General features: G+C 63.6%; 50 protein-coding genes, 3 tRNA genes and 1 pseudogene (2 of these 54 only partly in view). 23 read left to right on the top strand and 31 right to left on the bottom strand.

Annotation, left to right across the window (positions count from 1 at the left end; all coding sequences use genetic code 11):
- Nucleotides 1–1,161: the 3' portion of an ROK family protein gene (locus ACIQC5_RS01715; RefSeq protein ID WP_400277977.1), read on the top strand. It extends 63 nt beyond the left edge of the window; 1,161 of the gene's 1,224 nt are visible here — the last part of the coding sequence; its start codon lies beyond the left edge, outside the window; its stop codon occupies nucleotides 1,159–1,161.
- Between the two features lie 38 nt (nucleotides 1,162–1,199).
- Here the strand turns inward: ACIQC5_RS01715 and ACIQC5_RS01710 are convergent, their stop codons facing one another.
- From ACIQC5_RS01710 to ACIQC5_RS01670, 9 genes are all read right to left on the bottom strand, one after another.
- Nucleotides 1,200–2,771 carry a Na+/H+ antiporter gene (locus ACIQC5_RS01710; protein WP_400278676.1) on the bottom strand — a complete coding sequence of 524 codons (1,572 nt, stop codon included), beginning with the start codon at nucleotides 2,769–2,771 and terminating at the stop codon, nucleotides 1,200–1,202.
- Nucleotides 2,772–2,854: 83 nt separating this feature from the next.
- Nucleotides 2,855–3,505, bottom strand: coding sequence for an SDR family oxidoreductase (locus ACIQC5_RS01705; protein WP_400277976.1), 651 nt, complete (start codon nucleotides 3,503–3,505; stop codon nucleotides 2,855–2,857).
- Between the two features lie 87 nt (nucleotides 3,506–3,592).
- Nucleotides 3,593–3,666 (bottom strand) — tRNA-Met (locus ACIQC5_RS01700).
- A 61-nt stretch (nucleotides 3,667–3,727) separates the two neighbouring features.
- Nucleotides 3,728–3,799 (bottom strand) — tRNA-Thr (locus ACIQC5_RS01695).
- 119 nt (nucleotides 3,800–3,918) lie between these two features.
- Nucleotides 3,919–4,500, bottom strand: coding sequence for a LysM peptidoglycan-binding domain-containing protein (locus ACIQC5_RS01690; protein ID WP_400277975.1), 582 nt, complete (start codon nucleotides 4,498–4,500; stop codon nucleotides 3,919–3,921).
- Between the two features lie 188 nt (nucleotides 4,501–4,688).
- The gene (locus ACIQC5_RS01685; protein WP_400277974.1) at nucleotides 4,689–6,854 is read right to left on the bottom strand and encodes a DEAD/DEAH box helicase; all 2,166 of its coding nucleotides are present in this window, start codon (nucleotides 6,852–6,854) and stop codon (nucleotides 4,689–4,691) included.
- 389 nt (nucleotides 6,855–7,243) lie between these two features.
- Nucleotides 7,244–7,900 carry an MOSC domain-containing protein gene (locus ACIQC5_RS01680; protein ID WP_400277973.1) on the bottom strand — a complete coding sequence of 219 codons (657 nt, stop codon included), beginning with the start codon at nucleotides 7,898–7,900 and terminating at the stop codon, nucleotides 7,244–7,246.
- 9 nt (nucleotides 7,901–7,909) lie between these two features.
- Nucleotides 7,910–8,584 carry a response regulator gene (locus ACIQC5_RS01675; RefSeq protein ID WP_400277971.1) on the bottom strand — a complete coding sequence of 225 codons (675 nt, stop codon included), beginning with the start codon at nucleotides 8,582–8,584 and terminating at the stop codon, nucleotides 7,910–7,912.
- Entirely contained in the window at nucleotides 8,581–10,143 is a 1,563-nt protein-coding gene (locus ACIQC5_RS01670) for an ATP-binding protein (RefSeq protein WP_400278674.1), read from the bottom strand. Before ACIQC5_RS01670 ends, ACIQC5_RS01675 begins: the two co-directional genes overlap by 4 nt.
- 152 nt (nucleotides 10,144–10,295) lie before the next feature.
- Here ACIQC5_RS01670 and ACIQC5_RS01665 point away from each other — a divergent pair, with 152 nt between their 5' ends.
- From ACIQC5_RS01665 to ACIQC5_RS01655, 3 genes are read left to right on the top strand one after another with little or no spacing between them, the layout of a single operon-like run.
- Complete coding sequence (locus ACIQC5_RS01665) at nucleotides 10,296–10,976, top strand: Tat pathway signal protein (RefSeq protein ID WP_400277969.1); 681 nt, start codon at nucleotides 10,296–10,298, stop codon at nucleotides 10,974–10,976.
- A 2-nt stretch (nucleotides 10,977–10,978) separates the two neighbouring features.
- Nucleotides 10,979–12,187: a glutathionylspermidine synthase family protein gene (locus ACIQC5_RS01660; RefSeq protein WP_400277968.1), complete on the top strand. Its 1,209-nt coding sequence runs from the start codon at nucleotides 10,979–10,981 to the stop codon at nucleotides 12,185–12,187.
- Entirely contained in the window at nucleotides 12,184–13,710 is a 1,527-nt protein-coding gene (locus ACIQC5_RS01655; RefSeq protein WP_400277966.1) for an APC family permease, read from the top strand. The genes ACIQC5_RS01660 and ACIQC5_RS01655 overlap by 4 nt, the downstream gene beginning before the upstream one ends.
- Nucleotides 13,711–13,817: 107 nt before the next feature.
- Here ACIQC5_RS01655 and ACIQC5_RS01650 read toward each other — a convergent pair whose 3' ends face one another.
- Nucleotides 13,818–15,155 carry a glycosyltransferase 87 family protein gene (locus tag ACIQC5_RS01650; RefSeq protein ID WP_400277965.1) on the bottom strand — a complete coding sequence of 446 codons (1,338 nt, stop codon included), beginning with the start codon at nucleotides 15,153–15,155 and terminating at the stop codon, nucleotides 13,818–13,820.
- Between the two features lie 124 nt (nucleotides 15,156–15,279).
- Here ACIQC5_RS01650 and ACIQC5_RS01645 point away from each other — a divergent pair, with 124 nt between their 5' ends.
- The gene (locus ACIQC5_RS01645; protein ID WP_400277964.1) at nucleotides 15,280–16,455 is read left to right on the top strand and encodes an acyl-CoA dehydrogenase family protein; all 1,176 of its coding nucleotides are present in this window, start codon (nucleotides 15,280–15,282) and stop codon (nucleotides 16,453–16,455) included.
- 60 nt (nucleotides 16,456–16,515) lie between these two features.
- Here ACIQC5_RS01645 and ACIQC5_RS01640 read toward each other — a convergent pair whose 3' ends face one another.
- Nucleotides 16,516–17,877 (bottom strand): MFS transporter, encoded by a 1,362-nt coding sequence (locus ACIQC5_RS01640; RefSeq protein ID WP_400277963.1) that lies wholly within the window; start codon nucleotides 17,875–17,877, stop codon nucleotides 16,516–16,518.
- Complete coding sequence (locus ACIQC5_RS01635; protein ID WP_400277961.1) at nucleotides 17,874–18,419, bottom strand: winged helix-turn-helix transcriptional regulator; 546 nt, start codon at nucleotides 18,417–18,419, stop codon at nucleotides 17,874–17,876. Before ACIQC5_RS01635 ends, ACIQC5_RS01640 begins: the two co-directional genes overlap by 4 nt.
- A gap of 559 nt (nucleotides 18,420–18,978) precedes the next feature.
- Between ACIQC5_RS01635 and ACIQC5_RS01630 the strand changes: the two genes are divergently transcribed.
- Entirely contained in the window at nucleotides 18,979–21,117 is a 2,139-nt protein-coding gene (locus tag ACIQC5_RS01630) for a phosphocholine-specific phospholipase C (RefSeq protein ID WP_400277959.1), read from the top strand.
- Nucleotides 21,118–21,131: 14 nt separating this feature from the next.
- Here the strand turns inward: ACIQC5_RS01630 and ACIQC5_RS01625 are convergent, their stop codons facing one another.
- From ACIQC5_RS01625 to ACIQC5_RS01610, 4 genes are all read right to left on the bottom strand, one after another.
- Nucleotides 21,132–22,421: a glycosyltransferase 87 family protein gene (locus ACIQC5_RS01625; protein ID WP_400277958.1), complete on the bottom strand. Its 1,290-nt coding sequence runs from the start codon at nucleotides 22,419–22,421 to the stop codon at nucleotides 21,132–21,134.
- 4 nt (nucleotides 22,422–22,425) lie between these two features.
- Nucleotides 22,426–23,595 (bottom strand): cystathionine gamma-synthase, encoded by a 1,170-nt coding sequence (locus tag ACIQC5_RS01620; protein ID WP_400277957.1) that lies wholly within the window; start codon nucleotides 23,593–23,595, stop codon nucleotides 22,426–22,428.
- A 48-nt stretch (nucleotides 23,596–23,643) separates the two neighbouring features.
- A complete protein-coding gene (locus ACIQC5_RS01615; protein ID WP_400277956.1) occupies nucleotides 23,644–25,029 on the bottom strand; it encodes a cystathionine beta-synthase in 1,386 nt (461 codons plus the stop codon).
- A 98-nt stretch (nucleotides 25,030–25,127) separates the two neighbouring features.
- Nucleotides 25,128–25,520, bottom strand: coding sequence for a VOC family protein (locus tag ACIQC5_RS01610; protein ID WP_400277954.1), 393 nt, complete (start codon nucleotides 25,518–25,520; stop codon nucleotides 25,128–25,130).
- 132 nt (nucleotides 25,521–25,652) lie between these two features.
- Here ACIQC5_RS01610 and ACIQC5_RS01605 point away from each other — a divergent pair, with 132 nt between their 5' ends.
- Nucleotides 25,653–26,624, top strand: a complete 972-nt coding sequence (locus tag ACIQC5_RS01605) for a DNA-3-methyladenine glycosylase family protein (protein WP_400277953.1) — start codon at nucleotides 25,653–25,655, stop codon at nucleotides 26,622–26,624.
- Nucleotides 26,625–26,697: 73 nt separating this feature from the next.
- Here ACIQC5_RS01605 and ACIQC5_RS01600 read toward each other — a convergent pair whose 3' ends face one another.
- Nucleotides 26,698–27,624, bottom strand: a complete 927-nt coding sequence (locus ACIQC5_RS01600) for a hypothetical protein (RefSeq protein WP_400277952.1) — start codon at nucleotides 27,622–27,624, stop codon at nucleotides 26,698–26,700.
- Nucleotides 27,625–27,754: 130 nt separating this feature from the next.
- Nucleotides 27,755–29,431 (bottom strand): AMP-binding protein, encoded by a 1,677-nt coding sequence (locus ACIQC5_RS01595; protein WP_400277951.1) that lies wholly within the window; start codon nucleotides 29,429–29,431, stop codon nucleotides 27,755–27,757.
- An 83-nt stretch (nucleotides 29,432–29,514) separates the two neighbouring features.
- Here ACIQC5_RS01595 and ACIQC5_RS01590 point away from each other — a divergent pair, with 83 nt between their 5' ends.
- Nucleotides 29,515–29,793, top strand: a complete 279-nt coding sequence (locus tag ACIQC5_RS01590; RefSeq protein WP_400277950.1) for a putative quinol monooxygenase — start codon at nucleotides 29,515–29,517, stop codon at nucleotides 29,791–29,793.
- Nucleotides 29,794–29,888: 95 nt separating this feature from the next.
- Here the strand turns inward: ACIQC5_RS01590 and ACIQC5_RS01585 are convergent, their stop codons facing one another.
- Entirely contained in the window at nucleotides 29,889–30,266 is a 378-nt protein-coding gene (locus tag ACIQC5_RS01585; RefSeq protein WP_400277949.1) for a thioredoxin family protein, read from the bottom strand.
- A 166-nt stretch (nucleotides 30,267–30,432) separates the two neighbouring features.
- The gene (locus ACIQC5_RS01580) at nucleotides 30,433–32,067 is read right to left on the bottom strand and encodes a GDSL-type esterase/lipase family protein (protein WP_400277948.1); all 1,635 of its coding nucleotides are present in this window, start codon (nucleotides 32,065–32,067) and stop codon (nucleotides 30,433–30,435) included.
- A 37-nt stretch (nucleotides 32,068–32,104) separates the two neighbouring features.
- Between ACIQC5_RS01580 and ACIQC5_RS01575 the strand changes: the two genes are divergently transcribed.
- The 4 genes from ACIQC5_RS01575 (at nucleotide 32,105) to ACIQC5_RS01560 (ending at nucleotide 34,960) form a co-directional block, all read left to right on the top strand.
- Nucleotides 32,105–32,284, top strand: coding sequence for a hypothetical protein (locus ACIQC5_RS01575; protein ID WP_400277947.1), 180 nt, complete (start codon nucleotides 32,105–32,107; stop codon nucleotides 32,282–32,284).
- 180 nt (nucleotides 32,285–32,464) lie between these two features.
- The gene (locus ACIQC5_RS01570) at nucleotides 32,465–33,142 is read left to right on the top strand and encodes a TetR family transcriptional regulator (RefSeq protein ID WP_400277946.1); all 678 of its coding nucleotides are present in this window, start codon (nucleotides 32,465–32,467) and stop codon (nucleotides 33,140–33,142) included.
- Entirely contained in the window at nucleotides 33,139–34,167 is a 1,029-nt protein-coding gene (locus ACIQC5_RS01565) for an ABC transporter ATP-binding protein (protein WP_400277945.1), read from the top strand. The genes ACIQC5_RS01570 and ACIQC5_RS01565 overlap by 4 nt, the downstream gene beginning before the upstream one ends.
- Nucleotides 34,160–34,960 (top strand): ABC transporter permease subunit, encoded by an 801-nt coding sequence (locus ACIQC5_RS01560; RefSeq protein WP_400277943.1) that lies wholly within the window; start codon nucleotides 34,160–34,162, stop codon nucleotides 34,958–34,960. Before ACIQC5_RS01565 ends, ACIQC5_RS01560 begins: the two co-directional genes overlap by 8 nt.
- A 30-nt stretch (nucleotides 34,961–34,990) precedes the next feature.
- Here ACIQC5_RS01560 and ACIQC5_RS01555 read toward each other — a convergent pair.
- Nucleotides 34,991–35,533 (bottom strand): annotated as a pseudogene (locus ACIQC5_RS01555) (acyl-CoA thioesterase); the annotation flags it as partial.
- A 170-nt stretch (nucleotides 35,534–35,703) separates the two neighbouring features.
- On the opposite strand from ACIQC5_RS01555, the gene ACIQC5_RS01550 reads away from it, so the two are divergent.
- Nucleotides 35,704–35,925: a hypothetical protein gene (locus tag ACIQC5_RS01550; protein ID WP_400277942.1), complete on the top strand. Its 222-nt coding sequence runs from the start codon at nucleotides 35,704–35,706 to the stop codon at nucleotides 35,923–35,925.
- An 86-nt stretch (nucleotides 35,926–36,011) separates the two neighbouring features.
- Nucleotides 36,012–36,746, top strand: coding sequence for a potassium channel family protein (locus ACIQC5_RS01545; protein WP_400278673.1), 735 nt, complete (start codon nucleotides 36,012–36,014; stop codon nucleotides 36,744–36,746).
- Nucleotides 36,747–36,794: 48 nt separating this feature from the next.
- Here the strand turns inward: ACIQC5_RS01545 and ACIQC5_RS01540 are convergent.
- Both ACIQC5_RS01540 and ACIQC5_RS01535 read right to left on the bottom strand, forming a co-directional pair.
- Nucleotides 36,795–36,876 (bottom strand) — tRNA-Tyr (locus tag ACIQC5_RS01540).
- A 127-nt stretch (nucleotides 36,877–37,003) separates the two neighbouring features.
- Nucleotides 37,004–37,270, bottom strand: coding sequence for a hypothetical protein (locus ACIQC5_RS01535; RefSeq protein WP_400277940.1), 267 nt, complete (start codon nucleotides 37,268–37,270; stop codon nucleotides 37,004–37,006).
- A gap of 181 nt (nucleotides 37,271–37,451) precedes the next feature.
- On the opposite strand from ACIQC5_RS01535, the gene ACIQC5_RS01530 reads away from it, so the two are divergent.
- The 4 genes from ACIQC5_RS01530 (at nucleotide 37,452) to efeB (ending at nucleotide 41,688) form a co-directional block, all read left to right on the top strand.
- Nucleotides 37,452–37,943, top strand: a complete 492-nt coding sequence (locus ACIQC5_RS01530; RefSeq protein ID WP_011775690.1) for a YajQ family cyclic di-GMP-binding protein — start codon at nucleotides 37,452–37,454, stop codon at nucleotides 37,941–37,943.
- 204 nt (nucleotides 37,944–38,147) lie between these two features.
- On the top strand, nucleotides 38,148–39,038 hold the full coding sequence (gene efeU / locus ACIQC5_RS01525) for an iron uptake transporter permease EfeU (protein ID WP_400277939.1): 891 nt from the start codon (nucleotides 38,148–38,150) through the stop codon (nucleotides 39,036–39,038).
- 32 nt (nucleotides 39,039–39,070) lie between these two features.
- Complete coding sequence (gene efeO / locus ACIQC5_RS01520) at nucleotides 39,071–40,258, top strand: iron uptake system protein EfeO (protein WP_400277937.1); 1,188 nt, start codon at nucleotides 39,071–39,073, stop codon at nucleotides 40,256–40,258.
- Nucleotides 40,255–41,688: an iron uptake transporter deferrochelatase/peroxidase subunit gene (gene efeB, locus ACIQC5_RS01515; RefSeq protein ID WP_400277935.1), complete on the top strand. Its 1,434-nt coding sequence runs from the start codon at nucleotides 40,255–40,257 to the stop codon at nucleotides 41,686–41,688. Before efeO ends, efeB begins: the two co-directional genes overlap by 4 nt.
- 85 nt (nucleotides 41,689–41,773) lie before the next feature.
- On the opposite strand, the gene htpX is transcribed toward efeB, so the two are convergent.
- Together htpX and ACIQC5_RS01505 are read right to left on the bottom strand one after the other, a co-directional pair.
- Nucleotides 41,774–42,643, bottom strand: a complete 870-nt coding sequence (gene htpX, locus ACIQC5_RS01510; protein WP_400277933.1) for a zinc metalloprotease HtpX — start codon at nucleotides 42,641–42,643, stop codon at nucleotides 41,774–41,776.
- A 122-nt stretch (nucleotides 42,644–42,765) separates the two neighbouring features.
- Nucleotides 42,766–44,037 (bottom strand): MFS transporter, encoded by a 1,272-nt coding sequence (locus tag ACIQC5_RS01505; protein ID WP_400277931.1) that lies wholly within the window; start codon nucleotides 44,035–44,037, stop codon nucleotides 42,766–42,768.
- A 114-nt stretch (nucleotides 44,038–44,151) separates the two neighbouring features.
- Between ACIQC5_RS01505 and ACIQC5_RS01500 the strand changes: the two genes are divergently transcribed.
- The 4 genes from ACIQC5_RS01500 to ACIQC5_RS01485 all read left to right on the top strand — a co-directional run bounded on the left by ACIQC5_RS01500 (nucleotide 44,152) and on the right by ACIQC5_RS01485 (nucleotide 47,694).
- Nucleotides 44,152–44,937, top strand: a complete 786-nt coding sequence (locus ACIQC5_RS01500) for a hypothetical protein (protein WP_400277930.1) — start codon at nucleotides 44,152–44,154, stop codon at nucleotides 44,935–44,937.
- Between the two features lie 30 nt (nucleotides 44,938–44,967).
- Nucleotides 44,968–45,447 (top strand): Fur family transcriptional regulator, encoded by a 480-nt coding sequence (locus ACIQC5_RS01495; protein WP_400277929.1) that lies wholly within the window; start codon nucleotides 44,968–44,970, stop codon nucleotides 45,445–45,447.
- Between the two features lie 7 nt (nucleotides 45,448–45,454).
- On the top strand, nucleotides 45,455–46,939 hold the full coding sequence (locus tag ACIQC5_RS01490; RefSeq protein WP_400277928.1) for a catalase: 1,485 nt from the start codon (nucleotides 45,455–45,457) through the stop codon (nucleotides 46,937–46,939).
- 119 nt (nucleotides 46,940–47,058) lie between these two features.
- The gene (locus ACIQC5_RS01485) at nucleotides 47,059–47,694 is read left to right on the top strand and encodes a DUF2461 domain-containing protein (protein WP_400277927.1); all 636 of its coding nucleotides are present in this window, start codon (nucleotides 47,059–47,061) and stop codon (nucleotides 47,692–47,694) included.
- A gap of 76 nt (nucleotides 47,695–47,770) precedes the next feature.
- Here the strand turns inward: ACIQC5_RS01485 and ACIQC5_RS01480 are convergent, their stop codons facing one another.
- The 6 genes from ACIQC5_RS01480 to ACIQC5_RS01455 all read right to left on the bottom strand — a co-directional run bounded on the left by ACIQC5_RS01480 (nucleotide 47,771) and on the right by ACIQC5_RS01455 (nucleotide 55,569).
- Nucleotides 47,771–49,327: an amino acid permease gene (locus tag ACIQC5_RS01480; RefSeq protein ID WP_400277925.1), complete on the bottom strand. Its 1,557-nt coding sequence runs from the start codon at nucleotides 49,325–49,327 to the stop codon at nucleotides 47,771–47,773.
- Between the two features lie 213 nt (nucleotides 49,328–49,540).
- On the bottom strand, nucleotides 49,541–49,957 hold the full coding sequence (locus tag ACIQC5_RS01475) for a DUF779 domain-containing protein (protein WP_400277924.1): 417 nt from the start codon (nucleotides 49,955–49,957) through the stop codon (nucleotides 49,541–49,543).
- A complete protein-coding gene (gene adhP / locus ACIQC5_RS01470) occupies nucleotides 49,957–50,967 on the bottom strand; it encodes an alcohol dehydrogenase AdhP (protein ID WP_400278671.1) in 1,011 nt (336 codons plus the stop codon). The genes ACIQC5_RS01475 and adhP overlap by 1 nt, the downstream gene beginning before the upstream one ends.
- A gap of 42 nt (nucleotides 50,968–51,009) precedes the next feature.
- Complete coding sequence (locus tag ACIQC5_RS01465; protein ID WP_400277922.1) at nucleotides 51,010–52,533, bottom strand: aldehyde dehydrogenase family protein; 1,524 nt, start codon at nucleotides 52,531–52,533, stop codon at nucleotides 51,010–51,012.
- Nucleotides 52,534–52,644: 111 nt separating this feature from the next.
- A complete protein-coding gene (locus ACIQC5_RS01460) occupies nucleotides 52,645–53,997 on the bottom strand; it encodes a GAF domain-containing protein (RefSeq protein WP_400277920.1) in 1,353 nt (450 codons plus the stop codon).
- A 132-nt stretch (nucleotides 53,998–54,129) separates the two neighbouring features.
- The gene (locus ACIQC5_RS01455) at nucleotides 54,130–55,569 is read right to left on the bottom strand and encodes an FAD-dependent oxidoreductase (RefSeq protein ID WP_400277919.1); all 1,440 of its coding nucleotides are present in this window, start codon (nucleotides 55,567–55,569) and stop codon (nucleotides 54,130–54,132) included.
- 128 nt (nucleotides 55,570–55,697) lie between these two features.
- Between ACIQC5_RS01455 and rarD the strand changes: the two genes are divergently transcribed.
- Nucleotides 55,698–56,030 carry the 5' end (the start) of an EamA family transporter RarD gene (rarD, locus tag ACIQC5_RS01450; RefSeq protein ID WP_400278670.1) on the top strand. The gene runs 783 nt beyond the window's last position, so 333 of the gene's 1,116 nt are visible here — the first part of the coding sequence; the start codon lies at nucleotides 55,698–55,700; the stop codon falls past the right edge of the window.

Below are 56,030 nucleotides of genomic sequence, written 5' to 3'. Positions count from 1 at the left end.
AAGGCGATGCGCGGTGCCGGCGTCGTGACCGGCACCGACTTGATGGCTTCCACCGGGCTCTCGCGTGCCACCGTGATCTCGATCTGCGATGAACTCGTCCAGCTCGGGTGGCTCCAGGAACTGGAGAACCAGCGAGGTGCCGGAGACTACGTCAAGGGCAGGCCGGCGCGCCGTTTCGTTTTCGACGACAGTGCGGCCAGCGTGATCGGAATCGACATCGGCGCCAACAAGATCACGGCGATCGTGGCTGACATGGCCGGAAAGTCTTTGTCCCAGGTCACGATGCCTTTCCGGGCGTACAACGTCCCTGCCGATGAGCGTGCCGATGTGCTGGACCGGATCGCGGCTGATGCCTTGGAGAAAGCCGGTGAATCCGCAGACTCCGTTCTTGCCGTATCTGTTGGAGTGGCCGCCCCGGTCAGCCGCGACGGTCAAGTCCTCACAGCCCAGGAGTTCTGGAAGTCCTTTGATGTCCGCCGGATAGTGTCGGAGCGGCATGGTTGGCAGGTACTACTTGAAAACGACGCCAACCTCGCAGCCCTGGCAGAAGGGTGGCAGGGCACTGCGCAGGGAGTCGACAACCTCGTGGTCATGCTCGCCGGCGACCGCCTGGGCTCAGGCATCCTTGAATCCGGCCGTTTGCTTCATGGGCAGCTTGGTGGCTTTGGGGAACTGGGATATCTCGACAATCTGGAGGGCGTAGGCGACACCTATGGCATCGCCCATTACGCTGCAATGTGGGGGCGGGAGGCGCTTGACGAGGATGCCGCGTCGATGCTGCGCGCACTCTGCGGTGGTGATCCCACAGCCCTGACCGCAGAGATGGTGTTCAAGGCAGCCGCGGACGGTGACGCCGCTGCCCGTAAGGCGCTGGACCGCGTGGCGCACCGCATGGCACGGGTCATCGGCTCAATCAGCACCTTGGTCAACCCCGAGCTGGTGGTTATTGCGGGAGGGGTCGCAGCTTCTGCCCACGCCCTGATTCCGGAAATCGGGAAACAGTTGCCGGCCTTCACGTTCACTCCCCCACGCCTGACGACCTCCGCCCTCGGAGATGGCATCGTGTCCCTCGGAGCAATCCGCCACGCCCTGGACTACGTCGAAGAGCATGCACTGGACCTCTACCCCGCGTCATTGCCGAAACACGCGGGTGCTTCCTAGCCCTGCCTCGGGCTCCACCACCTGGACTGCTGGAATCGCTACTCCGGCATGGACATGGTGCGCAGATCCAGCTGCCTGAGGACGCGGTCCGCCACCTCCGGGTCGGTTCCGGGTTCGTTTCGGGCAGACACCACTTCCTGGCGTGCAGCATCCAAAGCAATCGTCTGCACCGCGATGGCCAGCTCCCGTCCGCGCTGCCGCTTCTCGGAGGCGGACTCATTCCGCAACGAACCATCCAGCAGCTCAGCGTGAAGCCGGCGCATCTTTTCCTTGACAAGGGCAACCTTGTCGGCAGGAAGTTCCTTCATGAGGTCATGGTCCTTCAACGCGGCCACCGCGGCCGACTGAGCCCTCTTGGCCAACTCACGGGCGGCGTCCTTCTCGTGTGAGCCATCCTCAGTGGCATCCAGGACGCGCATGAGCCATGGCAGGGTCAGCCCGGGCAGCACCAGGGTTGCCAGAAGCACGGCGCAGGCAATCACCAGGATTTCGTGCCGGGCCGGGAAGTCACTGCCATCGGGCAACGTCAGTGGGAGCGCCAAGGCGAGGGCAAGGGTGGCCAAACCCCGCATGCCACACCACGTCAGGATCAACACTTCCTTGGGCGACGTGGGCTGCAGGAGGTTCCTGCGCTTCCGGGCTGTCACCGCAAGCAGGCTGAGCCACAGGTACCGCACGACGAACACGAGGATGCAGATCACCACGGCCATGCCGATCATCCCAAAGATCGCGGTTCCTTCGTCGCGGATGACGTGGCGGATCTCCAGCCCCACCAGGCCGAAGGCCAGGCCGGTCGCCAGCAGCTCCACCACATCCCAGAAGGCTGTCTGGGTGATGCGCTCGGCAGCGTCCTGCGGCCGGGCATGGCGCTGCAGTTCCAGGGCGGTCACGACGACGGCCACCACACCTGAGGCGTGCAGCTCTTCCGCAAGGATGTACGCGGCGAACGGGACCACCAGCGTCACGGCGCTCCTGGCCACCATGGAGGTGACGAGCTTGGTGATGAATTTGGTCAACCAGCCCATGGCAATGCCGATCACCACCGCCAACGCCGCACCAATGACGAATTGGACGATCACGTTCGGACCGACTTCGCTACCCGAAACGGTGGCGGCAACCGCGGCCTGGAAGATGACGATTGCTGCGGCGTCATTGAACAAGCCTTCACTCTGGAGGACCGTAATGAGGCGGCGCGGCATGTGGACGCGTCCGGCCACCGACTCGACGGCGACAGGATCCGGAGGCGCCACCATGGCGCCCAGGGCGATCGCAGCCGGAATGCCGATGCCCGGGATCATGAGCCAGGCAGCACCGGCCACCACGGCGGTGGACACTACTACCAGTGCCACAGCCATCAGCAGCAAGGTCCGCCAGCGCACCCGGAAGACCGCCCAAGAGCTCTTTTGGGCCGTTGCGAAGAGCAGCGGTGGCAGGAAGATCGGCAGGATCAGTTCCGGGGAGATCTCAAACTCGGGAAAGCCCGGGATGAAGGTCAGCGCCACTGCCAGGAGCAGCATGAGCACAGGGTACGGGAGCCGGAGTTTGTCCCCCAAACCCACTGCCACCACTGTTGCAAGCAGCAATCCGACGATGAGCGCCAGCTGATCCATATTTTCGCTTCCCCAGGAGTTGTCAGGCATGTCCGCGGACCAAGCCGCGATAGCTTCCTACCAAACATATCCCGGGCCGGGGTTCACTCCCCCGTTAGCGCGTCCACGACGTCAACCGTTCCATCCTTGAACGTGATGGTGCGGTGAATTGTCTCCGGCAGCTCCAGGACGGCCGCCGCAACCAAGGCCACATTGCCACGCGAAGTCTGGGTGTCCGCGCCTGCGGGGTCCGTCTCAATGAGGCCTGTCGCCTGTTCCTCCGTCAGCGTTCCCGGACCAAGGACAGTCCAGTCGAGGCCCGTGTTCCGAAGGTACTCATCAGCGGCCGCTTTCGACTCGGCGTAGGCGAAGAACGGGTGGTCAGCGGGCACTCCGTGGTCCGTTGCCGCGCCGATGTAGGACACCATGACGTACCGCTGGATACCGGCCTCTGCGGCGGCGTCCATCGACCGGATGGCAGCATCCCGATCCACAGCATAGGTTCTGGCCGGGTTGCCGCCGCCGGCCCCTGCGGACCAGACCACGGAGTCGTGGCCCTTCAATGCTTCGGCCAGTTCCGCCGTCGTCGAATGTTCAACATCAAGCACGAGCGCTTCGGCGCCGGTGTCCGTGATGTCCGCCACATGGTCGGGATTTCGGATGAAAGACGTGACGTCGTGACCTTCGCCACTCAGGATTCGGGACAGATGGAGGGCCACTTTGCCGTGGCCGCCAATGATCGCGATTCGGCTCATGGACCCATTCTGTCCCAGATGGGAAGTTGGCGCAGACAGGTGAAATGCAAAAAGACCCCGCAGACGATGCTGCGGGGTCTTGCTCTGTAGCGGTGGGGAGGCTCGATCTCCCGACCTCACGATTATGAGTCGTGCGCTCTAACCAACTGAGCTACACCGCCACGAATGAGAAAAACCTGTGTCAAGCCGGTCAAAACCGCCTTGACACAGGCCCTCATTCAGAGCCCCCCACCGGAATCGATCCGGTGACCTCGTTCTTACCAAGAACGCGCTCTACCACTGAGCTAGGGGGGCAACGAGTAAATACTCTACCGGACGTTTTCAGAAGCTACAAATCGGCCAGGAGGCAGCGAAAAACGGCGCCGACACAATTTGCGAAGCCGCCATTTTCCTGATCCAGATACGGCCAAAAACTACGGCAAGCGAAGCACCTGGCCGGGGTAAATGAGGTCCGGGTTGGGTACCGTATCGGCGTTGGCTGCGATCAGCGCGCCGAGGTCCACTCCGAACTGGACGGCGATTCCGCTCAGTGTGTCGCCCGGCTCCACCACAACCTCGGTCACCTGTGCTGCTGGAGCCTGCTGAGCGGCCGCCTGTTGCGCTGCCGCGGCCTCGTGCTCCTCCTGGGCGGCTGCGGCCTCCGCTGCCGCCTGCTGGGCTGCCTGGGCCCCGGCATAGTCTGCTGTTTCCTGCTCGACGGCGGCCTGCGCGGTTGCCGCTTCTGCCGCGGCCCGGTCAGCGGCTGCTGCCTCGACTGCGGCGGCGTCTGCAGCGGCCTGGTCGACGGCGGATTGGTCAGGGGCTGTTTGGTCAGTGGCGGACGGCCCGGAGTCGTTGCTTTCAGCTACTGCGGGGCCTGCCTCGATTCCGGCGTCGTGGACCTCGGCCGCCGGTGCAGCAGGAGCCTCAGCGGCCGGCGCTTCCGGCTCCTTGTGATCCTTGCGGTCTTTGTCGGGGAATCCGAGGTTCTTCTTCAGGTTGTCCAGCAATCCCATGGAGCACTCTCCTACGTTTGCTTGCGGTCCTGCACCGATCCGCTGCCACGCCGTTCGTAGCACCTCGATCGTACGGCTGCCCCCGGTCTGTTCCAAGGGATTTGTCCGCATCGGCTGGCACGGTCCATGGCCTTAAACACATCAGGGGCCGGCTCGAAAGCCGGCCCCTGACGGGAACTACTTAGTGTTTACCACTTGCCCTTGCGGTTGAAATCGCGGTGTCCGCCTTCGCCGCCACTGCGGGGCTTGCGGGCGCCATCACCGTGGCCACCGAAGCGGGAGCCGCTGGCCTGGCCGCGATCGCGGTCGCCGAAGCTGCCTGCGGTGCGCTCGGAGCGGTCGCTGTAGGAGCGGCCACCACGGTCAGCGGAGGTACGCTCGCCGCCTTCGGACTTACGGAAGTCCTTCTTGAAGCCACCGGTGCCCTTGAAGTTTCCACCACCACGGTTTTCGCGGTCACCGTAGCCACCGCGTCCACCGCCCTGGTAGCTGCCACGCTCGCTGTTGGGCTTGCGGCCGTTGTCCAGCTCGAGGTGGATCAGTTCGCCACCGATACGGGTGCGGGACAGTGCACGCAACTGCTCGGGGCTGAGGTCTGCCGGGAGCTCCACCAGGGAGTGGTCCGAGCGGATGTCGATGCCGCCGATCTGTGCCGAGGAGATGCCACCTTCGTTGGCAATGGCGCCAACGATCGAGCCCGGCATGACGCGCTGACGGCGTCCAACCGCGATCCGGTACGTGGCGTTGCCCTCGGTGAGCGCACGGGTCGGGCCACGGGAGCCGAAGCCGTCCTTGGAGCGCTCGCGCTTCTGGTATTCAGGAGCTGCAGGCAGTTCCTTGACCAGCAAGGGCTGTCCACCCTGGGCCATGACGGCCAGTGCAGCAGCGATCTCCGAGGCCGGCACGTTGTGCTCTTCCTCGTAGGAGGAGATGAGATCGCGGAACGCTGCAACATCCTCGGACTCGAGGGTCTCGGTGATGCGCTCGGCGAACTTGCCCAGGCGCAGCGTGTTCACGGTCTCGGCCGTGGGCAGGTGCATCTGCTCCACCGGCTGGCGGGTGGCCTTCTCGATGGAACGCAGCAGGTACTTCTCGCGCGGCGTCATGAACAGGATGGCGTCACCTGAACGGCCTGCACGGCCCGTGCGGCCAATGCGGTGCACGTAGGACTCGGTGTCGTGCGGGATGTCGTAGTTGATGACGTGGCTGATGCGCTCAACGTCAAGACCACGGGCTGCGACGTCGGTAGCAACCAGGATGTCGATGCGGCCTTCCTTCAGCGCGTCGACAGTGCGTTCGCGCTGCTGCTGCGGGATGTCGCCGTTGATGGCGGCAGCCTGGAAACCACGGGCCTTCAGCTTGTCAGCCAGGTCCTCGGTAGCCATCTTGGTGCGCACGAAGGCGATGACGCCGTCGAAGTCTTCAACTTCAAGGATGCGGGTCAGCGCATCCAGCTTGTGCGGGCCCATGACCTGCAGGTAGCGCTGCTTGGTGTTGGCTCCGGTGGTGGTCTTGGACTTCACCGAAATTTCAGCCGGGTTGTTCAGGTACTGCTTGGACATGCGGCGGATCTGGCCCGGCATGGTGGCAGAGAACAGCGCAACCTGGCGGGTTTCCGGAGTCTGCTGGAAGATCTGCTCGACGTCATCGGCAAAGCCCATGCGCAGCATTTCGTCAGCTTCGTCGAGGACCAGGTACTGAAGCTCGGACAGGTCCAGGGAACCCTTGGCGATGTGGTCGATCACGCGGCCGGGGGTACCAACAACAACCTGTGCACCGCGGCGAAGGCCGGCGAGCTGCGGGCCATATGCGGAACCACCGTAAACGGGGAGCACCGTGAAGTCGTCAATGTGCTTGGCGTAGGAGGTGAATGCCTCGGCAACCTGGAGGGCGAGCTCACGCGTCGGAGCCAGGACCAGGGCCTGGGTCTTGCGGGACGGGCCGTTGAGGTCGTGGAGTTCAGCAAGGCGGGACAGGGCCGGAACAGCGAAAGCTGCGGTCTTGCCGGTACCGGTCTGGGCCAGGCCTACGACGTCGCGGCCTTCAAGCAGCAGCGGGATGGTGGCTGCCTGGATGGGGGACGGCTTTTCGTAGCCGACATCCTGCAGGGCGGCCAGAACGCGTCCGTCGATGCCGAGATCGACGAAGCGGACGCCTTCTTCTTCCTCTTCTTCTGCCTTGGGAGCAGGAGCTTCGGTGAAGGCGGGGGCTGCAGACTCTGCTGCAGGGGTCTCGACGGCGGCGGTTGCCGGCGCTTCGGCGGGGGCGCTGGTCTCTGCTACTTCAGCAAGGGGGGCTGCTTCAGCAGACTCGGCGTTCGGGGCGTCGAAGTTTTCGTTGAGATTCTCGGTCATAGGGGGAAATTCCTCATCCATAGGGCAGTCGGCGCGGCCCGGTTGGGCTTGGCCGCAGTACACGTTGCGAAGAACGGGGCATGGTGCCCTGCTGCTCGCAAGAAGTCCGGCGCTGTCGCAATCCCATGGCAGGACTTCCCGCTGCATCTCTTGGCTGCTATCCCAGCAGTCTGTACAGCGTTTTCTTTAGCCGGCTCTCCCTATGAAAATGCCCGCACACATTTTGCGGGCCCCAACACTTACCAGTCCTGCCTCAAAAATTGGGCAGGAGAAAGGGAATTCCGGAGTGGGGGATAGTTCAATTGTAGGGCACAGATTAGCGCCCTGGTGACACAACTGTCGACGACGGCGGTGAGCTTGCCCACACCAGGGGCGCTTGGGGGCCGGAACTAGAGGCCGTTACGGCGCAGGACCTTCTCAAATTCGCGGTGGTAGTCCTCCTGCAACCGAAGCTCGCCATCGGCCTCGGCGTCGAGCAGGGTCTGGACCATGTCCGGCGTCGGCTCACTGAACCATTGGCCCACCGTGATGCCGTGTTTGGGCACGAACAAGCGGTGTACATGGTCACCGGCAGAGACGGAGCCTGTCTTGACCACCCGCAAATACGTGCCCACCCGGCCCGCTTCGGTGAAGCGCTTGACCCACTGAGGCTCCCCCATCACCCGCTGGAAGGTGGCACAGGGTACGCGTGGAGAGGTCACTTCAACCTCCACGTCAAGGCCAATCTTCCACCGCTCACCGATCACGGCTCCCGTGGTTTCAATCCCGGACACCCGGAAGTTCTCGCCAAACGTTCCCGGCGGCAATTCGCGCTGAAGCTCGGCAGACCAGTAGTCGGCATCTTCCTGCGAATACGCATAGATCGCTTGGTCTTCCCCGCCGTGGTGGATACGGCTCGCCTGGACGTCGCCGTGCACCCCGAGCTTGTGGATCTTGACGGGACCTTCCACGGGGCGTTTGTCGATTGCAGTGACGCCCACGCTGCCTTCCGGATCATCGAGCAACTGGTGAACGCGGCAGACGGCAATCAGGGATGCGGTGTTCATGGCAACAGTCTACGGATCGAAGCGGTAACCCATGCCCGCCTCCGTATGAAGGTGTCTGGGCTCGGCGGGATCGCGCTCCAGTTTGCGCCGCAGTTGGGCAATATAAACGCGCAGGTATTGGGTTTCCTTGGCGTAGGCCTGACCCCAGACCTGGGTGAGGATCTGCTGCTGGCTGACGAGCTTGCCTTTGTTCCGCACCAGCAATTCCAGGATGTTCCACTCGGTGGGTGTCAGCCGGACCTCGGACCCGTCCTTCACGATCTTCTTACCGGCCAGGTCCACCATGAAGTCCGCCGTGGCGAGCGTGGGTTCCTCGTGCTCGGTGACGACGCGACGCGAGGCAACCCGCAACCGCGCAAGCAGCTCGTCCAAACCGAACGGCTTGGTCACATAGTCGTCCGCACCGGCGTCGAGCGCTTCCACTTTGTCCTCCGAGGCGTGGCGGGCGGACAAAACGATGATGGGCATGCTGCTCCAACCGCGGATGCGGCGGATGATCTCCACCCCGTCCATGTCCGGCAGCCCCAGGTCAAGCACAACGATGCTCACCGGCTGTTGGGCGGCGGCTTTGAGGGCGTCGGCACCGTTTCCCACCGTCAGGGCCTGGTAGCCGTGCGCCTGGAGGGTGATCTGCATGGCCCGCGCAATCTGGGCTTCGTCCTCAACGATCAAAACGAGGGTCACGCCAGCCCGCCTTCGATTCCGAGAGGATCCTCGCCGTGACCAGTCCACAGCGGCAGGGTGACCACCATGGTCAACCCACCGCCCGGAGTCGGCTCCGCCGCGAGAGTCCCGCCCATTGCCTCGGTAAACCCCTTGGCCACTGCGAGTCCGAGCCCGATCCCACCGCTGACCTTGGTGCCGGGAGCAGGTGAATCTCCGAGTCGTTGGAAGGGTCTGAACATCTCCAGCACCTCCGCTGGACTCACTCCCCTGCCGTGATCCACAACGCGAAGTTCGCTGGCCGGAGTCCCGCCTGCCGTGATGCCCGCACCGGCCCGCGCCGTGAGAACGACGTCGGAGTCCGGAGCGTATTTCAGCGCGTTCTCCACGATATTGGCCACCACGCGCTCCAGCATCCCGGCGTCGGCCTGAACGGCCGGAAGGTTTGCGGGAAGCTCGTTGCGGAGTCGCTCCCGCGCGACGCCACGCAAGGCTTCCGGCAGAACTTCCGTCCAGCTGATGCCGGCGAGCAGCGGATTGACGGCATCAGCGGTGATGCGGGACATATCCAGCAGGTTGTCCACCAGATGGTCCAGGCGATCCGCGTAATTCTCGATCGTCTCCAGCAACTCGCGCTCCACCTCGGGCGGGAACTGGACTTCCTCTTGCCTCAGGCTGCTGACCGCCAGCTTGATTCCGGCCAACGGGGTCCGGAGGTCGTGGGACACCGCACGAAGGATGGAGGTGCGCATCTTGTTGCCCTCGGAGAGCCGAAGGTTATCCCGGCGGCTCTTGACCAGCTGCTGCCGTTCCCTCACGGCCACCACGAAAGCTCCGAATGCGGCGAGAAGCCGCTGGTGCTGCGTCGTCAACGGCCCGCCACGCAACAGCAGCGTGTAAAAGGGATCGACGACGGCGGCGTGGTCGGCGGCCGCGTGCGTCACCGGCGGATTGGGGCCGGCACTGGCAAGGACGCGCCAGGTGGGGTGGGATCCCGGAGCGGCGTTTGGGGCGGGATTGCCCGCGGTCCCTGGACCTTGGGTCCCCAGCAGAGTCACGGATTCCATGCCGAGGTTCCCGCGAACCTTCTCAAGGAACGATTCCAGGCTACCGTCCGAGCTGAGGATCCGCAGGGCCAATTCACTGAGCGCCGTTGCCTCCGCCTCGGACCGTGCCGCTTCCTGGGCGCGCCGGGTGGCCAGCCCCACGGCGAGCGCCACGCCGCAGGCAACAGCGAGGAAAACCACCAGCGTGAAGAGGGTCGTGGGATCTGCAATGGACAACGACCCCACCGGCTCAGCGGAGAAATAGTTGAGCAGGAAGCTGCCCAGCACGGCAGCCACCACCGCGGGCCACAAACCACCGATGGCGGCGATCGCCACGGCCACCGCCAGCTGGAGCAACATGATCATGGCAAAGTTGCGGAAGCCCAGCACCGTAACAAGGACTTCGACAGCGGGTGGCAACAGCAGGGCCAACACCAGCCCGGTGACAAGTCGTCCCCGGCCGATGCCACGTACGTGGGGAAGCCGCAGCAGAACGCCGTCGGCGCCGTTGCTTTGTACCTCCGGGCCCGCCATGGCTCCATCCTTCCATGCTTTGGCCAATGGGCAGTTCTCCCCGGTGTTGGCCATGATCAGTGCCTGTTGGGGACGCAAGGACTAGGCTTGCTTTCAGCATTCTGGTCCGGCGTGGCGCCGGACAATTCAACGGTCTATCCAGGGGGATATTCATGGACCCGAAAGACAGCCCGGATGGCGCCGGCAGCGGCGGCACTGGGGGCGACGGCAACAACGGGCCTGGCCCGGAAAAAAACTTGCCCAAGCCTCCCCCGTGGCAGGTGCCCAAGCCGGAGCTGCACCCTGAACTGATCACCCCTGCCGGTGGCGAACAGCCCGGTGGGAAGCAGCCCGGAGGGTCATCCGGTGCATCTGGCCCCGGCAAGCCGAGCAGCGGCCCCCTCCCTGTGGTGGACCCGTTCGAGAAGGAGCGCGAACGGGAAGCAGCCCATGCAGCGGCCCGCAAGAAGCGTTCGCAGCGCCGCACCGTCGTCGTGGGCTTGGGCGTAACAGCCCTGCTGGCAGGGACGATTACCGCGGTGGTTGCCAGCAACGAAGCCGAAGCCGACTACGCCCAGGTGTGTTTCAACGAGGAAACCGGCGAGCGCGTTGACGATACGCAGTGCAACAACAGCAGTTCGGACGGCCGAAGCTCGGCCATCTACGCCTGGTATTTCTACTCCCGGGGCGCCAGCGTGCCCGCCGTCGGACAAAACCGCAGTGCTTACCCGAGCTACACCAAGACAGTCCCGCAAGGAGCGAAAACGTCCACCGGCTACAGCACCAAGGGCGGCACCGTGAGCCGCGGCGGCTTCGGCAGCAGCTCCAAAAGCGGCGGAAGCTCGGGGGGCTAGGCGTGCAGCGACTGCCCTCCGCGCCCCGGCCGGACTGGAAGCAAAAGATCGAAGAACAGGGCCTGGTATTTTCCACCACCACCATGCCCGACGGCCGCAAAATCGAATACTGGCACGAATCGGCGTACTACCAATTCACCATGGACGAGGTCGAGACCCTCGAAAAGACGGCCGAGGACATGCACCTCATGTGCTTGGAAGCCGCCAAGTACCTGGCAACGGGTGCCATGGGCGGGATCGGCATTGGACAGCAAGCACTGGAGCTGGCCGGCGAGTCGTTGCAGGCCGGCGACATGGACATCTATGGCCGCTTCGACTTTGTCTACGACGGCAGGGGTGGCCCGGCCAAGATGTTGGAATACAACGCAGACACCCCCACGGGCCTGATCGAGGCTTCCGTTGCGCAGTGGTTCTGGCTGCAGGACGTCTTCCCGGAGAAGGACCAGTGGAACGGCATCCATGAAGCCCTGATTCGGCAGTGGAAGAAACTGCAGTACCGGACCGGTATGAGCACCCTGCACGTCGCGCACTCGGAAGCGGAGGAATCCGGCGAGGATTGGATGACGGCGGCGTACATGCGGGACGTCGCCAGCCAAGGCGGGTGGACCACCATCGGCATCAACATGTCGGACATCGGGTGGGACCCCAACCTGAACAGGTTCGTGGACCTGGACAACTTCATGATCAGCACCATGTTCAAGCTGTACCCGTGGGAGCTCATGATGAAGGAGCCGTTCGGTCACCGCCTCCTGCAGCGTGCCCACAATCCGCGGTGGGTGGAGCCGGCGTGGAAGATGCTGCTGTCCAACAAAGCTCTGCTGGCTGCCCTGTGGCACTTGTATCCGGGCCACGAGAACCTGCTTCCGGCCTACCTCGGAGATCCCGGTCCGCTCAAGGAATGGGTGGCCAAGCCGCTCCATGGACGCGAGGGCGACAACATCCGCATCCACGCCCCGGGCATAGAGATCGAACAGCCGGGAGGCTACGGCCGCGAGGGCTGGTGCTTCCAGCAGTACCATGCGCTGCCGGACTTCGACGGCAACCATCCGGTCCTTGGATTGTGGGTGGTGGACGGTGAATCGGTAGGCTGCGGCATCCGGGAATCGGATGGACCCATCACGGACTACTTCTGCCGTTTCGTGCCCAACACCATTGACGCCCCGGCGCCCCACAGCGCGCCCGCCACTACTTCATATGGAGCAGCACTATGAGCACTGAAACGTCGACGCCGGGAGGCGGCCCCGCGGGCGGCGCAGGCGATGGCAGCGTGCCCTCCAAGGGCCTCCACGCCGGGATCCTTGACCTTGGCGACTCCGTCATGCTGGGCCTGGCATCCACCGCACCCGTCTATTCACTGGCGGCTACGCTGGGCCTCATCGTGGCCGTCAACGGAAACTACACCCCGCTGATCCTGGTCCTCGGATTCATCCCCGTCCTGTTCATCGCCTACGCCTTCCGCGAGCTCAACAGCGCCATGCCGGACTGTGGCACCACGTTCATTTGGGCTCGGAAAGCGTTCGGCCCGTGGGCTGGTTGGCTGGGCGGCTGGGGTGTGGCACTCGCGGGAATCGTGGTGCTGGCCAACCTCGCCCAGGTCGCCGGAAAGTACCTGTGGCTTCTGATCGGCGACGGTTCCCTGGCCGACAACACCTGGCTGGTGACCGCCACGGGAGTTCTTTTCATCGCCTTCATGACGTACGTGAACCACCGCGGCATCCGTTTGGGCGAACACGTCCAGCGCACGCTGACGTACATCCAATACATCTCGCTGGGCATCTTCGCAGTGGCCATCATTGTGCGGATCGCGGGCGGCGCACCGGAAGGCCAGGCGTTCGACGTCGAATGGTTCAACCCGGCGGGTGCGTTTGCCGATCCTGGTGCTGTGGTTCATGGTGTGCTGCTGGCCCTGTTCATTTACTGGGGCTGGGACACCTGCCTGGCGCTGAATGAGGAAACCGAGAATCCGGCCCAGACCCCGGGCCGGGGAGCCGTGATCTCCGCTTTCGTGCTTGTGGCGATCTACGTCTCAGTGGCCTTGCTGGTCATGATGTACGCGACGATCGGCACCGAGGGCATCGGGCTGGGCAACGAATCCAACGAGGCCGATGTCTTCCTTGCCATGAAGGACGTCGTGCTGGGTCCGTGGGGCTGGCTGATCGTAGTGGCTGTGCTGGCCTCCGTGTTGTCCTCCACCCAGACCACCATTTTGCCGACGGCGCGCGGGACCCTGTCCATGGGTGTCCATGGTGCGCTCCCGGCCCGGTTCGGCAAGGTCCATGAGCGCTTCCAGACCCCGGGGTTCTCCACGCAGATCATGGGCATCGCTGCGGTGGTGTACTACGTGGCCATGAGCTTCCTTAGCGAGGACTTGCTGGCGGACTCCATCAGCGCCATCAGCCTGTTCATCGCGTTCTACTACGCGCTGACCGGCTTCGCTTGCGTGTGGTTCTTCCGCTCCACGCTTCGTGGGTCCGCCCGCAACCTGTGGTTCCGGGGCATCCTTCCATTGCTGGGGGCTGTATCACTGACCGCAGCGTTCTTCATCTCGGCGGTGCAAATGTGGGATCCGGCCTACGGTGACACGCAGATCTGGGGTGTCGGTGGGGCGTTCGTGAGCGGCGTCCTCCTGCTGGCACTCGGCGTAGTGCTGGCCATCGTGTGCCGCTTCGCCCCGTCAACCCGGGCGTACTTCACCGGCGAACGCGCCGATGCGGGAATTGTGCGCGGCGAGTAGCCTGCGTTCCTTCCCGGTTACTCCTTCTGGCAGGACCCGAACCACCCGCAACCCGGGGCGTTTCCGGCCCTTCCGCGTTTTCCTCAGGAGGTAACTGGGAAGGAACGTTAGCGCCGGGCCATTGCCCGCTGGCGGAGGCGGGACGGAATGTCATCCGGGACAGCACTCCTTCGCAGGGCCACAAGCCAGCAGACCATGATCATCACGGCGCAGAACACACCGGCGCTGGAGGCCATGATCCACAGCCCCGGTGTCTGGACGTTCAAGTCGGCGGCACCGAGGGCGGTGCCGATGGTTTTCGGCGAATAGAAGAACACGAGCGTGGAAACGGCCAGGACTGCACACATCCCGATTCTCTGCGCCTTGTAGCGCGCGGGAGTTTCCTTGATGGTCCAGGCAAACGCCGGCAGGACCACCACCATCCAGACCCAGTGGTGGGACCACGAAACCGGGCTGATGAGCAGCATGGCAAGTGCCGTCGTCGACATCGCATTGACGCGGGCGCCCTGGGCGCTGGCCGCGCGGATGAGGAAGGCTGCCAGGACTACCGTGGCCAGGCTGAGTGCGAGCCATGGCAGTGTGACTGAGTCCTGCGGAACTCCGAAGTGCAGCAACGCGCCCTTGATCGAAAGATTGTCAACATACCCGGCGCCACCAATCCGGGACGTGTCCGGCAGGATTTCCAGCCAGAACTGCAAGGACTCAGCAGGCCGCAACAGCCAGCCCAGCAGCACTGTACCGGCGAAGCCGATGGCCATGTTGGCAAGTCCACGCCAGTCTTTTCGCATCAGGAAATACAGCCCAAAGACGAGTGGCGTCAGTTTGATCCCCGCTGCGATGCCCACCAGGAAGCCGCTGCCGCTCTTGCGCTTGGAGAGTCCACCCAGCAAGTCGATGGCCATCAGGCCCATGAGCAGGATGTTGATCTGGCCGAACGCCAGGGTTTCGCGCCAAGGTCCCAGGAAAAGGACGGCCAGGAACAATGCAACAGCTATCCAGCGGCTGAGCCCTGTTGCCAACGCCGCGCGCCAAGTGGACTTGGACGACCAATACTTCACGATCGTGGCTGCTACCCAAGCAGCTACTGCCACCCCGGCGAGGTTGAACAGCATGAGTGCTACAGGTTGGGGCAAACGGGCCAGCCCGCCGAAGACAAGGGCCGCGAAGGGCGGGTAGGTAAAGGGAAGCTGTGGGCCGCCGGCCCAGGCAACACTGGCGCCGTAGAGATCCGAGGCCGCGCCCCCTGCATTGTTCAGGATGCTCCCGCCGAACCAGTACACGCTGAAGTCGAGCCCCTGCTTGGCCCAGTCCGTCAGCAAGAGCCAGACCGGCCATACGACGGCGGCCAGCGGGAGCCAACGTAGGGCCTGGGCTGCTTTCGAAGAGGCTTTAACGGGTGTGGCGGCGTCCGCCGAAGCCCGTAGATCGACGCGTGGCAATGCCATTCCGTATCCCCCAAATTTGGATAATGTCGAGGAGGAACGAAACTTCCCCCGGGCTACATCCTACTTAAGCGATCCTCGGGCAGTCCCAGGAAGGAAAGTGGGGTCGGCCACCTAGGATGCTGGAATGAGCGATTCAACGACGAACACCTCCGATGTTCTTGCCCTCGATTCCCTGCTCAGCGCCGAAGAACTGGCTCTGAGGGAGAAGGTCCGTGACTACACCACCCAGCGGATCCGGCCCAATATCGCCCGCTGGTACGAGAATGCGGTGTTTCCCCGCGAGATCGTCCCGGAGTTGGGCGAGCTCGGCGTCCTGGGAATGCATCTGGAGGGATACGGCTGTCCCGGCCGGTCCGCCGTCGAATATGGTTTGGCGGCCATGGAATTGGAAGCCGGGGACTCCGGCATCCGCACGTTCGTCTCCGTGCAGGGATCGCTCGCCATGACGGCCATCCACAAATGGGGTTCTGAGGCGCAGAAGGAACAATGGCTGCCGCGGATGGCCGCCGGGGAGTTGATCGGCTGCTTCGCGTTGACAGAGCCGACGGCGGGCTCGGACCCGTCGTCGATGACCACCTTCGCCCGCCAAACCGCCGACGGCTGGGTGCTGAACGGCTCCAAGCGGTGGATCGGCCTCGCGTCGATCGCCGACGTCATGGTGGTCTGGGCCAACACCGAGGACGGTATCCGCGGCTTCCTCGTCCCCGCCGGAACAGCCGGCGTCACCGCCACGCCCATTGAGCCGAAGCTCTCCATGCGCGCTTCGGTCCAGTGCGACATAACGTTCGACGGCGTGCAGCTGGGTTTGGAGGCAATCCTCCCGGGTGCCATGGGCCTTCGCGGTCCGTTTTCCTGCCTTAACGAGGCCCGCTACGGCATCGCGTGGGGAGCCATGGGCGCCGCCCGGGATTCCTATGAAGCTGCCCTGGAGTACGCGGGAACCCGGCTCCAGTTCGGCCGCCCATTGGCCGGCTACCAGCTCACCCAGGAAAAGCTCGTGAACATGCTCGTCGAAATTCAGAAGGGCACCATGCTGGCCCTGCATTTGGGTCGGCTGAAAGACGCCGGGCACCTGCAGCCTCAGCAGATCTCCCTGGGCAAACTGAACAACGTGCGCGAAGCCATCAAGATCGCCCGCGAGGCCCGGACCATCCTGGGCGGCAACGGCGTGACGCTGGATTACCCACCCCTGCGTCACGCCAACAACCTGGAATCCGTCCGAACCTACGAGGGCACCGACGAGGTGCACACCTTGATCCTGGGGCAGCACATCACGGGGATCGGGGCGTTTCGGGGCTGAATTGTGGGCTGGCCCGTTAGCCGGTCCAGCCCCAGGCTAAGGCTAAGGCTAAGGCCGCAATCATGCGGCCACCGCGCGGGGCTCCCTCTTCGCTGCGTCTTTGCGGATGGTGGCGCTGATGACCGCGGCCACCGTGCACATGGCGGCCGCGCCGAGCCAGGCATAGTTGTAGTGCCCGGTAGCGTCCCGGATAAAGCCGGCCGCGAGTGCAGCGGCGGCGGCTCCGAGCTGGTGGGCGGCAAACACCCAGCCGAACACCACAGAACCGTCGGCACCGAACACCGAGCGGCAGATGGCCGCCGTCGGAGGCACCGTGGCTACCCAGTCCAGGCCGTAGACCACCACGAAGATGATCATGCTCGGCTCAACCGACGAGCCCAGCAGCAACGGCAGGACCAGCAGGCCGATGCCACGGAATTGGTAGTAAACGGCCAGCAGGATCTTGGGGTTGAAACGGTCGGTCAGCCACCCCGAGGCGATCGTCCCAACAATGTCGAAGATCCCGACGACGGCAAGCAAGCCTGCTGCCGTGGTCTCCGGCATCCCGTGATCGTGGGCCGACGGGATGAAGTGGGTGCCAATGAGGCCGTTGGTGGTTGCCCCACAGATAGCGAATCCGGCCGCGAGCGCCCAGAACGTGCGGACTTTGCTGGCCCGCTTCAGAACCTGCAGTGCACGGACAGCGGCGTTGCCGGAGTCCGCTTTGGCCGGCACGGATCCCGGCTGGGACGATGCAACCGGGGCGTCCGCCGTCGTCGTGCTTCCGGCGGCAGGTTCTTCGGCCCCATAAGGCAAGACTCCGACGTCGGCGGGTGAGTTCCGCAGCCAGCGCAGCACGAGCGGCACTACCGCGAGCGCGCCGGCTGCGATCAGGAGCGAGGCGCCACGCCAGCCGGGGTTCTGGGCAAGGGCTGCGATAAAGGGCAGGAACACCAATTGTCCCGCAGCGCTTCCGGCCGTCAGGACGCCGATCACCAGTCCACGGCTCTTGGCGAACCAGGTATTGGCAATGGTCGCGGCGAACACGAGGGCCATGGACCCCGTACCCAGGCCGATCAGCAGGCCCCACGTCAACAGGATCTGCCACGACTGGTTCACGAACACCGTCAACGCCGAACCGAGTCCGATGAGACAAAGGGCAAGGGCCGTAACCTTGCGGATGCCGAATCGTTCCATCAGTGCCGCGGCGAACGGCGCCGTCAGACCGAACAGCACCAGGTTGATGCTGACGGCCAAGGACAGCACCGTGGTGGACCAGCCGAATTCGCCTTGCAACGGGACCATGAGCACGCCAGGTGCCGCGCGGAACCCTGCCGCGCCCACCAAGGCAAGGAAGGCCACTGCTGCGACGATCCAGGCAGGATGCAGTCGTCTGCGGGGGCGCTTGCCGGTGGGCAGCTCGGTGACATCGGGAGCGGTCATGCGGGGATCTCCGTTTCGGGGGAGGCTATGGCCTGGTCTGTTTCGAAGGGTTCTGTGGGCGCGACTGCGAGTGGAAGTGGGTGCTCGCTGCGTTTGAGGCTGTGCCAACTGGTGTTCGCGGCTGTCAAGCGCGCGCCGCAATGCGTGCAGGTATCCGCCGATGATGTGGGCAACCCGCACTGTGTGTGGATCACCCGCATGTGCGAGACCTCGTTGGGTGCGTCGAGGTGTTTCTCTGCCCAGATGATGATCGCGTTCAAAACCGGCAGTGCATCCTGCCCCTTGGGCGTGAGGACATACTCCTGCCGGGTGCGGGCGCCGTCCAGGTAAGGGCGCTGTGCGAGCAGTCCTGCATCCAGAAGCCAGCCGAGCCGTTTGCTGAGGACGTTGTCCGCGACTTCCAGGCGTTTCTTGATGGCATCGAAGCGGCCGTTGCCGAAAAAGACCTCGCGCAGCACGAGGCTTCCCCAGGGGTCGCCAAGGACATCGAGGCCGCGGGCAAGGCTGCACGTCCGGGCAGACCAGTCAGATCGCAAAGGCATGGGTTCAACGTAGCTGACTTTTTTCAAGAAAGCTAGGATGGGCTGGGTGTGGGTTGCCAGGTCCGTGGTCGCCCGGCGTTCATTGGGCGCTGCTTGCTGTGGCTACCTGACCTCCTTTGAAGCTGCCGATACCCAAAATCAACCCATTCCGGCTGCCAATCCCCTTCCGCGGCGGCAAAGAAGGTCACGACCACACACCCCGCCCCGGAATTGGCCGCAGGCGACACACTCCACGCCTCCACGACGACACCCCGCCGCCCAACACCCTGGCCCCGACACCCCGCCGCCCAACACCCTGGCCCCACCACCCCGACGAAACCCCACTTTGGGCGCTGCTCCCCGCGGCTACCTGACCTCCTTTGAAGCTGCCACCACCCAAAATCAACCCATTCCGGCTGCCAATCCCCTTCCGCGGCGGCAAAGAAGGTCACGACCACACGCCCCGCCCCGGAACTGGCTGCAGGCGACACGCCCCGCCGGTTTGCCGGAGTTTCATCACTGGTTCATCCGGGGTGCCTAGGCTGGCCGGGTCAACTCTGACCACGAAAGGCACTCCTGAATGTCCTCGAATACCCCTGAGAAGGTTAATCGTTCAACCGATGCCGCCGGCTTCTCCCGCCGCGGCTTCCTCGGCACAGCGGCAGCGGCGACGGCGCTGGCAGCCACTGGCTCCCTGTTGCCGCCCTCGGTCCAGGCTGCGATGGCCAAGCCCGTCCCGCCGGGCAGCCTGCAGTCCATCAAACACGTCATTGTCCTGATGCAGGAGAACCGTTCCTTCGATCACTACTTCGGATCGCTGCGCGGTGTCCGCGGATATGGCGACAAATCGGTCACCCGCCTGCCCAACGGCGCTTCGATGTTCGAACAACCCCGGGCCACTGGGGAGACCGTGCTGCCGTTCTCGCTCCGCAAAGCTGCTGAACTCGCGGGCCGCCCTGGCTCGGATATCCAGTACTTGGGAGATCTTGACCACTCGTTCGCCGGCACCACCACCGCGTGGAACAACGGCTGGTGCGACAAGTGGATCCCGGCCAAGAGTGCCTCTACGATGACGTTCTACGAACGCTCCGACATCCCGCTGCAGTACGAACTCGCGGACACCTTCACCATCTGCGACGCCTACCACTGCTCCGTCAACGGCTCCACCAACCCCAACCGCAACTACCTCTGGAGCGGCACCACGGGCAACGAGCCGGGCAGCACCAAACGCGCCGTGACCAACGCGGCCTATGGTTACGCGCATGGCGGCTACGACTGGACCACGTACCCCGAGCGCCTCGAGCAATCCGGGGTCTCCTGGCAGATCTACCAGGACTGGGACAACTTCACGGACAATGCTGTGGAGTACTTCCAGACGTTTAAGGGAATTGGCCACAAGGTGCTGGCATCGGTCGAAGGAAACCTCCGCACCACCGAAGAGTTCTACGACAAGCTCGCTGGCAAGACGCCCGCTGAACAGGACCGATTCCTGGCCCAATTGGAACAGGGACGCGCCACCCTAACGGACGCGGAGAAGCAGCTCTTCAACAAGGCCATGTGGCGCGGGCGACCCAACACTCTCATCGAACGCCTCGCCGCAGACATCAACGGCGGAACCTTGCCGCAGGTCAGCTGGCTGGTCCCCTCCGCCGCTGATTCCGAGCACCCGGGCGCCTCCACGCCGGTGGGCAGTGCCAACTTCGTCTACCGCCTCCTGGATGCCGTGGCCAGCAACCCGGACACCTGGGCGAGCACAGCGATTTTCCTCAACTTCGACGAAAACGACGGCTACTTCGACCACGTCCCGCCGCCCGTGCAGCAGCGTCCGGCATCCGGTGAATCGACGGACTGGACCACGGCCCGCCCCATCGGACTGGGCCCCCGCGTCCCCATGACGGTCGTTTCGCCGTGGACGGTGGGCGGCTATGTGAGCTCCGAAATCTTCGACCACACCTCTGTGCTGCGATTCTTGGAGCGATGGACGGGCGTCGAAGAGCCGAACATTTCGCCGTGGCGCCGGGAAGTATGTGGCGACTTGACGGGCGTCTTCAACTTCGATTCCCCCGGCACTTCGCCCACGCTGGACCACCCCGGTCCGGTTCCGGCGAAAATCAGCCGCTGGCGGCCGAACCCACCGGCAGAGCAAGTGGCGCCCATCCAGGAAGCCGGGTCGCGCCCGGCCCGCCCCCTGCCCTACCGCCCGCAGGTTTCGGCCACAGTTCAAGCTGGAAGCATCACGCTTTCGTTGCAGGACAGGGGCACCAGGTCAACCCACTTCACGGCCTACGGTTACGCCGGCGAAGTCGTGGAGCCGCAGCATTTTGACGTGCGGGGCCGACAGGACGTCCAACTCCCCCTCGATTCCGGCAACTTCGACGTCGTCGTCACCGGTCCCAACCGCTTCCACTACGAACTAAAAGGCTCGACGGCGGGTGCGGCGTCCGGCGTCGACGCCACGGTCAATGGTTGGCGCGGCCGCAAGGCTGTAGAACTCGAGGTGCGCAACACCGGCACCGAAACGGTGACCCTGCAGCTGGAATCGCTGCAGTACACGGACGCCAAGGACACCGTGAAGCTCAAGCCCGGGCACACGAAGAAGATCGGCTGGGAAACGTTGGAGGGCTGGTACGACATCCAGGTCACCACGGCAGAGGACGCGACGTTCCGTCGACGGCTGACAGGCCGCGAGGAAGACGGCAAGCCGGGTATCTCCGGCTAAGTCGCCAGGGCCGGTTAGCCGCGCGCGGCCTCGGGAGTGTTTTCCGCGCTCCTGAGGCCCGCGCGCGACGGCCGGTACGCCAAGGCCCAATACACCAGCATCGCAATTCCGCATACCACGCCCAGGCTGGAAACCATGAGCTGCCACTGCGTCTGGGGATCTTTGCCCCACTCGGCAGCTCCCGCCCAGACAGCCAGGTTTTTGGGGGTCATGTAAAAGGCGATGGTGGAGAAGGCCACGATGACCCACCCGGCCGTGCGCATCCTGCCGTTACGGGACGGCACGCGGTGCATGGCGAACGCCATGCTGGGCAGCGCCACTGCGATCCACACCCAGTGGTGGGACCAGGAGACGGGGCTGATCAGCAGCATGAGGATTGCCGTGGCGGAGACGGCAACAAAGTTCTCGTCAGCGTCCACGGCCCACTTAATGATCAGTGCGGCCAGGACCACGAGCCCCAGCGACAGGATCAGCCACACCATGCTGGTCAGCGACGAATCGGGCATGCCGAAGTGCAGCAACAGTCCCTTGAGGGAAAGATTGTCCACGTAGGCCGGGCCACCGATCCTGCCCGTATCCGGCAGGATCTTGGTCCAGAAGTCCATGGATGCCTGCGGCAGCACGGCCCACGCGAGGGCGATCGAGCCGAAGAAACCTGCGGCCATCCAGCCAAGGGCCTTGAAGTCGCGGCGGACCAGGAAGTACAAGCCGAAGGCCAAGGGTGTGAGCTTTACTCCGGCAGCCAAACCGATCAGCAGCCCCGCCGGCCAGCGGATCTCGCCGGCACGGGACTTTCCGTAGAGGGCGAAGTCCGCCAGGATCACGCCCATCAGGATGATGTTGATCTGCCCAAAAACGAAGGTGTCCCGCCACGGCCCGAGGAGCAGGATGGCGCCCGTTCCCACGAGCGCAACGGTCCTGAAGCGGTAATCGGCGAAGGCCTCGCGCCAGGTCTTCATTCCGAAGTAGTGGCGGGCCAGCCAGCCGGAAACCACTGCAGCGCCGAGCAGGGCAGCAAGAATGAAGACCAGGCTGCTGGCCTCGAAGCTCATGGCGGCCAACCCGGCAAAGAGCATCGCGGCGAACGGCGGATACGTAAACGGCAATCCGTCCCGGACCGCGTAGAGGTCGCCCGCCTCCAGCACGCGGTTGCCGCCGTAGAAGTAGACCTCGAAATCGTTGAGGAACGGTTTGTAGTCCGTGTACAGGAACCAGACGGCGACGGCGAGCGTCAGCACGCCGGCGACAGTCAGGATCCAGCCGCGCTTGGCGCTGGAAACAACCGCTTGCGAAGAAGAAACCACAGTCCTAGCCGTTGCTGATCTTGGCGAAGGCCTGCTCAAGGTCCGCGATCAGGTCCTCGGATTCCTCGATGCCGCATGAGAGCCGGAGCAGGTTCACGGGAACGGCAAGCTCCGTGCCCTTGACCGAGGCATGGGTCATTTCGGACGGGTAGTTCATGAGAGATTCGATGCCGCCCAGGGACTCCGCGAGTGTGAAGACCGTGGTGGACTCTGCAACGGTGCGTGCTGCGGCTTCGCCACCCTTGAACTGCACAGAGACCATGCCGCCAAACTTCTTCATCTGCTTGGCAGCGAGTTCGTGGCCGGGGTGGTCCGGCAGGCCCGGGTAGAGCACGGCTTCCACCTCGGGACGCTGCAACAACCACTCGGCTACGGCCTGGCCGTTCTCGCTGTGACGATCCATGCGGACACCAAGGGTCTTGAGGCCGCGGGTGGTGAGGAAGGCGTCCATGGGACCGGAGACCGCGCCCACCGCGAACTGGATGAAGCCGATCTTCTCGGCAAGCTCAGCGTCCTTGACCACAACAGCGCCACCAACCACGTCGGAGTGGCCGCCGATGTACTTGGTGGTGGAGTGGACCACGACGTCGGCACCCAAGGCGAGTGGGGTCTGGAGGTAGGGCGACGCGAAGGTGTTGTCGACGACGAGGAGGGCACCGGCGTCGTGCGCTACGGCGGCGAGCGCCGCGATGTCCGTGATCTTCATCATCGGGTTGGAGGGCGTCTCCACCCATACCAGGCGCGTCTTGTTCGCAGCAACGGCAGCAGCCACAGCATTGAGGTCGGACATGTCCACGGGCGTGTTGCCGATGCCCCAATCGCCCAGCACGCGGTTGATGAGACGGTAGGTGCCACCGTACGCGTCGTTGCCCAGCACGATGTGGTCACCCGGACGGGCGATCGCACGGATCAGGGAGTCCTCGGCAGCCAACCCGGAGCCGAAGGAAAACGCAGCCGTGCCGCCTTCGAGCGCGGCGAGCTGCTCCTGGAGTGCGTCGCGCGTCGGGTTGCCACCACGGCCGTACTCGTATCCCGAGCGCAGGTTGCCGATGCCGTCCTGCGCGTAGGTGGAGCTGAAGTGCAGGGGTGGCACCACCGCGCCGGTGCGCGGTTCGAAGTCCTGCCCGGCGTGGACGGCGCGCGTGTTGAACCCGGCGTTGTTGGTGGCAGACATGGAAGCTCCTCTTTCAGTGTTCAACGGGTGGCAATAAGCGTAGGACGCTCAGTTGCTCAGGTATGCGAGAAGGTCGTGGCGGGTCAGGATCCCTACGGGGGCGCCGGCGAACGTGACCATGACGGTGTCGACGTCGGACAGCAGCTCGCGCGCAGTCGAGATCGACTCGAGGGAGCCGATAACAGGCAAACGCTCCCCCATGTGTTCGGAGATCTTGTCCGCGAGTTTCGCTTCGCCCCGGAACAGCTTGGTGGTGAGGCTGCGCTCGTCCACGGCGCCGAGGACCTCGCCCATCACCACGGGCGGTTCCTGGGACAACACAGGGATGTGCGAGACACCGAACTCGTTCATGATGTTGATGACGTCGCGAACAGTCTCGTTCGGGTGGATGTGGACCAGGTCCGGCATCTCGCCCGTCTTGGACTTGAGCACTTCGCCCACGGACGATTCCTCGCCACCGGACAGGAAGCCGTAGGAGCGCATCCATTGGTCGTTGAAGATCTTGGCGAGGTACCCGCGCCCGGAGTCCGGCAGGATCACCACCATCACGGCAGATTCGTCCAGGTCCTTGGCGGCCTGCAGTGCGGCGACCACGGCCATCCCGGAGGAGCCACCCACCAGGAGTCCTTCCTCGCGGGCAAGGCGCCGGGTCATGGAGAAGGATTCGGCGTCGCTGACGGCAATCACGGTGTCCGGAACAGATTTGTCGTAGTTGGCGGGCCACATGTCCTCGCCAACCCCTTCCACAAAGTACGGTCGACCGGTGCCGCCTGAGTAGACAGAGCCTTCCGGATCCGCTCCGATGACCTTGACCCGGCCGCCGTCGGCCTCCGGACGGTCAGCTGAGATCTGGCGGAGGTACCGTCCGGTGCCCGTGATGGTTCCGCCGGTACCGGCGCCGATCACCACGTGGGTGACCCGGCCATCGGTGTCGTTCCAGATTTCGGGGCCTGTGGATTCGTAGTGGCTACCGGGCGCGGCCGGGTTGGAGAACTGGTCCGGCTTGAAGGCGCCCGGGATCTCCTGCACGAGCCGGTCCGAGACGCTGTAATAGCTCTGGGGGCTGTCAGGTGCGACGGCGGTGGGCGTCACCACTACCTCGGCACCATATGCCTGAAGTACTGCGCGCTTGTCCTCGCCTACCTTGTCGGGCACCACGAAAACGCACTTGTAGCCCTTTTGCTGGGCAACCAGCGCCAAGCCGACGCCCGTATTCCCGGATGTCGGCTCAACAATCGTTCCGCCCGGCAGGAGCCTGCCGTCCCGCTCAGCTTCCTCGATCATCTTCACGGCGATGCGGTCCTTGATGGAACCACCCGGGTTGATGTATTCGAGCTTTACCAGGACGGTGGCTTTGATTCCGTCCGTTACGTGGTTGAGCTTGATGAGCGGCGTGTTGCCGATGAGGTCCAACACGGACTGGGCGTACTTCATAGGTACAAAGTTACCGCCTGACTGCGTCCAGCCATGCCGCGGACTCAGCCGGGCTTGCCGCGGACTCAGCCGTGGACTGGCTTCCTTCTACGTCCCCGCTAGCTCCCTGCCGAGGAATCCGTCTGCCACAGGCCCAGGATGTTGCCCTCCGTGTCCTTGAAGTAGGCATACCAGCCCATGGTGGGTACCGCGTCCTTGGCCTGGACTACGCTGCCGCCAGCAGACTCGACCTGTGCCAGTGCAGCGTCAACATCCTCCACATCGATAGTGAGAATCGGGGTCTTCAGGTTGTCGCTGCGGGTGAACAGGGCGCCGTTGATCGCTCCGGGTTCCTTGGGCATCCCCGTTTGTTCGTCCGAGGGAGTGGTGATGGCGATCGTGTAGTCCATCTCCTGCATGGGGGTCAGCGTCCAGCCGAACGCGCCTTGATAGAAAGAGTTTGCCCGGTCCTTGTCGTCAGCGGGGATTTCGAAATGCACAACTCCAGCCATCGCTCAAAGCTCCTTGTAATGGGGGTTGGGCGCAGCTTCCCCGCGCCACTCTCGGAGTCTAACGGTGGAGGCCCCAGGGCCGTAAGGCCTTTCGGGAACGCTATTGTCAGCCCGTCGTGGGACCATGAAAACATGACCATCGCAGAAGCCCCGCCCGCCGTTGCGGCTGCGGCAGACGCTTCTCTGCGATGGCATTCCGGGGCTGCCTACCGCCTCGACCAAACTCTGGGAATCCTGCTTCGCGGCAACGGCGATCCTTCATTCGCGGCGCACTCCAACGGTTTCTGGATGGCCTTCACCACACCCGCCGGTCCGGTCACGCTTCGGCTTTCCGGGGGCGGCGTTGGCAGTGACTCCTTTGTCGACGCCCAGGCCTGGGGACCCGGCTCGGACCAGGCCGTGGCCGCCGTGCCGCGGCTCTTGGGCGCGGATGACGATTGGTCCGCTTTTGACGAGCCCGCTTTCCATTCGACGCTTCCCCGCCTGGTCACAGAAGCACGACGCCGGAACCTGGCTGTGCGCCTGCCCTCCACCGGACGCGTGGTTGACTCACTGGTGCCCACCATCCTGGAGCAGAAGGTCACCACCCTGGAAGCAAGGCGCGGCTACCGGTACCTGATGTACCGCTACGGAACGCCCGCGCCGGGCAAGGCGCCCGTAGGGCTGCTCGTGCCACCGAGCCCCCGGCAGTGGTTGTCTATCCCGTCGTGGGAGTGGCACAAAGCCGGAGTTGGACCACAGCGCTCGGCGACCATCATGCGGGCGCTGCAGTCCGCCGTCGCGCTTGAACGTTTGGCACACCTCAGCACCGCAGAAGCCGGCGCAAAACTGCAGACCGTTCCTGGAATCGGTGTCTGGACGGCGGCGGAGGTACTGCAGCGGACGCACGGCTGCCCGGATTCGGTTTCTGTGGGCGACTACCATCTGGCCGCATATGTGGGCTACGCGCTCACTGGGCGGAAAACCGATGACGCCGGAATGCTGGAACTGCTGGAACCGTGGCGGGGTCAACGCCAGCGTGTGGTCCGCATGCTTTACCTGAGTGGCTTCCGCAAGCCCACTTTCGGCCCCCGAATGACCGTCCAGGACCACCGCAAGCACTAACGCCTCCTCAAAGCAACGCGGGGTCACTTACGGCCCATGTCATGGGTCTTTGTGGGCCGCAAGTGACCCCGGGTTAGTTGGTTAAGCGGCCGAGCTTGACCCTTTGGATCCTTGAGACGACTCCAGTGAAGCCCTCTGCCAAGTCATCGCCGTTGACTTTGAAATAGGACCACCCCGCACTCCGGAATGCTTCATCCCGCCGGTTGTCGCGCGTCTGTTGTTCCCGCGTGAGGTGCGGCGCGCCGTCGTATTGGACGGCGATGCGAAATCGACGGTAGCCGAGATCCGCCGACGGCGACCACGGATCCTGCGGGTCAAGGCGCACCTGCAGCTCGGGTTCCGGAAGCCCGCCGTCCATCATGGCAAGGCGCAGAAATGTTTCCGGATATGAGTCAGCCCCAATACGCAGCTCATCGAGTGCCAGCCGGGCCTTCTCAACCCCTTGAAGGTTGGGGTGCTGGCGGATCAACAAACGCAGACCTGAAAGATAGGCGTATGGCTCTGAACGGCTTTCGAAGGCGGGCCGCGGCCGACGGATGAGTTGATCACCCATCGCAATAACATAGGGAAGCGGCAGATGACGGGCCAGGTCCAACCACGTCCGGGGGCGTACGGAGACGGGAATGCCGTCAAAGTCCATGACTTCTCCGGTGATGACCCTCACCCGATGGCCGGTAACGCCTACACGGCGTACGCGTGGCAACCCGTGCGGCTTGCTGAGGTGGACAGTGTCCTTCTTACCCATCCAGGGCGGAAGACCCAACCCGGTCAAAAGGGCCGCAGTCTCGTGGGATACCCACGCACCCGGTGTCGCGGCCGTGAGAACCCTGGCACGCTCAGCCAGGTCAGGGTTGCATCCGCTGGGCAGGTGAATCAGCCGGCCGCCGTCGGATACGTCCTTGGCGCGAAGGCGCTTAGGTGGGACCCCCAGGGTGCGGGCCTCGTAGGTCGTGAACGGACGGGAACCGAGTTCGTCCGGCAGTGGATTGATGCGAACCATGTAACAAGTCTGTCCGCAGCGAGTACCCCAAATGGAGTTATCCACAGCCCCAGTTCCGGCAAGGGCGACGCGGGGTCACTTGCGGCCCATTGAAGGCCCCATCATGGGCCGCAAGTGACCCCGCGTTGCTCTACAGGTGCAGGCGGGTCACCGCTTCCTGGCGCATGTCCACCTTCCGAACCTTGCCGGAGACCGTCATGGGGAAGCTCTCGCGGACATCCACGTAGCGGGGAATCTTGAAGTGGGCCAACTTGCCACGGCAGTACTCGGCCACATCCTCTGCGGTCAGGACCTCCGCGCCCGGCTTGAGGATGATGCAGGCCATGAGCTCTTCACCATACTTCTCGTCCGGAACACCGATGACCTGCACGTCCTGGATCGAGGGGTGCAGGTACAGGAATTCCTCGATCTCCCGGGGGTAGATGTTCTCGCCGCCACGAATCACCATGTCCTTGATGCGGCCCTCAATGACGAGGTACCCGTCATTGTCCATCCGGGCGAGGTCGCCGGTGTGCATCCAACCTTCGGCGTCGATCGCTTCCTCTGTTTTCTCCGGCTGGCCCCAATAGCCGCTCATCACGGCATACCCCCGGGTGCAGAGCTCGCCGATCACACCACGCTCCACAGCTTCCCCGGTGCCCGGCTCGACGATCCGGCTCTCCAAGTGCGGCATGGTCCGCCCCACCGTGCTGGTTCGCTGCTCCAGGCTATCGCCGGCACGGGTCATGGTGGACACGGGCGAGGTCTCCGTCATCCCATAACAAATGGCCACGTCCACCATGTGCATCTCATCGATCACCCGGCGCATGACTTCGATCGGGCACAGGGAACCGGCCATGACCCCTGTCCTCAACGTCGAGAGATCGTAGGAAGCGAAATCCGGCAAGGCCAGCTCGGCAATGAACATAGTGGGCACGCCGTACAGCGATGTCCCGCCAAAATCCTGCACGGCTTCCAGCGCGGCGGAGGGATTGAAGCCCCTGCCCGGGATGATGGTGGCAGCACCGAAGCTCAAGGCGTTCAGATTCCCGATCACCATGCCGAAGCAGTGGTAGAACGGCACCGGAATCACCACCCGGTCGTGTTCCGTATAGCCCAGGAGCCGGCCAATCGAGTGCCCGTTGTTGAGGATGTTGTGGTGCGTCAGAGTTGCACCTTTGGGGAAGCCCGTGGTGCCGGAGGTGTACTGCAGGTTGATGGGATCGTGCGGGTCCAGTTCAGCCATTCGGTCGCGGATCGCAGAGGGCCCGACGCCGTCTGCCCGGTTCAGGAGCTGGGCGTAGGTCAATTCGTGGTCGTCTTGGGGGACGCCGCTGGTCAGGCCAAATTCCGGGTCACCCGGGAGGAAAACAATCTCCTTCAGTTCCGGACACTCGTCCAGTGCGGCCCGGGCCATACCGACGTAGTCGCTGTTCTTGTCCGAGGGCGCGGTCACCAGCATCCGCATGCCGTTCTGCTTCACCACGAACCCCAGTTCGTGGCTCCGATACGCAGGGTTTACGTTGACCAGCACGGCACCGATCTTGGCGGTGGCGTATTGCAAGATGGTCCATTCGGCGCAATTGGGACTCCAGATGCCAATCCGCTCGCCTTTCCCCACGCCGACGGCGAGCAGCGCGCGGGCGAGGTGATCGACGTCGTCGTTCAGCTTTTCATAGCTCCAGCGACGGGCATCGCCACCGGGCGTCGCCGCCGCCTCAATCAGCGCGTCCCGCAGCGGGAACTGCGCGGCGATGCGTTCAAAGTTGGCGCCAATGGTCTCTTCGAGCAGCGGGACGTCAGTGTCTCCGGCAGTGTAGGACAACATGACGGAACGCTACCAAGGCAGGCTCCGCAACAGAACCGTAACCGCCTCCAGCGGCGTCGTGTCCTGCCGGTAGGGTTGGATCCATGAGTGCACCCATTGACCTGCAGGCCACGTTCATCCCTAACGACGGCGAGTTCTTCCGTGTGAAGCTCGCACTGGAAATCGCAATCGACGAGGTGGTCAACGAACCCGGCTGCATCCGCTACGAACTGACCGAAGCCACAGAGGAAAAGCTCGTCCTCACCGAGCGCTGGGAATCCGAGGAACTGCTCGAGAAGCACTCCAAGGGCATTGCCGTCCAGGACCTGAATGAGTCCCTCAGCGCACTCCTGGCCCGGCCCGTCGAGTTGGAACGGCTCTAACTTCAGCCAAATCGCCGAAACGCATCGAGGTCGCCGGAATTTTCCTGGCGACCTCGATGCGTTTCCAGCGTTCTCGCTGGTTGACTCCTGGGCGGTTAGTTCTCCTGGGCCTCAGCGCGTTGCTTGGCAACGTGGGCGTGGACTTCTTTCATGTCCAGGCCCTTCACGGCCTCGATGACCTGCTCCAACTGCGGGCCGTTCAGGGCGCCGGGCTGCGAGAAGACCAGCACCTTTTCGCGGAAGGCCATGAGTGTGGGGATGGATGTGATCCCGGCTTCGGCGGCGAGCTGCTGCTCTGCCTCAGTGTCCACCTTCGCGAACACGACGTCGCTGTGCTTGTCCGAAGACGCCTGGTAAGTGGGGGCAAACTGACGGCACGGGCCGCACCATGCAGCCCAGAAATCCACCAGGACAATGTCATTGCCTTCGATGGTCGATGCGAACTGTTCTCCAGTGATGTCAACTGTAGCCATGATTCCACGGTACGCGACGCCGCTCGCTAAGTCCCGTGGAAGGGGCGCCTGTTCGCTTGACGCGTCACCGGGAATAACCCGGCCGCGCGCCTCGTTGCGGGGCCTGCTTTGCGTCCTCCAAGGGCTCGCGAGCACGCAGAGCAGGCCTCACAGCGGGGAAAGTGACTCACTTTCCCAAGACGTATTTCAGGGCTGACGCGTACAGGGGAGCGACTTTGTTGTGGCCGGTCTGGTTCATGTGCACATCGTCCAGGTAGTTTCCGTTGGCTCCGGCGATGCTGGCGGTGCCTGCCATCGAAATGCGCGGCCAGCCACGAACGGCGGCCTCGCGGGTCAGGAGTCCGTCTACCCAGCGGCGTTGTGCATGGTTGGCGTCATACCGCGAAAGGACCCCGTTGATCAGAATCGTGCTGCGGGGATACTTGCGGCGCAATTCGTCCCACAGCCGGTTGGCCTGGGACAGGATCGCGGCGTCGGTGGCAAAGATCCGGGCATCGTTCCCGCCCAAGGTCACTACAACCAGGCCCGGATTGCCTTGCGGCAGGAGGATGCGGTCGTTGATGACTGCGTCAGTGGCGGAACCGCCGACGGCGGGGCTTCCGGACACGTAGCCGATCCCACCGATGCTGCGGACCACTTGGCGTGGATAGCCCGAGGCCCTCGCACCCTGTTCACCCCAGGAATCAAGGTCGAGCTGCGAGTCGCCCAGGAAGACCACAGTGGAGGCATCCACAGCCTCGGCTGAATAGAGCTCACCCGTGGACTCGTTCCAGATGGTTTCCAATTTTTGGAAGGCCACGTGTGCGCCTCGGGAATCGGTCCAGGTATCGCGGACCGGCCAACCGAACTCGCCCGGGTTAATGGACCACACCTTGTAGGTAGGGTGGCCCACGATCTTGGTTCCGGTGTCCGGCCCCCAGACGAGCCAGCCGTGGGTGAACTGCTGTACCAGTCCCCCAGCGCGCGGAAGCTTGTCCGTGAGGGGCAGTCCCAGTTGCCCGGCACCTCCGCCCAAAGCGACGTAGCGGTTGTGGATGTCACCGTGGGTGGTGGAATGTGCTCCGGTCGCCGCTGACCAATACACGGTGCCGCCCTGAAACTGCTGATACACGAAGTCCTCTTGCCGGAACTCCTCGCTGACGGGGTAACCGAGAGCGCCATTCTGCCCTCCGGTAGCTGACCAGTAGGCGCGGATGGCACCCGTCAAAGCGCGCGCGCCGCTGCCTGGGCTCCAGATGATGGTCCCGTGCTGATATTGCTGGGACGAGCCGCCATTGCGCAGGCCCGTGACTTCATCCGTGGTCGGGTAGCCGAACTCTCCTGTTTCCAGCCCGGATTTCCACCACCGCTCACGGATCGCCCCCATCGACGGGTGTGCTCCTGTGGCCGGGGACCAGACGATGAAGCCGCGCTCGAAGGTCTGGTACGCACCGCCGTTGTGCAGTCCTGTGCGCTCTTCGGTCACCGGGTAGCCGAGGTAGCCCCCTTCAAATCCGGTCCGTCCCCAGCTCAGGTGGATCGAACCGGTGGTCCGTTTGGCTCCTGTGGCGGGCGAGGCCGTGATGGCTCCCCGTTCGAAGAGCTGTTTCGAGCCCCCATTGCGGAGCCCGTAGGTGGTGTTGGTTGTGGGGTAGCCGTGATATCCGGCCGGGCCATCGGCGTCCCACCAGGACGAACGAACCGGTCCGTTGACCACTACCCTCGCTCCGGTGCCCGCGGACCAGGCGATGTCGCCGCCCGAGAAGCGCTGCACGCACCCGGTACTGGTGCATTCTTCCGGCGAGGTGGGCTTGAGCAGCACGCTGCGCGCCCAGGCGCTCGTGGTGTATAGCTGACCAATGGCTCCGCTGACAGGCGGAGTTGGCGTCTCTGCCGGGATACTCACAGCAGGGGCTTCCGTCGCAGGCGACGTTTTCAACGGCGAAGCGGCACTCAGCAGGCCGGGGAGCAAGAGCAGCGCAACGGCTGACGAGTACATCCTGCGCGTCCAGTGTGGCGTTGTAGCCGACCGTGCGTAACCCATTTCCTACCCCCATGAATACCGGCAAAATACCCTGCAACTGCCCCGCCGGCGGGACCAGTCTGGCCAGTATGTTCGACGCCGGAGCCCGGGGCTGCGGCGACGCGGGCATTGGTGCCACATCGTTATTTTCCGGCGGCTCTTGTGGGCGGTTGAACGCTTGTTTAGCATATGAAACATGCGTTCAATCGCAGATGATCTGACCACCAGAGCGCGCATCCGCGACGCCGCCATCGGGCTGTTCGGCCGGGATGGATTCTCCCGTGCCACGGTCCGTGCCATCGCCACGCTGGCGGACGTGAGCCCCGGGTTGGTGATCCATCATTTCGGCAGCAAAGCCGGGCTCCGAGACGCTTGCGACCAGCACGTTCTCGCGCAAACGGCCAGCCAGGGCCGGGAAAAGACAGACCCGGGATCCACAGGGCAACTCATCCAGGACTACCTGAATCATCCGGACCAATATGCCGACGAGATCGCCTACATCCGCCAGTCTTTGGGAGACGAATCAGACGCCGGCGCTGCCTTCTTCGACGCCGTCGTAGGACAGACGCAGGAGATCATCCAGAGCGGGATAGCAGCCGGAACCATCCGCGCCTTCGACGACGTCCGGGCCACCGCCGTCGTCATTGCGTCCAACAGCCTCGCGATGCTCATGCTGGGAAGGCACCTCTCCCGCGCGCTCGGCGCGGATGGACCCGAACCCCACGGCATCGGGCCCGGGTTGTTGCGGCAACTGACCCTGCCTGCCCTGGAAATCTACACCCACGGCTTCTACACAGACTCGCGATTCCTGGACGCCGCCCGCGACGCCCTCCAGCCAAACACTACCCACCGCGGAAGGGAGTATGCCTCGTGACGCAGGCAATCGTCGTCGAGGGTCTTCGCAAGAAATTCGGCCACCGTGAAGTCCTGCATGGACTCGACTTCCAGGTTGAGCGCGGCACCGTCTTCGGTGTCATCGGCCCCAACGGAGCCGGCAAGACAACCACCATGCGCTGCCTTCTGGACATCATCCGGCCCAGCTCCGGCAGGGTATCGGTCCTTGGCCAGGACCCCCGCCAGGCGGGACCTGCGCTGCGTCGCAGGATCGGGTACCTGCCCGGGGAACTTCACTTGGAGAACCGGACAACCGGCCGGCGCATGCTGGAGCACTTCGCCGCGATCAGCGGGCCCGTTCAGCGTCGGTATGTCGAAGAGCTGGCCGAGCGCTTGGATCTTGACCTGGACCGGCAGACACGCAAGCTATCCAAGGGCAACAAGCAGAAGTTGGGACTTCTGCAGGCGTTCATCCATCGGCCCGAACTCTTGGTCCTGGACGAGCCCACCAGCGGCCTGGACCCTCTGGTCCAGCAGCAATTCCATGCCATGGTCCGCGAAGCCGTGGACGCCGGAGCCACGGTTTTCCTGAGCTCCCACGTCCTCAGTGAGGTCCAGCAGGCCGCCGACGCTGTGGCCATCCTCCGGGATGGCGGGATCGTAACCATCTCCACCGTGGAAGCGCTCAGGACCACGGCCGTTCGGCGGCTCAAGTTCAACGCTTCAGGAGCAGGAATGAACGACGTCGGCGCGCTGCTGGCGCGCGTGCCGGGCGTCGCGAATGTGGGGCTCCGGGAGATCCAGGCCGACGGTCATGAGCTGGGCGCTGTGGAGGCAACCGCGACACTTTCAGGGCAGGTCCAACCGCTTGTCCAGGAACTCGCCCGCCTCAACCTCACGGACCTGGTGCTCGAAGAACCGGACCTGGAGGAGTCGGTGCTCACGCTCTACGGCGGCGGAAATCCGACGGGAAACTCAAGGGGAAACCCAGGCGGAAACGTCAGCGGAAATGGTGCGGGAAGCCACGCAGGGACGGTCCGGGCGACAGGAACCAACCATGTCTAAGCCACTGCCCCTGTTCACCAAGGCGCTGAACGACTCGTGGCGCTCCACGCTCGCGTGGGCCTTGGGGTTGTCGGCAGCCATCATGCTGTACCTGCCGATCTACCCGTCCATTGGGGGCAGTTCGCAGATGCAGGACCTCATCAATGCGCTGCCACCGGAAATGACCAAAGCCCTGAACTACGACCAAATCGCCACAGGCCCCGGCTACACACAGGCAACATTATTCGGCCTGATCGGCTTTCTGCTGATGTCCATGGCATCCGTTGGCTGGGGTGCTGCTGCCGTGGGTGGCGACGAAGAATCGGGGCTGTTGGAGCTGACCTTGGCGCACAGCGTCACCCGTGTGCAGGTGGTCCTGGAGCGCGCCTTGGGCATCGTCGTTCGCGTCGTTGCCCTTTCCGCCGTCGTGTTTGTCTTGGTGTTGGCACTGAACGGACCGGCGCAACTGAGCATCGACGTCGTGAAGTTATTCGGTGCCGTGGTGCTGTTCGCGGCACTGGCCATGGTGAGCGGAACGGCGGCCCTCTTTGCCGGTGCGCTGACCGGGCGGAAGGCCTACGCACTGGCGGCCGGCGCCGCCGTGGCCGTTTTGGGCTACGTTTTCAACGCCGTGGGCCGGCAAAGTCCCGACGTCGAATGGATGCTCAACCTCTCGCCCTACCACTGGGCTTATGGGAACTCGCCTGTGTCCAACGGAGCTGATTGGGGTGCGGCAGCGGGACTCTGGGGCATTTCAGCGGCGTTGATTGCCCTGAGTGCGATCGCGCTGCAGCGAAGGGACGTCGGCGTGTAGCTGTGGGGCGTCCAGGCGTGGTGGCGTCCAGCTCCAGACGTGCGGAGCTGGGCGGCGGGCGCCCGGTAGCGCGTTGTTCTCACGCCACTCATGAATCCATGCCGGCAACTCGAGGTCAGCGGGCGGAGCTCCGAACTCCGCGATGATCTGGTCCTGGCTGACCGGCTTGCCCTTGCTGACCAATCTGGTGGCGATGTGCGCCCGGGCGTAGATTTCGCCGTCCACCACCATGCGCTGCTCGAAGTAGATGGCCTTGGCGTCGAGGCCAATGATGCGGGTTTCGATGGTGTAGCGCTGCCACAGCTGCAGGGATCTACGGAAGGCAATCGTCTCGCCGGCCGCAACGGGACTCCACCCACGCTTTCGCATCTTGCGCCAGATTCCGCTACGCACCATGAGGTCGAACCGGGCGAGGTCCATGAGCGAGAAATACATGCCGTTGTTGACATGCATCGCGATATCAATGTCGGTTGGCAGGACACGCAGCGGCAGCGATGACGTCTCCCATGCACCCAACGGCGATCGTTTGGCGGATGTGAACAACAGCATGATGGTGCGAAGAAGCAGATGCATGCCCACAATGTTACCCGGCGGTAACTTAGGAGGGAATATCAATCCCGCATGGTGGACGAGCCGAATCCATATGTCCAACGATTGCACAAACGTTTACCGCTGGTTCATCAATTCCGTGCACAATGTCTGGAACCAATGATCACGAGTACACAGTAAACAGGGGGATCCCTTTGAGCACATTGCAGTCCACCAAACCCCGCCACGAGGCGTGGCCGGAACTCACCTTGCACCAGGACCTCGTGCTCCAGGACGCCCGTGGGAACCGGATCGAGGGCACCCTCGACGGCATGACCACCGACCGCAGCACGCTGTGGATCCAACTGAAGGGCGGACTCGGCCGCCAGCTGGTCCACCATCAGGACGGCTACTGGCTCGAGGCTGCCGGAGCCTGACTCCGGCCAGAGGGTGGGCATGGGTGGGCGCAGCCTCCTAGGATGCCCGTATGACACAGCGCTCCGGTATGACCCAGCACTCCGGCATGACCCAGGCGCGGTACCGTGATCTGGTGGAATGGCCCCTCATGGCCACAGCACTCATTTTCCTGACCGCCTACGCTTGGCAGGTCATCGGCCGTGTCGACGGCGCGGCGGCCCTACCCTTCGAAGTGATCCTTTGGGTTACATGGGGCATTTTCGCGCTGGACTACTTCGCCAACCTTTGGCTCGCCGAGGACCGGATGCGCTGGTTCCTCTGGAACCTCCACGAGCTCCTTATTGTGGTGCTGCCCTTCTTCCGCCCCTTGCGGCTCCTGCGGCTGGTCACGCTCTTGTCCGTGCTGCAGCGCACTGTGGGCGAAACACTGCGCGGAAGAGTGGCCACCTATGTTGCCGGTTCGGCCGCCATGCTGGTGCTCATCGGCGCCCTGGCCGTGCTCGACGTCGAGCAAAGCGCCCCCGAGGCGAAAATCCTGAACTTCGGCGACGCTGCCTGGTGGGCGATAACCACCATCACCACCGTTGGGTACGGTGACCTGTACCCGGTCACGCCCATTGGCAGGATCGTGGCCGCGGCGCTCATGATGAGTGGAATAGCCGTCCTGGGTATCGTCACAGCCTCGATCGCCTCGTGGCTGGTCCAACGGATCGAGGAGAACGCCGAGGGTGTAGCGGCCGCGGCAGAAGAACCCGTACGCGCAGAGATGGCAGACCTGGTGGCCGAGGTGGCGGCGCTGCGCCACGAGATTGCCGAGCTCAGGCGCGAGCGCGAAGCCTGAGACGCGAAAAATCCCCGGAACCAGATGGTTCCGGGGATTTCCCTTGGGTGGCAGATGAGGGATTCGAACCCCCGTAGGCGTTGCCAGCTGATTTACAGTCAGCCCCCTTTGGCCGCTCGGGTAATCTGCCGAACTTCAAAAGAAGATCACTTCCGGAGTCCGTTTCTTTCGATCCGGTATCCGAAGGCAGAGATAACCTTACAGAACTTTCCGCCAAGAATCTAATCGAGCAAAGAGGCCGCCGGATTCCGAGGATTTCAGGCTTCTCCGAGGATCCTGCCCGCCAGCTTGGCCTCGAACTTTTCAGCCTGCTCGGCGGTGATCTGGTTGAGCTCTACGGCGCGCAGCAGGTCAGCGTGAACCCCATCCAAACGGTCAGCAGCATTCGGCACCGGGCTGAGGACAATCGATGCGGCCACGGCGGCAGCTGCAACGGCGCTGGCTGCGGCCGCGGCGGCCGTACCAAGGGAGCCGGCCGCAGCTGCGGCGGATTTGCTGACGTAGTGGACGGCCTTGTTGCTCATGCTTACCTCCGACGATGGGCTCTTCCAACAGGAACAACTCTCTTATCGCCGGCTCGGTTCCCGCCATGCATGTGCTGTGAGCGAACTGTGAAAGTCATTCACGGTCCCACGCGGCACCTTCCGTACTAGGCTGGTTGGCAGACAAACCACCCGTAACCGGGCCCCCAACCTAAGGAGAATCATGGCAGGCGAATCCACATTCGACGTCGTCAGCAAGGTAGACAAGCAGGAGGTCGCCAACGCACTCAACCAGTCGCAGAAGGAAATCGCACAGCGATACGACTTCAAGGGCGTTGGCGCGGAGATCGACTTCAGCGGCGAAAAGATCCTCATGAAGGCGAACTCGGAGGACCGGGTCCTGGCCGTCCTGGACGTCTTCCAGTCCAAGCTCATCAAGCGCGGCATCTCGCTGAAGTCCCTGGACCAGGGCGAGCCGTTCCCCTCCGGCAAGGAATTCCGCCTGGAATGCTCCATCAAGGAGGGCATCGCGCAGGACATCGCCAAGAAGATCAACAAGATCATCCGCGACGAAGCCCCCAAGTCCGTCAAGTCCCAGATCCAGGGTGACGAACTGCGCGTGACGTCCAAGTCCCGCGATGACCTTCAGGAAACCATGAACATCCTGAAGAAGTTCGAGGAAGCCGATCTGCAGTTTGTGAACTTCCGCAGCTGACTTCAGGTAGTCAATAAAAAACTGAAGCCGGGGTGTGGCGCCAGACGAGGTGACCACACCCCGGCTTTTTGCTGCCCAAACTACATCGAGTGTCGTAATGGATGAGCCGATTAGCACATGATTAGTTTGCGTAATAGGCAAGTCAAAGTATTCTTCTTCCTTAGGTGATCCTAAGTACGGCTCCCCTTAGCGAAAGTAAAATCCATGACCGCCAACTTCCTCATCGGCCTGCGCGAAGGGCTTGAGGCATCACTCATCGTGGTCCTCCTGATGGCCTACCTCGTCAAGACCGGACGGCGACAGCTGATCCCCCGTCTTTGGATCGGGGTGGGTCTGGCCATCGCCGTATCCCTGGGCTTCGGCGCCTTGCTGACCTTCGGTCCCCGTGGACTCACGTTCGAGGCCCAAGAGGCAATCGGCGGAGGGCTTTCCATTGTGGCTGTCGGTTTGGTGACGTGGATGGTTTTCTGGATGGCACGGACGGCCCGCAGCCTCGGCGGCGAGCTTCGCTCACAAGTCGACAAAGCCGCCGACGGCGCCGCCTGGGGCCTTGTTGTGGTTGCCGCACTTGCAGTGGGCCGCGAAGGCTTGGAAACTGCGCTGTTCATCTGGGCCGCGGCCCAAGCTACCGGTGAAACCACGCTCCCCCTGCTCGGCGCCCTTCTGGGACTCCTCACCGCCGCAGGACTGGGCTACCTGCTGCACCGGGGCGTCCTCAAAGTGAACCTCGGAGTCTTCTTCACCTGGACCGGCGTCGGATTGATCATCATTGCCGGCGGCGTGCTGGCCTATGGCGTCCACGATCTTCAGGAAGCCGGTATTCTTCCGGGCCTCCACAACCTGGCCTTTGACGTCTCGGCCGCCATCCCGCCGTCGTCCTGGTATGGAACGTTGCTGAAGGGCACCCTCAATTTTTCGCCCGCCACCACGTGGTTGGAAGCCATGGCCTGGCTTCTCTACGTCATCCCTGTGCTGTTCCTGTACATCCGGGCCAACCGCCCCTCCCCTGCCAAGGCAACTGGCAAGGCAACTGGCAAGGAAACGGGCAAGGAAACCAGCAAGGCTTCCGCCCCCGCTGTCGCCACGCAGCCCTGATCGCTCCCACTTCCCAACACGAAGGACCACCTATGTTCGGCACGAACCTGCCCACTTCGCCCAAGCTTCGCAAAACCCTTGCCGTCATCGGCGCAGCAGCAGCGGTGCCGCTGGCCCTTGCCGGGTGCACGGACAACGCGAAGACCGCGGGCGCAGCGGAAGGCCCCATCCAGGTCAGCAGCACCGCGAACGAATGCAAGGTATCCACCGCCACGGCTCCGAGTGGCAACCTGACCTTCGCCGTCAAGAACGAGGGCACCGAGGTTACCGAGTTCTACCTGCTGGCTGAGGACGGGCTGCGGATCATCGGCGAAGTGGAGAACATCGGCCCGGGAATTACGCGGAACCTGGTGATCACGGCTCCGGCAGGCAAGTACAACACCGCATGCAAGCCCGGCATGCAGGGTGAAGGCATCCGCGCCTCCTTCGAGGTCACCGAATCCGGCAACAAGCCGAGCGTGGACGCTGACTTCCAGAAGCTTCTGGATACCGGCTCCCAGCAGTACGTTTCCTACGTGAAGGACCAGTCGGAGCAGCTCATTGTGGGCACCAAGGCCTTCGCCGAAGCCTTCGCAGCAGGCGACACCGCCAAAGCGCGTGACCTGTACGCAGCCACCCGCATGCACTGGGAGCGGATCGAGCCCGTAGCCGAATCCTTTGGCGATCTCGACCCCAAACTGGATGCCCGCGAGGCTGACCTTGAGCCCGGCCAGGACTGGACTGGGTGGCACCGCGCCGAGAAGGACCTGTTCCCGCCGACCGGCTACACGGCCATGACTGCAGCAGAGCGCGACGCGATCGCCAAGCAATTGGTCACCGACACCGAGGACCTCGTCACTCGCACACGCACCGTGGAGCTCACCCCGGACAAGCTTGGCAACGGCGCCAAGGAACTCCTGGACGAAGTTGCCACGGGCAAGGTCACGGGTGAAGAAGAGATTTGGTCCCACACGGATCTCTGGGACTTCCAGGCCAACGTCGACGGCGCACGAATCGCCTTCGAAAGCCTGAAGCCCGCCCTCGAGCAGAAGGACCCTGAACTCGCCAAGTCCTTGGATGATAAGTTCGCGGCCCTGCAGTCCGAGCTGAAGAAGCACGCCAAGGGTGACGGCTTCGCGTACTACAACGAGCTGAGCCAGGAGCAAGTACAGCAGCTCGCCGCGTTGGTTGATTCGCTGGGCGAGCCGCTCTCCAAGCTCACCGCAGCGGTTGTGCTGTGAGCGGCTGCCCCTTTGGACACACCGGGGACGACCCTGCCCAGTCAGGACGCCCCGGTGAGGTAGACGGCGTCGCACGCCTGGGTGACGTCTCCGACGTCGGGACCTCTCAGGGGGCGTCCGACGGCGGTTCGGCAGCTGCGGCTGACACCCGCACCTCCCGGTTCTCGCGCCGTGGCCTGTTGTCCCTCGCGGGAGTGGGCGGTGCCGGTGCCGTAGCAGGCCTGGCCGCCGGTTTCCTGGGCCACGACGCCGTGGCTTCCGCCGCCCAACCCACTGCGGTCAGCGACACCGGAATCGTCCCGTTCTTCGGCGAACGCCAGGCCGGCATCATCACGCCCGCCCAAGACCGGCTGCACATGGCTGCGTTCGATGTGGTGACCGAGGACCGCAAGGAACTCATCAAGCTCCTCAAGGACTGGACCGCCGCTGCAGAGGCCATGACCGCCGGACGCACCACAGGTGACACTGGCGCCGTCGACGGACCCTACGACGCTCCACCGGAAGACACCGGGGAGGCACTTGACCTGCCGGCTGCCAAGCTGACGCTAACCATCGGATTCGGCGCGGGACTCTTCGAAAAGAACGGCATCGTCCGCTTCGGCCTGGAGGGGCGGCGTCCGGACGCCCTCATCGATATGCCGCACTTCCCCGGCGACGATCTGGAGCCGGGCCGTACCGGCGGCGACATCGTGGTGCAGGCTTGTGCCGATGATCCACAAGTGGCCGTCCACGCCATCCGCAACCTGGCCCGCATTGGCTTCGGCAAGGTCCGTGTCCGATGGTCGCAACTCGGGTTCGGACGCACGTCCTCCACCTCCCGGGCACAGGTAACTCCACGGAATCTTTTCGGCTTCAAGGACGGCACCAACAACCTCAAGGCCGAGGACACCACCCTGCTCGACGAGCACGTGTGGGTACCGTCGGGCGGCCGTTCCGATGAGCAGTGGATGGCGGGCGGGAGCTACCTTGTGGCCCGCAGGATCCGGATGCACATCGAGATCTGGGATCGCACGTCGCTGCGGGAGCAGGAAGGGCTGATCGGCCGCACGAAGGGTGTGGGGGCTCCTTTGTCAGGCGGCGAAGAGTTCACTGCTCCGAACTTCGCGCTGGCTGGGCGCGACGGTGATCCGCTCATTCCGATCGACTCGCACGTTCGCTTGGCACACCCCGAACAGAACGCCGGCGTCCGGATGCTTCGACGAGGCTACAACTTCACTGATGGCTCGGACGGGCTGGGCCACTTGGACGCAGGACTGTTCTTCATCGCGTTCGTCAAAGACCCGCGGACGCACTACGTCCCCATGCAGCTTGCCTTGGCCAAGGGCGACGTCCTGTCCGTGGAATACCTCAAGCACACGGGTTCCGGACTGTTTGCTGTGCCGCCGGGCGTGAAGCAGGGCGGGTTCATCGGCGAGGGACTGTTCGCCTAGCATTTGTTGGCCCGCCATTCCGTGGTTGGCCAGCGACAGGATTGCGGGCCAGCGACGTCGAAGCGCCAACCGCCAGGACCTATCCCTAGGACAACGGGCGCCCGGCCATCCGTTCCAGCCTGGCGATTCGTTCCTTCATGGGCGGGTGCGTGGCGAACATGCGGCGCAGGCCACCCCCACGGAACGGGTTGGCGATCATGAGATGTGATGCATTGACGAGCCTCTGATCCTGCGGAAGCGGCACCTGGGTGACGCCCTGCTCGATCTTGCGCAGGGCTGAGGCGAGCGCCAACGGATCGCCGGTCAGCCCGGCACCGTCCTCGTCGGCGTCGTACTCGCGCGTGCGCGAAATGGCGAGCTGAATCAAGGACGCAGCAAACGGCGCCAGCAAGGCCATGGCGATCATCGCGATAGGGTTGGCGTTGCGCCGATCCCCGCCGCCGAAGAACAGCAGCATCTGCCCCACTGACGTGATGACACCGGCGACAGCGGCGGCCACTGAGGACGTGAGGATGTCGCGGTTGTACACGTGCATGAGCTCATGGCCCAGCACTCCGCGGAGTTCGCGGGCGTCGAGCAAGTGCAGGATTCCCTCGGTGCAGCAGACCGCGGCGTTCTTGGGATTGCGGCCCGTAGCGAAGGCATTGGGCGTCATGGTGGGTGAGAGATAGATCCGCGGCATGGGCTTGTTGGCCCGGACGGAGAGCTCCCGCACGATCTGGTAGAGCTGCGGTGCCTGCGCTTCGGTGACGGGATAGGCGGCCATGGAACGGATGGCGATCTTGTCGCTGTTCCAGTAGCCGTAGGCAGTGGTGGCGATACCGATCAGCGCGAAGATCCAGATGGGTGCCGAGCTGCGTGTCCCGGCCCCTATGATGGCGCCCAAACCCAACAACACCGCCCACAGCACACCGAAGAGCGCCGCGGTCTTGAGTCCATTGTTGTGTTTGTGCACGGTTGTTCTGTCGCTTTCGTCGGCTCTTGCAGGGGTTCTGTACGGGTTAACGCCGACGGCGGTCCGCGTGTTCCGGCGATGGTGCACCGTCTGCGCGGGTCACCGAAGTCACGGCCGCGCCGTCAGGGCACCGGATGATTGGCATCGTACTTCACGAAACCGGGCTGCAGTCGGGAAGCGAGCCAGGCCAGCACCATGCAGAGGATCCCGCCGATCAGCAGGACACCGCCTTCGCCCAGGAAGCCTGCGGCGCCCCCAGCCAGCATGTCACCCACGCGTGGCCCGCCGGCCACCACCACAATGAAGACACCCTGTAGTCGCCCGCGCATGTGGTCCGGGGTGGCGGACTGGAGGATGGTGGTGCGGAAGACGGCGCTGATGGAGTCCGAGATTCCAGCCAGGGCACAACATAATGCGGCAGGGATCAGCCACGCGGTCACGCCGTCTTTGCCCGTATCACCGGCCATTAACACCACCACGCCAAAGGCCGCGATGGAGGCACCCCAGCCCACCACCGAGAACACCACGGCATTGCCTTGGCCGCGGACGCGGCCCAACGGTCCCGAGAACAGCCCGGCGAGGAAGGCTCCCACCGCTGTTGCGGCCAGCAGCACGCCTACGGTTGTCTCGCCGCCGCCGATCATCACGGCCCCGATCGCGGGCATCAAAGCACGTGGCTGGGCCGTGATCATGGCGATGAGGTCGATGATGAAGGTCATGCGCACATTGGGTCGGGTGCCAAGGAAACGGAAGCCTTCCACGACGGAACGGAGGCCCGGCCGTGATGCGTCCTTTGACGGTGGCAGGGGCGGGAGTTTCAGGAGTCCCCAGAGCGCGAACGTGAAGCTGATGACATCGATCGTGTAGGTCCAGCCAAAGCCGATTGTGGCCACCAGTACGCCTGCCAGCAGCGGGCCGGCGGTCATGGACAGACCGAACGTGAGCATGCTGAGCGCATTCGCGGCCGGCAGCAGCTCCTTGCGGACCAGCAGCGGAATGATGGCGCTGCGGGCGGGGCCGTTGATACCTTGGGCACCGCTTTGGATGGCCACCAAGGCGTACAGGACCCAGATGTTGCCGATCTCCAGCCAGGCCTGCAACGCCAGTCCCGCGGTGGTGGCCCACAACACGAGAGAGGCCACAAGGGCCACCTTCCGGCGGTCATAGGCGTCCGAAATGGAGCCGCCGTAAAGCCCGGCAACAACCAAGGGGACCAGTGCGAAGATACCCAGCAACCCGACGTAGAAGCTCTCTTCCGTCAAGCGGTACACCTCAAGGCTGACGGCCACCAACGTCAGTTGGGTGCCGATCGCGGCAACCGAGGCCCCGAGCCAAAGCCTGCGGAAGGCAGGACTCTCCCTCAGCGGGGTGATGTCTGCCAGAAGTTTTGCCACCGTATAACCCTAAAGGGCATCGCCGACCCTAAAGGGCGCCAACCCTTAGGGCATCACGGCAGCCTCCCGCCACGGCCACTGGCTTGGTAGGCTCACCCGGGGGAAGGAGTTGGCATGGGCTTGTCACGGCGGTTGCTGTTCAGATCGGCGATCTGGGAAATTGCCCGGCCACGCCATCCCCTGACCGCCGGCCATCTCCTGGTCCGGTTGTCAGACCCCTCAACCGGTTTCGCGGAGGCATCTGCCGCGGATTGGCTCGTGTGCCATAACCTCGCACGCCAGGCCCTCTCCGAAATCCTCGGTGTCCATCGCTGCGTGGTCATGTTCGCCCACAGATGGCACCCGCTGGGTTCGGCCATTGGCGAGCCGGTGGCGGAATCTTCAACGCCGACGTTCCACCTCTTCGGTCGTTGGGACGGTGAAACCACGACGCCGGGACGTCAGCTCGCGTTGCCGGCCCACCGTCGCGCTGCCGCACCTGATGGTGCCGTGGAATCCGTGGACGCCGGGATCCGTGAATCGCTGCGGCGCAACGCGCCCCAAGCTGTGGCGGGCATCGCGCCCCAGCCGGGATCCGCCGTCGTCGATGTCCTTGGTGTCCCCTTGATGAAGTCCGTGACTCCCGGCTCGCCGGCCGGCATCCACCACACTGTCCTTGAACCGGCCAGCGGGGCAGCGTCCATCACCGATCTGGAACCCCCGGAAATCCTGTCCATTGGTTTGGTTTTGGAGTCGCTCCCCACAGCCGGCGGGGTGCGCGGCTACAGCTGCGTGGCGGTGGACGCTCCCAGCAGAACGGGCGTGTTGAGGATCCATGCGGTGGGCAGGTCTGCAGCGGAAGAGGAGAACCCGCTGGAAGTTCTGCTGGATTCACCCGAAGTTAGCCTTGCCTTATTGTGAACTCCTCATAATAAGTGTTTCAATGAATGCATGACCGATCACACAGCCGACCAGGAAGCATGGGCAGCCGCCCTGCATGCCCATGGCCGTCGTGTGACCAAACAGCGGTTGGCAGTACTTGCCGCTGTCCAGCACCATCCGCATTCCCCGGCAGAAGGCATCCTCGCGGCTGCCCGCAAAGAGCTTCCCGAACTGACGGCGCAGTCCGTTTATGTGGTTCTCAGCGACCTGACGGACCTGCAGATGCTGCGCCGCTTCGAACCTCCGCACTCCCCCGCTCTCTACGAAACCAGGGTGGGAGACAACCACCACCACGCCGTGTGCATCAGCTGCGGACGGGTGGAGGATGTGGACTGCGCTGTGGGACACGCACCGTGCCTCACCCCGCACTGGGATGAAAATTCCAAGCCGATGACCATCCAGATCGCAGACGTCCTGTACCAAGGCATCTGCCAGGACTGCCAGGCGAAACAAAAGCTTCCCGTACAACCATCCGTAACCAAGAAATAGGAGAATGATGACCGCGAACATCTCGACCACACAGTCGGGCGCCCCTGTCACTTCCGACGCGCACTCCAAGTCCGTCGGCGCTGACGGTGCCATCATCCTGACCGACCACTACCTGGTGGAAAAGCTCGCACAGTTCAACCGCGAGCGGGTCCCGGAGCGTGTTGTACACGCAAAGGGTGGCGGCGCTTTCGGTACGTTCAAGACCACCTCGGACGTCTCGGCCTACACCAAGGCAGCGTTCCTGCAGCCGGGCACCGAGACGGACATGCTGATCCGTTTCTCCTCGGTCGCCGGCGAGAACGGTTCCCCCGACACGTGGCGCGACCCCCGCGGTTTCGCCGTCAAGTTCTACACCTCCGAGGGCAACTACGACCTCGTGGGCAACAACACCCCGGTGTTCTTCATCCGCGACGGCATCAAGTTCCCGGACTTCATCCACTCCCAGAAGCGCCTCCCGGGTACCCACCTGCGTGACGCTGACATGCAGTGGGACTTCTGGACCCTCTCACCCGAGTCCGCGCACCAGGTCACCTGGCTCATGGGCGACCGCGGCCTCCCGGCTTCCTGGCGTGAAATGCAGGGCTACGGCTCGCACACCTACCAGTGGATCAACGCCGAAGGCGAGCGTTTCTGGGTCAAGTACCACTTCCGCTCCAACCAGGGCGTCAAGACCATCACCGGTGACGAAGCTGCCGAACTGGCCGGCTCGGACGCAGACTTCTACATCCGCGACCTCCAGGAAAACATCGCCGACGGCAACTTCCCGTCCTGGGAACTGCACGTCCAGGTCATGCCTTACGAGGACGCCAAGACGTACCGGTTCAACCCGTTCGACCTCACCAAGGTCTGGCCGCACGCGGACTACCCGCTGATCCACGTGGGCACCATGGAGCTGAACAAGAACCCGGAGAACTACTTCGCGCAGATCGAGCAGGCCACCTTCGCGCCGTCGAACTTCGTGCCGGGCATCGCTGCTTCCCCGGACAAGATGCTGCAGGCCCGCATCTTCTCCTACGCCGATGCACACCGCTACCGCGTGGGCACCAACCACGCCCAGATCCCGGTGAACCAGCCCAAGAACCAGGTCAACAACTACAGCCAGGACGGCGCCGGACGTTACCTGTTCAACGCCCCTTCGGTTCCGGTCTACGCACCGAACTCCGTTGGTGGCCCGGCTGCCGTTGAGCCCGCTTCCCCGGCCGGCGGCTGGGAGAACGACGGCGAGCTCACCCTCTCCGCGCACACCCTGCACTCCGAGGACAGCGACTTCGGCCAGGCCGGTACCCTGTACCGCGAGGTCTACGACGACGCAGCAAAGGCCCGCCTCCTGGACACCATCACCGGTGCCGTTGGCGGCGTGAAGAACGCCGACATCAAGGAACGCGCCATCCAGTACTGGACCAACGTTGACGCCGACCTCGGAGCCAAGCTCCGCGCCAACCTCGGCGCAGGCCAGACCGAATCCGACGCCGAAGCAGCCAACAAGCTCTAAGCGTTGCAGTTCATGAAACACCCCGTTGCGGATCTCCGCGACGGGGTGTTTCTGTTTGTTTTCCACATAGGCGGTTCGGGCTCTGGCTGCCGTGGTACCGCTGTCCCTAGGATCCTTCCATGAGCACATTCGAAGGAATTCCGTCCGCAGCATTCGGCTTCTATGCCGAACTTGAAGACAACAACAACCGAGAGTGGTGGCTGGCGCACAAAGAAACGTACGACGCCGCCATCAAAGACCCGCTGACGGCTCTCCTTTCAGAGCTGGAGCCGCAGTTTGGGCCGGCCAAGATTTTCCGGCCCAACAGGGACGTCCGGTTTTCGCAGGACAAGTCTCCGTACAAGACGGCCCAAGGAGCTTTCGCCGCCACAAAGGAGGGCGTTGGGTTCTATGTCCAAATCAGCGCGGATGGCCTGTTGATCGGAGGCGGCTACCATTCACACACGCCCGCCCAGCTGGCGCGGTTCCGATCAGCCGTCGATGCCCCCGCGAGCGGCGAGGCACTTCAGGGAATCGTTGATTCAGTAGCGGCCGCCGGTTTCGCCATTGAAGGAGAAAAGCTCAAGACGGTTCCACGTGGATTCGACAAAGACCATCCGCGCGCCGAACTTCTCAAGCACAAGTCGCTCTCGGCTGGGGTTGAGGTCGGCGAGCCTGAGTGGCTGTCCACCCCTGGCGCCAAAGAGGAGATCGCCGCGCGCTGGGAAGTTCTCCGTCCGCTGGTGGACTGGGTCAGCGAACATGCCGCGCCGTAACGCGAAAGCGCCCGGGAACAGGTAGTTCCCGGGCGCCTCGATGACAGCACCTGTCTGACAAGCTGCTGCCTCTGACTTAGACCTTGGTGAAGCTGTCCTCGTCCTCGTCGCCCTTTCGGGCTTCGCTGGCGGCAGGACCGTTGACAGCAGCCTTGGCCGACGCGAACTTCTCGTTGAGGCGTGAGTGGCGCTGGCCGTAGGAGAAGTAGATGACCATGCCGATCACCAGCCAGATCGCGAAGAAGATCCATGTTTCCACCGCGAGGTTGGTCATGAGGTAGAAGCACAGGACCGCCGAAACCCACGGCAGGACCTTGCCGAACGGTACACGGAACGCGGGCTTGAGGTCCGGGCGCTTCTTGCGCAGCACCAGGATTCCCAAGCTCACCATGACGAACGCGGACAGCGTTCCGATGTTGATCATTTCCTCGAGCAGGTCCACGTTGGTGAGGCCGGCCACCAGGGCCACAGCCGCTCCGCAAATGATCTGCAGCCGGGCCGGGGTGGAGCGCTTCTCACTTGTCTTGGACAGTGAGCGCGGCAGCAGGCCGTCGCGGCTCATAGCCAGCACCACGCGGGACAGACCCATGAGCAGCACCATGATCACAGTGGTCAGGCCCACCAACGAGCCGAAAGCGATGACCTTGGCGGCGTCGGTGTTGCCCACGGCTTCGAACGCAGTGGTCAGTGTGGGGTTCTTCTCTTCCGCAAGCGTCGTGTAGGACACCATGCCGGTGAGTGCGAGCGAGACCAGGATGTAGAGCAGCGTGACCAATGCCAGGCCACCGAAAATGCCGCGGGGCAGGGTCTTCTGCGGGTTCTTGACCTCTTCGGCAGAGGTGGCCACTACGTCGAAGCCGATGAACGCGAAGAACACCAGGGCTGCGCCGGCGAAGATGCCCAGCGTGCCGTACTGGGCCGGGGCGGAACCGGTCAGGAAGCCGAAGAAGGATTGCTTCATGACATCGGCAGCACCGGTGCCGGCAGTCGGCTCAGAGGCGGGCACGAAGGGGGTGTAGTTGGAGAACTTCACGTAGCTGAAGCCCACAACGATCACGAACAGCACGACGCCGATCTTGATCAGGGTGAAGATATTGCCAACGCGGGCGGACAACTTTGTCCCCAGCACCAGCAGAACCGTAAAGATGGCAACGATGAGGAAAGCACCCCAGTAGAGGTCCACGCCGCCGACGTTGACGGCCGGGGGCATGTCTACGCCCATCAGGCCAAAGACCTTGCTGAGGTAGATGCCCCAGTACTTGGCGATCACTGCTGCAGCAGTGAACAGCTCAAGGATGAGGTTCCATCCGATGATCCATGCGAGGACCTCGCCCATGGTGGCGTAGGTGAAGACATAGGCCGAGCCTGCCACCGGGATTGCCGTGGCGAATTCGGCGTAGCACATGATGGCCAACGCACACGTTACGGCTGCGATGGCAAAGGAAATGGTGACGGCGGGGCCGGCAAAGTTTGCAGCAGCCTTGGCGCCAACAGAGAAGATCCCGGCGCCGACAGCAACGGCGACACCCATGATCATCAGGTCCCAGGTGCTGAGGCTGCGCTTAAGCTTGCGCCCGGGCTCGTCGGCGTCGGCGATCGACTGCTCGATCGACTTGGTCCTGAAAATGTTCATAAATATGCCACATTCTGGATGGGGGTGGTATAGGACTCATCAAGAATAGTGTCCGGCCCTTGGACGACCATATTTATCCCAGATAGTGAGACGAACCACGAAACCGCGTGACTGCAGTGACTGATGGGATTAGGGCCTGTATCCCGCGTCACAACAGGCGAAAGCCCCGCAACGGCAGCTTTTGCTGTTGCGGGGCCCGGTCCTTGGTGCTGATCACACCCCGGGAACATCCCAATCCATGAGTGTGGAGCGGATCAGGAACCGCTTGCCCTCGGGAGCCTCCACGGAGAATCCGCTGCCGCGTCCGGTAACGACGTCAACCGTGAGGTGTGTGTGGGACCAGTAGTTGAACTGTTCTTTCGACATCCAGAACTCCACCAGCTGTGGATGCTCCGGGCCGTCAATAGTGAAGCGGCCAAGAAGAACATCCGAGTCGCCGGTCAGGAACTCCCCCGCCGGATAGCACATGGGCGCGGACCCGTCGCAGCAGCCGCCGGACTGGTGAAACATCAGAGGCCCGTGCTGCTTCCACAGATTGCGGAGGAGGTCGACCGATGCCGCGGTGAGCGCCACCCGGGAGAAGTCCTCCCCAGGCAACGTCACCGCAGCCTCCACCATTTCCTGGTTCATCAGAACTTCAGAACTACTCGGCCGTCAATCTTGGCGTGCTTCATTTCATCGAAGACCGCGTTGACCTCGGACAACTCCCGGGTTGAGACCGTCGGCTTGATCTTGCCCTGGGCGTAGAACTCGAGTGCCTCTTCCAGATCCTGACGGGTGCCGACGATCGAACCGCGGACCGTGAGGCCCTTGAGGACGATCTCGAAAATCGGCGCCGGGAAGTCTCCCGGCGGAAGTCCGTTGAAGACGATCGTTCCACCGCGCCGAGCCATACCAATGGCCTGGCCGAACGCCGAGGGATGAACTGCGGTGACCAAGACGCCGTGGCAGCCACCGGTTTCCCGCTGGATGACCTCGGCCGGATCCTCGTGGAGGGCGTTGACCGTCAGCTCGGCTCCGTGCTCGCGGGCCAGTGCCAGTTTGTCGTCGGCGATGTCCACCGCCGCTACACGAAGCCCCATCGCCACCGCATACTGGACGGCGATGTGCCCCAACCCGCCGATGCCGGAAATAGTGACCCATTGCCCGGGCTTGGCCTCCGTCACCTTCAGGCCCTTGTAGACCGTGACCCCGGCGCACAGAACCGGGGCAACTTCCACGGGATCGGAGCCTTTCGGGATACGCGCGGCAAAGCGGGTGTCCACCAGCATGTACTCGCCGAACGAGCCATCCACGCTGTAGCCGCCGTTCTTCTGGGACTCGCACAGGGTTTCCCACCCGGTCCGGCAGTACTGACAATCACCGCAGGCCGACCACAGCCACGCATTGCCTACGAGGTCGCCCACGGCAACGTCCGTGACTCCTTCTCCCAGGGCAACTACTTCACCCACGCCCTCATGGCCGGGTACGAACGGCGGTGTCGGCTTAACGGGCCAGTCGCCCTCGGCGGCGTGGAGGTCCGTGTGGCAGACGCCCGAGGTGATGAGCCGGACCAGAGCTTGGCCGGGACCCGGCGTCGGCCTTTCCACTTCCATGACCTTCAGGTCGGTTCCGAACTCAGTTACTACTGCTGCTTGCATAGTGGCCATTGACGATCTCCTTTGATCGGTACGAATGAACTCCTAGAAGAAGCCCAGCTTGTTCTCGTTGTAGCTGACCAGAAGGTTCTTGGTCTGCTGGTAGTGGTCCAGCATCATGGCGTGGTTCTCACGGCCAATGCCTGAGGACTTGTAGCCACCGAAGGCGGCACCTGCCGGATAGGCGTGGTAGTTGTTGATCCAGACGCGGCCGGCCTGGATTTCCCGGCCCGCACGGTAGGCCACGTTGCCGTTGCGCGACCACACGCCGGCGCCGAGCCCATAGAGCGTGTCGTTGGCGATGCCGATTGCGTCGTTGTAGTCGCTGAACTTGGTGACGGACACTACCGGGCCGAAGATCTCCTCCTGGAAGATCCGCATCCGGTTGTGGCCTTCAAAAATGGTGGGCTGGACGTAGTATCCGCCAGCAAGATCGCCGGAGAGCTCCGCCCGGGCACCGCCGGTGAGGACCTTGGCGCCTTCCTGCTTTCCGATGTCGATGTAGGACAGGATCTTCTCCAGCTGATCGTTGGAGGCCTGCGCACCGATCTGGGTGTCAGTGTCCAGCGGGTTGCCCTGGATGATTTTGTTGGTGCGGGCTACGACGTCGGCCATGAAGGAGTCGTAAATGCCTTCCTGAACCAGCGCACGCGACGGGCAGGTGCACACTTCGCCCTGATTGAAGGCGAAGAGCGTGAAGCCTTCCTGTGCTTTGTCGTAGAACGCATCGTTCTCCGCGGAAACGTCGTCGAAGAAGATGTTCGGGCTCTTGCCGCCAAGCTCCAGAGTGACGGGAATGAGGTTGTTCGAGGCGTACTGGCTAATGAGCCGTCCGGTGGTCGTCTCACCCGTGAAGGCGATCTTGCGGATGCGGGAGCTGGAAGCGAGGGGCTTTCCGGCTTCGACGCCGAACCCGTTGACGACGTTCACCACACCGGCAGGCAGCAGGTCGCCGATGAGTTCCATGAGGACCAAGATGGATGCCGGCGTCTGCTCGGCGGGCTTGAGGACCACGGCATTGCCGGCAGCGAGTGCCGGGGCCAGCTTCCAGACAGCCATGAGGATGGGGAAGTTCCACGGAATGATCTGGCCAACAACGCCCAGCGGTTCTTTGAAGTGGTAAGCCGTAGTGTCATCGTCGAGCTGCGATAGGTGGCCTTCCTGGGCGCGGACGGCGGAGGCGAAGTAGCGGAAGTGGTCAGCTGCCAAAGGAATGTCGGCATTGAGGGTTTCCCGGACCGGCTTGCCGTTGTCCCACGTTTCCGCAACGGCGAGCAGTTCCACGTTCTCGTCAATGCGGTCGGCGATCTTGTTCAGGATCGCGGCGCGCTCGGCGGCAGATGTCTTGCCCCAGGACGGTGCAACCTTGTGCGCTGCGTCGAGGGCGAGTTCGATGTCTTCGGAGGTGCCGCGGGCAACTTCGCAGAAGGCTTTGCCCGTGACGGGTGTGATGTTTTCAAAGTAGGCGCCCTTGACGGGGGCCACCCATTCCCCACCGATCCAGTTCTCGTAACGGTCCTTGAAAGTGACCTTCGAACCCTCTGCACCGGGCTGTGCGTAAACAGTCATTGTTAGCTCCTTTGCTGCGAATCACGGTGGCTGTCGCCATTGATTCGAGCCTAGGAGCGGGGAGGTTGCAGCTACGTTGCAACGGTGTGAGTCGGATCACGCCCGTTGGGTTCAGGCTGTCAGTTCGGTCTCGAGACGCTCAAGATCGGCGACGACGGCGGCCCGCTTGGGTGAGCGCGGCGGCAGCAGCTTGAGCACGGCAAGGCGGAGGTCGACGTCGTACTTCGCCTCGGGCAGCTCAGCGTACTTCAGGAGCGAATCAACGCTGCCATCACTGAGGAGCGCTTCCCGCAACAGGTGCGAAACCCGCTCACGCAACTGCACGACGCCGGGCGCCTCCGATTTCGGCAAGACCGCGCCTTTGTAGATTTCCAGGGCAATCCGGTGCGCGCCGCGCTGCAGGCAGCTGAGCACCTGGCCGGAGTCGGGCAGCAACTCGACAGGCAATCGGTACGGCCGGGATTCGGGAACGGCGCCGGGGCTCAGCTCCTGGACCACCTTACGGAGCCGCACCATTTCTGCGCGAAGGGTCACTGCTGAACCCTCCCCGGGGTATAGCTGCGCGCAGAGGTCATCGGCGGTGAGCCCCTCCGGGTGTATGCCCAGGATGGCGAGGATCTCGCTGTGCCGCGCGGAGAGGGAAACCGTGCGGCCATCGATGCTCAGCAGGGCCTGGTCGCGGCCCAGCAGCTGCAGGCTGTTCCGGTAGAGTGCACCCGCCCCACGCCCGGAAGTGGAGGGCGAGCTCCGGCGTCGGGGGCTTTCCCGTATGGATGCGGCCAGCGTGAGGCGCTCAATCCGCAGCTGCGCCTGGGCGGCCGCAACAGTGGCTTCCACGAGGGACAACGTGTGCGGCGCCACGGCCGTTTCGGTGCCGGTGATGTCAACGACGCCGAGCACGGCGCCGGAATCCGGATCATGGAAGGGAACGGCAGTGCAGCTCCACGGGTGGACCGACCGCTTGAAATGTTCTGCCCCGGAGATCTGAATACTGCGGTCCAAGGCGAGTGCCGTGCCGGGCGCGCTGGTGCCCACCGACGCTTCGGACCAATCCGAGCCCGCCACGAACATCATGCGTTCGGCCCTGCGTTGCATCACCGGGTCGCCGTCAACCCACAGCAGCCGACCAACGTCGTCGCCCACCGCAATGAGAAGTCCGCTGTCATGACTCGGTTGGACCAGCAACTTTTTGATGACCGGCATGATCGCGGCCAAAGGGTGCTGCCGGCGGTATTCCTCAAGCTCGTCACGGTCCATGGCCAAAGGAGCCTCGGCGACGTCGGGGTTGGCCTGCAGACTCGCCGAGCGCTGCCAGGATTCCCGGACCAAACGGCGAAGGCCCACAATGTCCCCGGGGGTCCCCAGCCGCAAAGTGTCCAACCGTTCATGTCCGGCAAGGGCACGCTTCTGGAGCAGTTCCGCGGCTTCACTGCCTGGAACTGGGTGGTGGATCGGATTCCTCATCGAACTCCCCTGGCTGGGCGGCTCATGGGTAGGCGGCACAGTACCGGCCAGTTTAGTTCGGGCGGCGGAGTTTGTGTACAGCTGATGCCCTTAGCGGCCGTCATAAGGGCATCAGCCGTAGAAAAACTATGGTTAGCCGCGGGAGATCTCGATCATTTCCTCGCGCGGAACTACCTTGATGCGCTCGCGGACCACACCGTTGCCGTTTCCTTCGCTGGCAGACCACGCAGCACCAAGGGCGGCCTCATGGGCGTCCAACCGGTTCCAGCCTTCCCACGTGGTGAACTCGATTCCGCGTTCTTCAAGGAGATCGATGATGGCCTGCGGATCCGGGTTTTCAGCGGGAGGCAGCGTGAGCCGGTCTTCGAGGAGGCAGCCGATGGTTTCCAGTGCATCGCCCTTGGTATGACCGATCAGGCCGACAGGTCCACGCTTGATCCAGCCTGTCGCGTAGATTCCCGGCACGGGCTTGCCGTCGGCATCCAGGACGCGGCCGCCGTCGTTCGGGATGACGCCGCGCCGGGCATCGTACGGAAGCTCTTCGAGTGGTGAGCCGTGGTAGCCGATGGCGCGGTAGACGGACTGAACCGGGTACTCGATGAACTCGCCCGTGCCCTTGACGTTGCCGGTGCCATCCAACTGCATGCGTTCGAACTTGATGGCAGAGACCTTGCCCGGTGTCTCCGGCGAGTCCTGGATTTCCACCGGGCTGTGGAGGAAATGCAGGTGGAGGCGGCGCGAGGACGGCTGCTCGGATTCGGCGTGCTCCTCCACCAGCCAGTTGGTCATGGTGTTCACCATGGTCTTGATCTGGTTGTTTGTCTTGATGGCTTCATCTGAGGCCTCATCAAACTCGAAGTCCTCCGGGTACAGCACGATGTCCACGTCGTTGCAGTGGGACAACTCGCGCAGTTCCAGTGGCGTGAACTTGACCTGTGCGGGGCCGCGACGGCCGAACACATGCACGTCGGTCACCGGGGACTTCTTCAGTCCGGCGTACACGTTGTCCGGGATCTCCGTGACGAGCAGTTCCTCTGGGTGTTTAACCAGCATGCGGGCGACATCCAAGGCCACGTTGCCGTTGCCGATCACCGCGATCTCCTTGGCATCAAGCGGCCATTCGCGGGGAACGTCAGGGTGGCCGTCGTACCAAGAGACAAAATCGGCACCGCCGAACGAACCGTTGAGCTCGACGCCAGGGATGTTCAGGGCAGCGTCCTTGATGGCCCCGGTGGAGAAGATCACGGCGTCGTAAAACGCGCGGAAATCGTGGAGGGTCAGGTCCCGGCCGTAGGTTACGTTGCCGAGGAACCGGATGTCACCGCGGTCCAGCACTTTGTGCAGGGCGTTGACGATGCCCTTGATCCGGGGATGGTCTGGGGCCACTCCGTAGCGGATCAGGCCGTACGGCGCCGGGTATGCCTCGAAGAGGTCAATGCTGACCTCCACGTCCCCATCCTTGACCTCGTTGGATTTAGTCAGGATGTCGGCGGCGTAGACGCCCGCCGGACCTGCGCCCACGATGGCAACGCGAAGCGGACGTTTGGGGGTGGTTGCGGCTGAGTTGGACACCGTGAGCCCTTCCGAAAGCAGTGAGCCACGCCTTATTGGGGCGCGCAGAATCCAATTCTAAATGTCGACCCCCTACGAGGCCGCTTATATGGCAGGAGTCACAGAAATTCCCAGCGGTCCCGCCAATGTTGCGGAATATTGCGCGGTCTGGCGGTGTTGGCGACATTGTGTCGACACCGGAGCAGATCATCGCAACCTCATCCTCTTCAAGCCAGCCAACGACGGCGGCCGGCGGGGGCGGCGGTGGAGGAACCGGCGTCGGACGTACCGGCGTTACCGGTCACCCGGGCGGGAAGCTCCGCACTGGCAAGCCCGTGCGGAGCGATTCGACGGCGGGCATCCTGTTCGGCATCGGCGCGTACGGTTTGTGGGGACTGCTTCCCCTGTACTTCTTTGTGCTCCAGCCCGCCGGTGCGATCGAGATCGTGGCGAACCGGGTTGTGTGGTCACTGCTCTTCTGC

Source organism: Paenarthrobacter sp. NPDC092416 (assembly GCF_044755025.1).
Classification (GTDB): domain Bacteria; phylum Actinomycetota; class Actinomycetes; order Actinomycetales; family Micrococcaceae; genus Arthrobacter.
This window is presented reverse-complemented; position numbering and strand designations above follow the sequence as displayed.

Bases quoted from the DNA above. Each gene is read 5' to 3' on its own strand.
- ACIQC5_RS01710 (WP_400278676.1), bottom strand. From the start codon at position 2,771: ATGGATCAGCTGGCGCTCATCGTCGGATTGCTGCTTGCAACAGTGGTG.
- ACIQC5_RS01485 (WP_400277927.1), top strand. From the start codon at position 47,059: ATGAGCACATTCGAAGGAATTCCGTCCGCAGCATTCGGCTTCTATGCC.
- ACIQC5_RS01590 (WP_400277950.1), top strand. From the start codon at position 29,515: ATGAGTGCACCCATTGACCTGCAGGCCACGTTCATCCCTAACGACGGC.
- ACIQC5_RS01570 (WP_400277946.1), top strand. From the start codon at position 32,465: ATGCGTTCAATCGCAGATGATCTGACCACCAGAGCGCGCATCCGCGAC.
- ACIQC5_RS01690 (WP_400277975.1), bottom strand. From the start codon at position 4,500: ATGGGATTGCTGGACAACCTGAAGAAGAACCTCGGATTCCCCGACAAA.
- efeU (WP_400277939.1), top strand. From the start codon at position 38,148: ATGACCGCCAACTTCCTCATCGGCCTGCGCGAAGGGCTTGAGGCATCA.
- ACIQC5_RS01620 (WP_400277957.1), bottom strand. From the start codon at position 23,595: ATGTCTGCCACCAACAACGCCGGGTTCAACACGCGCGCCGTCCACGCC.
- ACIQC5_RS01475 (WP_400277924.1), bottom strand. From the start codon at position 49,957: ATGAACCAGGAAATGGTGGAGGCTGCGGTGACGTTGCCTGGGGAGGAC.
- ACIQC5_RS01480 (WP_400277925.1), bottom strand. From the start codon at position 49,327: ATGAACATTTTCAGGACCAAGTCGATCGAGCAGTCGATCGCCGACGCC.
- ACIQC5_RS01600 (WP_400277952.1), bottom strand. From the start codon at position 27,624: ATGGTTCGCATCAATCCACTGCCGGACGAACTCGGTTCCCGTCCGTTC.
- adhP (WP_400278671.1), bottom strand. From the start codon at position 50,967: ATGCAAGCAGCAGTAGTAACTGAGTTCGGAACCGACCTGAAGGTCATG.
- ACIQC5_RS01670 (WP_400278674.1), bottom strand. From the start codon at position 10,143: ATGGCGGGCCCGGAGGTACAAAGCAACGGCGCCGACGGCGTTCTGCTG.
- ACIQC5_RS01560 (WP_400277943.1), top strand. From the start codon at position 34,160: ATGTCTAAGCCACTGCCCCTGTTCACCAAGGCGCTGAACGACTCGTGG.
- ACIQC5_RS01595 (WP_400277951.1), bottom strand. From the start codon at position 29,431: ATGTTGTCCTACACTGCCGGAGACACTGACGTCCCGCTGCTCGAAGAG.
- ACIQC5_RS01575 (WP_400277947.1), top strand. From the start codon at position 32,105: ATGGCTCCGCTGACAGGCGGAGTTGGCGTCTCTGCCGGGATACTCACA.
- ACIQC5_RS01610 (WP_400277954.1), bottom strand. From the start codon at position 25,520: ATGGCTGGAGTTGTGCATTTCGAAATCCCCGCTGACGACAAGGACCGG.
- ACIQC5_RS01465 (WP_400277922.1), bottom strand. From the start codon at position 52,533: ATGACTGTTTACGCACAGCCCGGTGCAGAGGGTTCGAAGGTCACTTTC.
- ACIQC5_RS01495 (WP_400277929.1), top strand. From the start codon at position 44,968: ATGACCGATCACACAGCCGACCAGGAAGCATGGGCAGCCGCCCTGCAT.
- ACIQC5_RS01585 (WP_400277949.1), bottom strand. From the start codon at position 30,266: ATGGCTACAGTTGACATCACTGGAGAACAGTTCGCATCGACCATCGAA.
- ACIQC5_RS01545 (WP_400278673.1), top strand. From the start codon at position 36,012: ATGACCCAGGCGCGGTACCGTGATCTGGTGGAATGGCCCCTCATGGCC.
- ACIQC5_RS01665 (WP_400277969.1), top strand. From the start codon at position 10,296: ATGGACCCGAAAGACAGCCCGGATGGCGCCGGCAGCGGCGGCACTGGG.
- ACIQC5_RS01655 (WP_400277966.1), top strand. From the start codon at position 12,184: ATGAGCACTGAAACGTCGACGCCGGGAGGCGGCCCCGCGGGCGGCGCA.
- ACIQC5_RS01460 (WP_400277920.1), bottom strand. From the start codon at position 53,997: ATGAGGAATCCGATCCACCACCCAGTTCCAGGCAGTGAAGCCGCGGAA.
- ACIQC5_RS01615 (WP_400277956.1), bottom strand. From the start codon at position 25,029: ATGAAGTACGCCCAGTCCGTGTTGGACCTCATCGGCAACACGCCGCTC.
- ACIQC5_RS01685 (WP_400277974.1), bottom strand. From the start codon at position 6,854: ATGACCGAGAATCTCAACGAAAACTTCGACGCCCCGAACGCCGAGTCT.
- ACIQC5_RS01490 (WP_400277928.1), top strand. From the start codon at position 45,455: ATGACCGCGAACATCTCGACCACACAGTCGGGCGCCCCTGTCACTTCC.
- ACIQC5_RS01645 (WP_400277964.1), top strand. From the start codon at position 15,280: ATGAGCGATTCAACGACGAACACCTCCGATGTTCTTGCCCTCGATTCC.
- ACIQC5_RS01650 (WP_400277965.1), bottom strand. From the start codon at position 15,155: ATGGCATTGCCACGCGTCGATCTACGGGCTTCGGCGGACGCCGCCACA.
- ACIQC5_RS01705 (WP_400277976.1), bottom strand. From the start codon at position 3,505: ATGAGCCGAATCGCGATCATTGGCGGCCACGGCAAAGTGGCCCTCCAT.
- efeO (WP_400277937.1), top strand. From the start codon at position 39,071: ATGTTCGGCACGAACCTGCCCACTTCGCCCAAGCTTCGCAAAACCCTT.
- ACIQC5_RS01680 (WP_400277973.1), bottom strand. From the start codon at position 7,900: ATGAACACCGCATCCCTGATTGCCGTCTGCCGCGTTCACCAGTTGCTC.
- ACIQC5_RS01605 (WP_400277953.1), top strand. From the start codon at position 25,653: ATGACCATCGCAGAAGCCCCGCCCGCCGTTGCGGCTGCGGCAGACGCT.
- ACIQC5_RS01530 (WP_011775690.1), top strand. From the start codon at position 37,452: ATGGCAGGCGAATCCACATTCGACGTCGTCAGCAAGGTAGACAAGCAG.
- ACIQC5_RS01635 (WP_400277961.1), bottom strand. From the start codon at position 18,419: ATGCCTTTGCGATCTGACTGGTCTGCCCGGACGTGCAGCCTTGCCCGC.
- ACIQC5_RS01630 (WP_400277959.1), top strand. From the start codon at position 18,979: ATGTCCTCGAATACCCCTGAGAAGGTTAATCGTTCAACCGATGCCGCC.
- ACIQC5_RS01535 (WP_400277940.1), bottom strand. From the start codon at position 37,270: ATGAGCAACAAGGCCGTCCACTACGTCAGCAAATCCGCCGCAGCTGCG.
- ACIQC5_RS01500 (WP_400277930.1), top strand. From the start codon at position 44,152: ATGGGCTTGTCACGGCGGTTGCTGTTCAGATCGGCGATCTGGGAAATT.
- ACIQC5_RS01640 (WP_400277963.1), bottom strand. From the start codon at position 17,877: ATGACCGCTCCCGATGTCACCGAGCTGCCCACCGGCAAGCGCCCCCGC.